Here is a 55,047-nt window from a genome sequence, read left to right on the forward strand (position 1 = left end):
GATAATGCGCGCTTCTTCGTTGTCCAGCGTGATCAGGTTCGGCGTGGACAGGATGTTAGCATCCGAGTCGGTTTCCAGCGCCCGGGCGATCGCGCCCAGCGTGAGCTGGCCGTTGATCTGCCGGAACAGGCCGAAATTGATGCCGTTGCCGGGAGGCTGCACTGCGGCGGAAGCGCCGGAAGCGCGCTGCGCCAGCTGCGAGATCAGGTTGTTGCCGCCGGAGCTGAAGCCCGTGATGCTGCCAACGCGGTAAGTGCTGCTGCCGTCGCCGGAAAGTCCGGCCCACTGGATGCCAAACTCGGCGGCGCGCTTGGCGGTGATTTCGACGATCAGCGATTCCACATAGACCTGTGCGCGGCGCGCATCGAGCTGATCGATCACGGAGCGCAGGTTGCGGTACACCGCTTCGTTGGCGGTAATGATCAGCGAATTGGTCGCCGCATCGGCCTGGATGAAGCCGCCCGGACCGCCGGTGGGCAGCGGGCCGGTCTGCGACTGGTTCTGCTGCGAAGACAGCGGACCTTGCGTCTGTGTCAGGCCGCCGCCGGTCTGGCTGTTCGACTGGTTGCCGGCCGGGTTGGATGGCGTCTGCAGGTTGGTCGGCGAATATCCTCCGCCGCTCTGGCTGGTGGTGGCACTGTCGGACGCGATGACCGCGCGCAGCGTCTGCGCCAGCTTGATCGCTTCGGCATTCTTCAGGTAGACCACGTGCACATTGCCCGGCAACGCGGTTGGCTGGTCGAGCTTGGCAATCAATTGGCGCGCCAGCGTCGCGCGCGCCTGCGACGGCGCGCGGATGATCACGGAGTTGGTGCGCGGATCGGCCATCAGCGTCGTCGCGCCGGCAGCGGCCGCGCCCGCCTGGGCGCCGGGCTGGCCGGGTGTGGCGGCGCCGTCGAGTAGCCGGTTTCCCATCGTAGCGATATCGATGGCCACGGCATGGCGGATCGGCACGAAGTCCAGGTCACTCGATGCCGGCACATCCAGCGAAGCGATGATCTTCGCCAGCCGGCGCAGGTTGTCGGCGTAGTCGGTGATGACCAGGCTGTTGGTGCCGGGATCGGCGTTGACCGTGTTGTTCGGCGAAATCAGCGGCCGCAGCACCGGCACCAGGTTCACCGCCGATTCGTAGTTGAGCCGGAAAATCTCCGTGGCGACCTGGTCGCCGCGGATCGCCCGGTTCTGCACCGGCGCCGACTGCAGCTTCGCATCGGCTTCCGGAACGACCTTGGTGAAGGTGCCGGTGTTGACCACCGCGTAGCCCTGCACCCGCAGCGCCGATGCCAGCAGTTGCGAGGCCTGCGCCTTGGTCACCGGCTTTTCGGTCACCAGCGTGATGGTGCCCTTGACGCGCGGATCGATCAAATAGGTGCTGTTGGTGTAGTGGCCGATCGCCTTGATCACCGAGTCGATGTCGGCATTCACGAAGTTCAGCACGGCTTCGTTACTGGTCGGCTCCTGGGCTCCGGCCGGGACCGCGCCGGCTAGGGTACAGGCCAGCAGCGCGGCGGCGCCGGCGCGGCGCCAGAAAGGCCGGGAGGACTGGGAAAGCTTCGCCGTCTTGGGATGATGTCTTTTCATTTGAATTCGAGAGAAATGTATTCCTTGCCGCCTTCACTGCGGCGCTGCCCCAACAGGTTCAACAAGTTCGCCAGTCGTGCTTCCTGGCCCGGGGCGGCTGCGGCACGGCCGGAAAACTGCAGCCGGCCGCGGTCGATGCGTCCGGCGCCACTCAATTCGAGCGCGCCGGAAAGCGTAGTCAATGTCAGCGGCGCCGCCTGCCCGCGCCAGTCCATCGTCAGCCGGTAACTGCCCAGCGGACGTACCGGCGACAGGCGCGAAGCGATATCGTCCAGCTGCAGCGCCATTGCCCCGGTCATCGCAACCTGCCTGCCTTCGCGCGCGATCTTCAGCGGCTGCCAGGAAAGCGTCATTCTTCCCGATGGCTGCAGCGTATTGAGCGGCGCGCCCAGTGCGGCCAGGCGCTCGGCTGGCAGCAAGATCGCCGACGGTCCAAGCTGCCATTCGCTCCAGCTGCCGGTAATGCGCATCGGCTGCGATAGCGCTTGCCGGTTCGATAATTCGGCATCCACCCGACCGAAGAGCACCAGCGGCGAAATCCGCCACGCGAAGCGACCGGGCAACAGCGGCGTCACCGCCGCGTCCGCGCCCGGCGCGCCGCCGAAGAAGGCCGAGCCGTTCCACAGCGAACCCTGCGCATCGCCGAGCGCGAAGCGACCGCCGGTCTGTCGTTCGACGATCAGCGACATCCAGCTCGCGGGCAGGCAAACCAGCACTGTTGCCAGCGCCGCGGCCGTGCCTGCGATCGCCCAGCTCAGCGCGCGCAGCAATCCGCGGCTCCGCTTGTTCGATTGACGATAGCATGTTCCATCTCACTGACCTCGCTGCTGGCGCAACGCAAGGCTGCCGCTGACGATGTCCGGCTGCGATGCTGCCGTGAGGTTGGCTTCGGTGACATTCATCTGCGAGGCGCCGCGCGCGTCGGCGATCCAGTCCAGCAGCGAAGTGAAGGACACGTCCTTCAATTGCAGCCGGGCGGTGTCGCCGACGACGGTCACGCTTTGCGCCTTGACGCCGCGCCGCGCGAGCGAGGCTTCGACCGTCTCGCGCGACACCGGCGGCGGCGGCGTCACGTCGCCCTTCGGCAGTGACGCGGCTTCCTGCGCCATGCTCTGCAGCTGCGCCACCTGCTGGCGCAACTCGGGCAGGCCGCGCCGATAGCGCGCAAGGCCGCTCTGCGCCGGCGCGATCAGCAGCAGGTAGATGAGCACCGCGAGGAGTGCCGCCGCGCCGAGCGCGAGGATCTGGCGTTCGCGCGGATTGCGTTCGGACCAGAACTGCCCGGCCTGCTGGCGCGCGCCGGCCATCGATGTCTTCCAGCTCATTTCGCGCTCCTCAATTGCCAGACCACCACGCCGGGCTGTTCCGGCGCTGCGGTGAGTTCGAGCGCGCGGCCGGACAGCGCCGCCTTGACCTTGTCGAACGGTACCTGAGCATCGGGCCTGAGCTTGATCGTCAGGCCGCGGTCGCGGTATTCGAGACCGGCGATGGTCGGCGCATTGCCGCCTGCCGCAGCGCTCCAGGCTTCGCCGAAGGCAGCCGCCAGCGCAGTGAAATCCTCGGGCCCGGCCTGCCCGGCATTGCGACGGCCGGCGGCGATCTTCTGGCGCATCTGCGCGATCGGATCGACGACCACGGTTTCGTTGGGGAATGCCGAGCGGTAGATCTGCGTCATCGAGGCGCGCAGTGTGTCGTATTCGCGCTTGGCGCGCAGCCATTCGATGTTCAGCGGCACGATGTTCACCAGCAGCAGCAGCGCCGCCAGCACCAGCGGCCAGCGCCACGGTCGCCAGTTCATCTTCGGCGCGAGCGCGGCACCCAAGCCGGTTGCCAGATCGATGCCGGCGGTCATGGCGCCGGCGACCCAGGGTCCCCAGGCATCGGTAGTGAGCGTCACATGCTCGGCCGCGCCAAGTTCGGCCACCGCCGCCTGGTAAGCGGCAAGGCGTTCCTGCGGGACCGCGAGCTGCAGCGGCTTGTCACCGGCCATGGTCAGCGCGGCTTCGATCGCTTCCCTGGCCGCGGTGGAGAACTGATCCGGCAGCAGCGGCAGGCCAACGCCTTCCTGCTGTGCGGTGCGCAGCGCGATTTCGATGTCGGCATCCTGTTCCAGCACCGCGCCATGCACATGATCGTTCGGCGCGGGCAGGCACATCTGCGCCGGCACCGCGGCAATGCGCGCATGGCCGGAACCGAGCACGATTCTCGCCATGCGCTCGAGCCAGGCGCGCTGCGTCACCGCGACAGTGCGCAGGCCGTCAGCCAGCGCGCCGCCGACGACAACGCATTCGGCCGGATCGGTGATGAGTTCCTCTTCCACCAGGTTCGGCAGCGCCGCGCGCTGGCGCGCCGCGGACATCGGCGGCAGGTTGACTCGCAACAGGGTCACATCGCTCGCGGCCACCAGCATCACCACCCGGCCGGCGCGCGCGGCGAGCGCGGAAAGCTGCGCGAGCGCGGCGACGCCCTGCTGGCGGATCGCGCCCGGACCGTCTGCCAGGGCATACGGGCAACCCATCGCTTCCCACTGCGCGGTGCTGTCAAAGGCTGCCCTGGAAGGCAGGCGTAAGTACAGAGTGCTCAAAGACTTCCTTCTAGTTTTCTCTTGTCCACAGCAGGCGCGTCGTCGGGCTGGCGCCCTGTCCGCGTTCGATCAGGGCCTGAATCTGCAGCGAAGCGCGGCCAAGCCGCACCCGGCCATTGACCAGGAAATAATCCGACCTGGTGCCGATGTTCTTGCTCGACCCGATGGTCGGCATGCCGGGCAGGCGGTTCGATGCATCGGCCAGATCGCGGAAGGCGGCGGTTTTGCGCGCGGCCACGATCAGATTGGCGTCGGACGGCGAAATGTTTTCCAGTTTCGCCGCGATCACCTCGACAGGCGCGGTGTTGATGTTCACCGCCGTCGTACGCGGCAGGAAGATTACCAGATTGCGAAGCTTCTCCAGCATTTCCGGCTTGAATCCCGGCACGGCGAGCAAATCCTCGATCTGCGTGAACGGAATCTGCCCGGACGAGCCGGCGTCGACCACGGTGGCGCCAGTCGTACCAATGGTGCTGGTGGTGCCGGTCGTTCCCGTGGTGCCGCCCGATGTCGTCGCTGTCGATCCGGCATTGCTGTTGTTGCTGTTGGCATTCAGGGCCGCCTGCGCCGCAAGCTGCGCGCGCGAGGAGGAGGCGAGCAGCGTTTCCGCGGTGACCTGCGCCAGTTGCGGATCGATGCGCACCAGGGTCAGCAGCCGGGCGAAAGTTTCCACTTCTTTCTTGTCGATGGTGCCGTTGGCGATCATGTCGTTGAGGTTGAGCATCGACTGCGCATCGACGATCTGGCCCGACAGCGTCGCATCCGAATCCTCGCCGGCCTCGCGGCCATTCTCGACATACTGGTCCAGCCGGGTTTCCGACAGCGGCACCGCCCATGGCTCATCCAGGCTGTCGACCTGCGAATAGCGCGCGTCTTCGCGCAGAATCAGCCGCGCCCAGTCGAGCGCGCCGCGCAGTATCCATTCCTTCTGCAATTGCAGCCGCTGGTTTTCGATCGCGCGCACCTGCACCTGCTGCTGCCAGAACAGGCTGGCGACGATGGACACCGCCAGCGTGGTCAGCAGCAGCGCGGTGACGACGGCAACGCCGCGTTCGCGTGTTCGCTTAAATGCCATTGGGCACGACCTGCGTGAGCTTGATGATGCGCCGGTTCGGATTGTCGGCCGGAACCACGCTGACTTCGACGCGGCGGAACGCCGGATTCGGCGTCGAAAACACGCTTTCCTGGCAGACGAAGGCGATGCCGTCCTGCGGACAATCGAAGCTGCGGTTGCCAACGGGCGGCCATTCCTTGGCGATGCGGATCTGCGCGAGGCGGTTTTCCGCCGACCAGGTCGCCATCATCGACAGGCGCAGGTCAGTGCTGTTCTGCGTCAGGCTGCCGACCGCGCGCAGCGATGCGCCGAGCGCAGTGCCGACGATGGCCAGCGCGACCAGCACTTCCAGCAGGGTGAAGCCGGCGCTTCGGATGCGGCGGCAGTGGCGTTTCATGTCATTCCACCGTGAAATGGCCGATGCCGTCGGCGCGGATCGCCACGCTGGCATTGGCCAGGCTCATCGTCAGTACGAAGGGCTGCTGCACCGGCTCGCGGCCGAAGACCACGCGCAGCGGCAGCGTGTTGCTGCCGGCCGATGGCGGCGAGATCGATACCACCACCGGGCCGCGCTTGAAATCACGCTGGCGCAGCATCTCGTCCTGCGGCAAGGGCTGCCAGGAATTTTCCTCGCGCACCAGGAAGCGGTAATGCTCGGCATCGGCTTCGAAAGCCACCGGCCGGTCGCGCACGATCGCTTCGTCACGCGCCAGTTGCAGCAGCAGCGCGATACGCTGCCCTTCCTGCTGCAGCATCTGCTTCGAATCAGGCATGGCGTTGAAGCTCACCATGCCCAGCGTGATGCCGACAATGACCAGCACCACCAGCAATTCCAGCAGAGTGAAGCCGCCTTGCCTGCGCATCGTTGCGCTCCGCGTTGTCAGAGTTCCCAGGAGCCGATGTCGGCATCCACGCCGGTGCCGCCGGGCTGACCGTCAGCGCCCAGCGAAAACACATCAACTTCGCCATGGATGCCCGGCGACAGATACTGGTACGGATTGCCCCACGGATCCTTGGGCAGCTTCTCGATGTAGCCGCCCTCTTTCCAGTTGCTCGGCACCGGCGCGCCGGTCGGCTTGGCGACCAGCGCCTGCAACCCCTGCTCAGTGGTCGGATAACGGGAATTGTCGAGGCGGTACAGCTTCAGCGCCTGCATGATCGTGGAGATGTCCTGCTTGGCCGCCATGATGCGCGCATCATCGGTGCGGCCCATCAGCTTGGGCACCACCAGGGCCGCGAGAATGCCCATGATGACCACCACCACCATGATTTCGATCAGGGTAAAGCCGCGAGACCGTTTGCGCTGCATAACGGGAAAAGAAGAGTTGAGCATGGATGGAATATCGAGGGAAAACCGGGTCACTAGGCTAACCGGTTTTGCCGAATGTTGGAAGAAAAGAAATATAACGAAGAGTTGCGATGCATCGCATCAACTTCTCTGACAGAAACATTCGAAAAAAGTGCCGCAATCGATGCAGATAGTCATTTTCTTGCGGAAAGCTCAGTGCGCATGTCCGGAAGCCCTGGCTGCGACGAGGCACATGCAAACTTGCAGTGATCATCCCGGCAAGCGTTTGTGAAACATCAAGCGTATGCGCGTTCAACCTTGTTCGGGCTGCGGATCCCGCGCCAGCAGGCGGGCCACCATCTCGCGCGGCGAGTCGCCGTCGAACAGCACGCCGGCCACGGCACTGGCGATCGGCATCCTGACACCATGCTGCCCTGCCAATTCCCGCACCGCCTGCGCACAGCGCACGCCTTCGGCGACATGACCGAGTTCGGAGACGATGGTCTGCAGCGATTTTCCCTGCGCCAGACCCAGGCCGACACGCCGGTTGCGCGACAAATCGCCGGTGCAGGTCAGGATCAGGTCGCCCATGCCGGTCAGCCCCATGAAGGTTTCGGTGCAGCCGCCGAGCGCGGTGCCGAGCCGGGTGATTTCGGCCAGTCCGCGCGTGATCAGCGCGGCGCGCGCATTTAGCCCTAAGCCCAAGCCATCGGCCGCGCCGGTGGCAATGGCAAGAATGTTCTTCACCGCGCCGCCGACCTCGACGCCGACGATGTCATCACTCGAGTAGACGCGGATATTGCCGCCGTGCAGTGCGGAAACGACCAGTGCGCGCAATGACGCGTCGGTCGAGGCGATGGTCAGTGCGCAAGGCAGCCCCTGCGCCACTTCCTGTGCGAACGACGGTCCCGAAAGCGCGCCGACAGGCGCCGCATTGCCCAATTCCTCGGCCACCACCTGATGCGGCAGCAGCCGTGAAGTTTCCTCGAATCCCTTGCACAGCCAGACCAGATTGGGAATCGGATGATTGCGCAAGGCTCGCGCCATCGGCCGCAGGCCGGCGACCGAGGTTGCGACGATCAGCAGCGAGGAAGGCCCAGCGACATGCGCGATCGCCTCGGCGAGATCGTCGCCGCAGCGCAAGTTGTCGGGAAACGAGAAGCCCGGGAGATAGACATCATTGACGTGCCGCTCGGCCATGTGCCGCATTGCTTGCGCATCGCGCCCCCAGAGCAGCACATCGTTGCGCGCAGCCAGCGCGATCGCCAGCGCCGTGCCCCAGGCGCCGGCGCCAAGCACCGCAATGCGCATGCGCGCGCCGGCCGGCTCAGTCGCCCCAGACATCGGCAGCCCGGACATAACCGCTTTGGCCGTCGCGATGACGCACCCGGATCCAGCTGGAAGCGATCGGTTCGGCCAACTCCAGCAGCACGCCGCGGTCGGCAGAAAATACCACCGGGCTGGCGGCATCCGGCGCCGCCTGCACCTTGGCGCTGGCGACATTGACGATCAACACGCGCCGCGCATCCAGCGCCCGGGCTTCGACCCAGGACAGATCGCCAGCCACGTCACGAACCTTCACCCAGTCGCCATAGGAAAGAATGACTTCCACCGGCATGCCGCGCGGCGCGATGAACATCTTGCGGCCGCGCTCGGTCGGCGCATCGAACATCACCGCCGGCGCTGCCCCGACCGACTTGAATTCCGCCGCATGCGCGCCGCCGGCAAAGGCGGCGAGCGCTGCACATGTGACAGGTAGCAGCCAGGCTGCGATGCGCATTGCCATCAGTGGCTGGCGCGCGAGCCGTCCGGCATGATCAGGCCGGCGCCGCCCTGCTGCGCATTCTGCTGCTGCTCGGCCAGGGCCTGCAGGCGCTGCTGGTAGAAGGCTTCGAAATTGATCTCCGACAGGTGCACCGGCGGGAAGCCGGCACGGGTGATCAGGTCGGCGATATTGGCGCGCAGGTACGGATACACGATGTTCGGGCAGCCAATGCCGAGCAGCGGATCGAGCTGTTCGGCCGGGATGTTGCGGGCTTCGAAAATGCCGGCCTGCTTGCCCTCAACCAGGAAGGCGACCTTGTCCTTGACCTTGGCGGTGACGGTGATGGTGACGGTCGACTCAAAAATGCCGTCGGCCAGCGCTTCGGCGCCGACATCGACCGCGACTTCCATCGCGGGCGCTTCCTGCTCGAGGAAGATCTGCGGGGAATTCGGCTGCTCCAGCGAAGCATCCTTCAGGTAGATGCGCTGGATCTGGAATACGGGTTGCTGGTTCTCGTCGGCCATGGCTAGTCTTTCGTGGGAGTGGTGGATGGGAAAGGCTTGCGCCTTTCCCGTTGCGAAGCGGCGGATTCCGGAGGATTCGGTGCTGCTTCAGGGCTGGTTCGGGTGCTTATTCGCCGCGCAGCAGAGGGTCGAGCTTGCCTTCGCGGTCCAGCTTGCTCAGGTCGTCGAAACCGCCGACATGGGTGTCGCCGATATAGATCTGCGGCACGGTGCGGCGCTGGGTTTTCTGCATCATCTCGTCCCGCTTGGCCGGATCGAGGTCGATGCGGATCTTTTCGATGTTGTCCACGCCCTTGGACTTCAACAGCCTTTCGGCCATCAGGCAATACGGGCAGACGCCGGTGCTGTACATCAGAACTTGCGCGCTCATTCTCTCGTTTCCTTCGTCATTTGACAGTAGGCAGGCCCTGCGCCTGCCATGCGGCCAGTCCACCTTCGAGGCGGTAGACTTCGCCGAAGCCGGCGCTCTTCAACTGGCCCACGGCACTGGCCGACTGCGATCCGGAGGAGCATACAACGATTACGGTTTTCGATTTGAACTTGTCCAATTCGCTGCTGCGCGCCTTCAGCTCGGGCAGCGGGATGTTGCGGGCATCGCGGATGTGGCCGGCGGCGTAGTCTTGCGCGGAGCGCACGTCGACGAACACGCCCTTGTTCTGGTTCACCAGCTGGGTAGCCTGCAGGATGGTCAGTCGGGCTCCGCCGCGCTGCAGCGTCGGGATCAGCAGCATGCCGCCGGAAATGAGAGCCAGCAGGATCAGCCAAGAGTTGTGGATCAGGAATTGCACGAGCTTCCTCGAGTTTGCCGAAAACCCGCGATTATAGAGGACAAGAGCGATTACAATTCAATCCGCTCGCAGTTACGACCCAATTCCACCCATCCTCCATCTTCATATCCCCATGTACAAAATCGTATTGATGCGCCACGGCGAATCCACGTGGAACCTGGAAAACCGCTTCACCGGCTGGACCGATGTCGACCTCACCGAAAAGGGCGCGGCCGAAGCGCGCCATGCCGGCAAGCTGCTCAAGGACGCCGGCTTCAACTTCGACCTGGCCTACACCTCGGTGTTGAAGCGCGCGATCCGCACGCTGTGGATCACGCTCGATGAAATGGACCTGATGTGGATCCCGGTGAAGCACGACTGGCGCCTGAACGAGCGCCACTACGGCGCGCTGCAGGGCCTGAACAAGGCAGAGACCGCGGCGCAATACGGCGATGAGCAGGTGCTGGTCTGGCGCCGCAGCTACGACACGCCGCCGAATCCGCTTGATGCCAATGACTCGCGCGCGTCCTACAACGATCCGCGCTATGCGAAGCTCGACCGCGCGCAGATACCGCTGACCGAATGCCTGAAGGACACGGTCGCGCGCGTCATGCCGGCCTGGGACGAGGAAATCGCGCCGGCGATCCGCGCGGGCCGCCAGATCATCGTTTCCGCGCACGGCAACAGCCTGCGCGCGCTGATCAAGATGCTCGACGGCATCAGCGACAAGGACATCGTCGGCCTGAACGTGCCGAACGGCCAGCCGCTGGTGTACGAGCTCGATGCGAACCTGAAGCCGATCAAGAGCTATTACCTGGGCGATGCGGACGCCATCGCCGCGGCGATGAATGCGGTCGCCAGCCAGGGCAAGTCGAAGTAATTCTTTCAACCGTCGTCATATCCATCCCGTGACCGCTGTCCATTGGCGGCGCGGCGCCGCGCTGGCCCTGGCACTGATGCTGGGCACGAGCGGGGCCTGCGCCGCGAAAATCTCCGAACGCACCCGTCAGAAGCAGCAGGCCGAAGCCGAGCGCGCGGCGCTGCACGCCAAGCTTGGCGAGCTGAAGCGCGAAATCGATGCGACCGAAAATGCCAAGGAAGACGCCGCCGATGCGCTGGCCGAATCCGAGGAAGCGATCTCGGACGCCAACCGCGCGCTGTACGACCTGGGTCGCGAACAGAAGGAAACCGCCGCCCGCATCGCCCGGCTGCAGAAGGAACTCGCGCAACTGTCGAAGGAAGTCGATCTGCAGAAGGCGCGGCTGTCGAAGATGCTGCGCGGGCAGTACGTGGCCGGCAACGAGGACCGCATCAAGCTGCTCTTGTCCGGCGACGATCCGAACCGCATCAACCGCGATCTGCAGTATCTCGGCTATGTGTCGCAGGCGCAGGCGAAACTGATCGAATCGCTGCGCACCGACCTGGCCGCGATCGAAAAGAACAAGGCCGAGACGCAGGAAGCCAAGGAAGACCTGGACCAGATCGCGCAGGAGCAGCGCGACCAGAAAACCCTGCTGGAGAAGGAAAAGTCTCGGCGCGCCGGTCTGGTGGCGCAGCTGTCGTCAAGGCTGTCGAGCCAGCGCAAGCAGGCTGGCAATCTCGAACGCAATGAACAGCGCCTCGGCGGACTGGTCGACCGGCTGGCGAAGATGATCGAGGAACAGCGCCGCGCCGAGATCGCCGCCGAAAAGCGCCGCCAGCAATTGGCCGCCGAGGAACGCGCGCGCGCCGAGAAGCTGCGCCAGCAGCGGCTCAAGGAACGGCAACTCGCGCGCGAGAAGGCGGAGAAATCGCCGCCGGCCAAGGGTGCAACGCCGAAAGTCAATCCGGCGGACCGCATCGATGACGATGAAAATCCGAACACGTCCGTCGCCAAAAACGAGCCCGCGCCGCCAAGCATGGCCAGCAACGTCTATCCGGCATCCTTCCCGGCCCTGCGCGGGCAGATGCATCTGCCGGTCGAGGGCGAGCTGGCCGCGCGCTTCGGCACCAATCGCGGCAACGGTCCGGCCTGGAAGGGCTTGTTCATCAAGACGTCGGAAGGCGCGCCGGTGCACGCGGTGGCAGGCGGAAAGGTGGTGTTTTCCGAATGGCTGCGCGGCTTCGGCAATCTGATCATCGTCGACCACGGCAACCAGTACATGAGCATCTACGGCAATAACCAGGCGCTGCTGAAACGCGCCGGCGACCCGGTCAAGGCTGGCGAAACGATTGCCAGCGCCGGCAACAGCGGCGGTAACGAACAATCAGGTTTATACTTCGAGCTCCGGCATCAAGGCCGCGCCTTCGATCCTCTCGGTTGGATGAACTCCAGGTGACAAATGAGCAGCAAACTCAAGAATTTCGGTCTTATCGGTTTGGGCATGGTTGCGGGTGTGGTTGGGTCGATGCAGATCGACGCCCTCGCGCAGAAAAACGCCTCCTCGTCGCTGCCGCTGGATGAATTAAGGCAGATGACCGATGTCTTCGGCTTAATTAAATCCGACTACGTCGAACCTGTTGACGACAGGAAGCTCCTCACCGAAGCCATTTCCGGCATGGTCGCTTCGCTCGACCCCCATTCCGCCTATCTCGACAAGAAAGCCTTCAAGGAATTGCGCGAAGGCACGCAGGGCAAGTTCGTCGGCCTGGGCATCGAGGTCGGCATGGAAGACGGCTATGTGAAGGTGATCTCGCCGATCGAGGATTCCCCGGCGTACAAGGCCGGCCTGAAGGCCGGCGATTTGATCACCCGCCTCGACACTACGCCGGTCAAGGGCATGACGCTGGACGAAGCCGTCAAGCGCATGCGCGGCGAGCCGAACACCAAGATCACGCTGACGGTGTCGCGCAAGGACGAGGACAAGCCGCTGTTCATCACCATCATGCGCCAGGAAATCCGGGTGCAGAGCGTGAAGGCCAAGATGGTCGAGCCCGGCCTGGCCTGGGTGCGGGTGTCGCAGTTCCAGGAGCCCACGGTCGAAGACATGGCCAAGAAAATCGCCGGCCTGTATGCGCAGGACCCGAACATCAAGGGCCTGGTGCTCGATCTGCGCAACGACCCCGGCGGCGTGCTGCCCGGCGCGATCGGCGTCTCGGCCGCCTTCTTGCCCAAGGATGTGCCGGTGGTGTCCACCAACGGCCAGCTGCCCGATTCCAAGGCCACTTTCTATGCGCGCCGCGAGTTCTACGGCTCGCGCTCCTTCGGCGATCCGCTGTCGAAGCTGCCGGACGCGGTGAAGAACGTCAAGATGGTGGTGCTGGTCAATTCCGGCTCGGCTTCGGCTTCGGAAATCGTCGCCGGCGCGCTGCAGGACTACAAGCGCGCCACCATCATGGGCACCCAGACATTCGGTAAGGGCTCAGTGCAGACCATACGCCAGCTCTCTCCGGACACCGCGGTGAAGCTGACCACCGCGCGCTACTACACCCCGAACGGCCGCTCGATCCAGGGCCTGGGCGTGGTGCCGGACGTGATGGTCAATGAATATCCGGACGGCGACGGCCTGGATGCGCTGCGCCTGCGCGAAGCGGACCTGCCCAAGCACCTGACCAACGACAAGTCCAAGGAAGCGGAAGTCACCAACAAGGTCAACGAGCTCGAGGAAGAGCAGCGCCTGGCCGCGCTGGACAAGAAACGCAAGCCGCTGGAATTCGGCAGCAAGGATGATTTCCAGCTCGCCCAGGCGGTCAATTTCCTGAAGGGCTTGCCGGTGCAGGTGTCCAAGACCCGCGTGGTCGAGAACAAGAAGGAGCCGAGCATCAACGATCCGGAGCCGACGAAAGGCGAGAAATAAACCGGCGCCTTGACAAGAACAGTCAATCAACGAGGCCGCAGCGATGCGGCCTTTTTTTCCGAGTCGCGAATTCGCCATGAATGATCAACAGCTGCTGCGCTATTCCCGTCATATCCTGCTCGACCAGATCGGCATCGAAGGCCAGTCGCGCCTGCTGGCTTCGCATGCGCTGGTGATCGGCGCCGGCGGCCTCGGTTCGCCGGCGGCCTTCTATCTCGCCAGCGCCGGGCTCGGCCGCATCACGCTGGTGGACAACGACAGCGTCGACCTCACCAACCTGCAGCGCCAGATCCTGCACACCAGCGATCGTGTAGGCGTGCCCAAGGCCGAGTCCGGGCGCACGACGCTGCAGGCGATCAACCCCGATGTCGTGGTCGACGCGCTGGTGGAACGCGCCGAAGGCGAGCGGCTGCGGGAACTGGTGGCGCGCGCCGACGTGGTGCTGGACTGCAGCGACAACTTCGGCACCCGGCACGCAGTGAACGCGGCCTGCGTGGCGGCTGGCGTGCCGCTGGTGTCCGGCGCGGCGATCCGTTTCGACGGGCAGATCTCGGTGTTCGACGTGAATCGCCCCGATGCGCCCTGCTATGCCTGCCTGTTCCCGCCGGACCAGGAATTCGAGGAAGTGCAGTGCTCGACCATGGGCGTGTTCGCGCCGCTGGTCGGCATCATCGGCACGATGCAGGCGGCCGAAGCGCTGAAGATCCTGTGCGGCATAGGCGAACCGCTGGCAGGCAGGCTGCTGCTGCTCGATGGCATGGCGATGGAATGGACGGCGATACGCATTGCGCGCAATCCGGAGTGCCCGGTGTGTGGCGGGCGGCATGCAGGAATCGCGTAAGACGTAGGTTGGGCTGACGCAGGAAGCCCAACAGGAGCCCGCACGCGATCAGGCTTTCGTTGGGCTTGCCAGCTCGTAGCCAGCTCGTAGGTTGGGCTGCCAAGCCCAACGTGCTAGCGGTCCGCAGGCGCTGATGTTGGGCTTGCAGCCCAACCTACGAACGGTCGCCGGTCCGCAACTTCGCCATCCGCCGCGGCAAGCCCAGCACCGACTTCAGCTTCACATCGACATACCCCGGCCGCAGCGAAAAGCGCTGCTGCGCATGCGGCATCGAATGCTGCGCGCGCGCCGCCTGGCGCTGCAGGTACTGCGTGATCCACACCGTGCGCATGCCCAGCGTCTTCGCGCCTTTCAGATGATGGACCGTGTCCTCGACCAGCACGCAGCGCGACGCGCGTATTCCTTCCCTGGCCAGCAGTTTCTTCAGCAGCGCGCGCGAAGGCTTGGGCCGCAGCCGGCCATGCACCCGCATCTGCTCGATCGGCACATGCGCGGCGAAATGCCGGTGCAGGCCGAGATGGCGCAGCACCTGCGAGGAATAGCCGCGCGGCGCATTGGTCAACAGGATCTTGCGCCCCGGCAGCCGCTCGAGCAGGCGCTGCAGGCCGCGCTCGGCGCGGATCATCTGTGTGAGATCGTCGAAGCGGTGCGCCTCGCGCAGGAAGTCTTCGGCGCGCACGCCATGGTGATGGATCATGCCCAGCAGCGTCGCGCCATAGCGCCGCCAGTACCCCAGGCGCGCCGCATTCACCGCCTCGGCATCCGCGGGTGCGCCGGACGCTGCCAGCACCTGCGCGATATAGCCATTCATGTTGGCGGTGATGGCCGGGAAGATCGCGTGCGACGCGTTATGCAGCGTGTTGTCGAGGTCGAACAGCCAGACGGGAGAAGAACGGGAAGACATGGAAGAAGCCGCGGCGCCGGTTCGGCGCGTGCGGCTCGAGGAAGAAATTAATGCGAACGGATCATCGTGCCGAAGGCTTGCTCGGTCAGCACTTCGAGCAGCAGCGAATGCTCGATGCGGCCGTCGACGATGTGCACCGTGTTCACGCCGGATTTCGCCGCGTCCAGCGCCGACGAAATCTTCGGCAGCATGCCGCCGGAAATCGTGCCGTCGGCGAACATCTCGTCGATCTCGCGTGCCGACAAATCGGTGACCAGGTTGCCGCCCTTGTCCAGCACGCCGGGAATGTTGGTCATCATGATCAGCTTTTCCGCATGCAGGATCTCGGCGATCTTGCCGGCCACGAGGTCGGCATTGATGTTGTAGGCCTGGCCATCCTCGCCGAAGCCGATCGGCGAAATGATCGGGATGAAGGCATCGTCCTGCAGCGCCTTGACCACCGCCGGGTTGATCGCCTCGATCTCGCCGACATAGCCGATGTCGAGGAACTGGCCGGGATTCTCGCGGTCCGGCATCTTCATCTTGCGCGCGCGGATCAGGCCGCCGTCCTTGCCGGTCAGGCCGACCGCCTGGCCGCCGTAGTGATTGATCAGCATGACGATGTCCTGCTGCACTTCGCCGCCGAGCACCCACTCGACGACTTCCATGGTTTCCTCGTCGGTAATGCGCATGCCCTGGATGAAGGAGCCCTGCTTGCCGATCTTTTTCAGCGCATTGTCGATCTGCGGGCCGCCGCCATGCACCACCACCGGGTTCAGGCCGACCAGCTTCAGCAGGATCACGTCGCGCGCGAAACCGTGCTTGAGCTTTTCCTCGGTCATCGCATTGCCGCCGTACTTGATGACGATGGTCTTGCCGTGGAACTTGCGGATGTAGGGAAGGGCCTGGGCTAGGATTTCCGCCTTGATGGCGGGCTGCACCTGGGACAGGTCGGCGAGGTCGGTCATGACATATCCAAGAAGAGAAGTGGCCGCGATTTTACAACGAAAGCGCATTGCTTCCCGGCGGAATTTTCTCGCACTTGTGCGATTTTCAAGGGCATAAACAGCGCGAACATCGTCATGCGCAAACCGGCTTGTCGAACTGTTCACGACAATCGTAACCGGCGTCCAAGGCACAATGGCGCCTCTCACCGATACCCGATGAAACCCGCATGAGCACCTGTATCCGCTGCAATGCCAGCTTTCGCTGCGGCATGGTCGACAGCACCGAGGAACCCTGCTGGTGCGCAGCCTTGTTGAGGCTGCCGGCCGAAGCCTTGCCGCAGCCAGAACAGCCGGGCTGCCTGTGCCCGGATTGCCTGCGCGCCTGGTTGGGTGAACGGGACGCAAGTTCGTAGGTTGGGCTGGCAAGCCCAACATGGAGGTCAATCCCCTGCGGACTCCCGTTGGGCGTCCTTCGTCAGCCCAACCTACGGGCTTTTTCGCGCCCTCTATGAACAGCCACGGCTTTCCTGCCGCGGAAACTCGGCCCGCGCACGCGAGACCTGCGCTTCGGCCGCGGCATCCAGGCCGCGCAGCTGTATCGCTACCCGCGCCGGGCCGGTGCCGGCTTCAACCACCCGCGCGGTGCGCACGCCGCGTCGGCTCATCGTTGCGAGATGAGCGTTGGCCGCTTCCTCGGTGCGGAAGGTGCCCAGCGCAATGCCCCAGCGCCGCGGCGACGCATCCTGCACGATGTAGGAATCGGTGACGCCGAGCGCGCGCAATTCCGTGGTCTTGCGCTCGGCCGCGTCCATGCTTCCCTGCGGCGGGATCATCACCATGTAGCTGGCCGCTCCCGGCACCTCACGGCGCGAGACCTTGCCGGCCAGGCCGAGCTGCTCCAGGCGCGCTTCGAAGCGGCCGGCTTCGGTGGGCGTGAAGCTGCCGATTTCGATGCATGCGGTCGTCGGCGTTGCTGGCGCCGCCGCGTTCGCCGGAGCCGCCGTGCTGGGTGTCGATGTCGCGGCTGCGCTTGTTGCCGGGTTTGTTGGGCTTGCCGGGCTTGCATTAGCTGCGGGAGGGGTCGCTTCGACGGCCGGCGTGGCCGCGCCTGATGCCGGCACCAGCTGGATGCGGTTGGCGTTGAGCTGGTTGGCAAGCCGCGCCGGTTCATGCCCGGCGCCAGCGCCGCGGCTCAGCGTGTACACCAGCAGATTGGCCAGGAGCAGCGCCCCGAACAGCAGTTTGAACATCATCGCTTGGGCTCCGTAAGAATCACTTGCAGGCCGATCAGCACCAGGTTACCGATGCCCACCGCCGACAGCGACAGATGCGGCGCAATGATCGTGCCGGCGCCGCCGGAAATGATGCAGCGCGCCGTGCCATGCGCCTCGGTCAGCGCGGTGGCCGCGCGCTCGATTGCGCCAGCCTGCGCCGCAATGCAGCCGGAAGCGATCGCATCGGCCGTATTGTCAGCGAAAGGCGCAAGCCCTGAGGCGCGCGCATCGATGTGCGGCAACTGCGCGGTGCCGGCCGCCAGCGCGCGCGCCATCATGTCGAGGCCGGGCAGGATCATCCCGCCGAGGAAATCGCCTTGCGGCGAGACCGCATCGATCGTGGTGGCGGTGCCGCAGGTAGCCACGATCAGCGCCTCGTTTGGATAGCGCGCCCGCGCGCCGATCGCAGCGGCGAAGCGGTCCGCGCCGAGTTGCGACGGTTCCCGGTAGCGATTGCGCAAGCCGCCCGCCTCTGGCGACGAGCGAAACAGCTGCAGGGCGGGCGCCTGCGGCCCGAATGCGCGCTGCAGCTGCCCTTCGAGCGCTGCGCGCATCGCTTCACCGGCGACATTGCACAGCAGCGCGACGTCGACCGTTGCTGCAGCCACGCGCCAGGCGTCGCCGAGCGCATCGATGCCGTCGCGCGCCGCAGCGCCGGTGGCGAGCCAATCGCCAGGCGCCGCGCCACGCTCGGCCAGCGCCCATTTGACGCGGGTATTACCCGCATCCAGCAGCAGCATGCGGCTCATGCCTCGGCCCGCCGCAATGACACATCGCCGGAGAGCACCGCGACGCGACCGGCATCGGTGTCGAGCAGCAGACGGCCGCTGTCGTCGATGCCGGCGGCCATGCCCTGGTGCAGCGTACGCGCGCCGTCGAGCACGGCCACCCGCTCGCCGCGCCAGGCATGCAGCGCATTCCAGCGCGCGGCAAACGCGGCCACGCCGCCAGCCTCGAATTCAACGCATGCCTCTGCCAGCGCATTGAGCAGCGCAGCAAGCAGCGCATTGCGGTCGGCCTGCAGACTCGGCAGCGCCGCGGCCGGCCGGTCGATGCGCGAGCGCAGTTCCGGCGGCAGCGCCAGGTTGATGCCTATGCCGATGACGGCCGTGACGCGGTCTTCGCCCGGCGGCGCGATCTCGACCAGGATGCCGGCCAGCTTTTCGCCTTCCAGCAGCACATCGTTCGGCCATTTCAAACGCGCAGCAACTCCGAGCGCATTCAGGGTTTCCGCCACGGCCACGCCCACGGCCAGCGGCAGGCCGACCAATTGCGGCAGGCTGCGCCGGAAAGGCCAGGCGAGAGAAAACGTCAGGCTGGAACCCGGCGCCGAATGCCAGGTGCGCCCGGCGCGGCCGCGCCCGGCATGCTGTGATTCCGCGGCCAGCAGCAGCGGCGCATCGAAGTCCCGCTGCGCCGCGCGCGCGAGCAGGTCGGCATTGGTGGAGCCGGTTTCGGGAACGGTTTCGATGGCGACCCGGCGCGCTTGGCCGGCGGTCTGCGCGGCGATCTGCCGCGCGCACAGGGGAGAAATCATGCCGCGCATTGTAAGCCATGGAATGGCGCAGACATTCCCGCCCCGGAACTTCTCCCTTACACTTGCCGCCATGCTGAATCCGCCCCTGCCCGCGCTCGAACTTGACCATGAGCGCCCTTCCACCGTCCTTGCCCGCGGCCCCTGGAAAGTCCAGGCGCTGGCGCAGCCGTCGGCGATGGCCGGCGTGAAGGCGGCGTTGAAGCGTGTGACGGGCGCAGCGGGCATGCCGGCCGCTGAGCTGCAATGGGATTTGTCCGGCATCTCCGCGCTCGACCATATCGGTGCGCAACTGCTGTGGAATGCCTGGGGCCGGCGCCGTCCGACGCGCCTGGCGCTGGCGCCGGGACAGGAGGACGTCTTTCGCCGGCTTGAAGCGGCCGGCACGCTGGCGCTGCCGCAGCAAGCATCGCGGCTGTCGCTGGCCTCGCTGCTGCGTCTGTCGAACAAGGCCGCCGACCATTTCCTTGGCCTGGTCACGCTGTTCGGACAATGCATGCTCGACCTCGGCCGCCTGCTGCGCGCGCCGCAGCGCGGTCCGTGGAAGGAAATCTCGGCGAGCATCTATCACGCCGGTTACCAGGCGCTGTCGATCACGGCGCTGGTGGGATTTCTGATCGGCGTGGTGCTGTCCTACCTGTCGGCGCAGCAGCTGCGCGCCTTCGGCGGCGATATCTACCTGGTCAACCTGCTCGGCATGGGCATCGTGCGCGAACTGGGACCGCTGTTGGCGGCGATCCTGATCGCGGGCCGCTCCGGCTCGTCGATCACGGCGCAGCTCGGCGTGATGCGGGTCAACGAGGAACTCGACGCGATGCTGGTCATGGGCCTGCCGCACGGCTTTCGCCTGGTGCTGCCGCGGGTGATCGCGCTGGCCGTGGCGCTGCCGCTTCTCGTCATCTGGACCGATGCGATGGCGCTCATCGGCGGCATGGCGGCCGGCAATGTGCAGCTCGGCCTGCCGCCGGCGTATTTCGTGCGCAGCCTGCCGAACGCGGTGCCAATCGCGAATTACTGGATCGGCCTGGGCAAGGGCGTGGTCTTCGGCGCGCTGATCGCCTTGATCGCCTGCCACTTCGGCCTGCGCATCCAGCCCAACACCGAAAGTCTCGGACAGGGCACCACTGATTCGGTGGTCACGGCGATTACCGCCGTGATCCTGGCCGACGCGGTGTTCGCGATTCTCTTCAACGGCATCGGTTTCGGCTTCGGTTTCTGATGACAGCAAGCGCGCCGATACTCCGCATCGATGGCCTGTGCACCCGCTTCGGCGAGCTGACGGTACACGAGAACCTGAACATGGAAGTCAGGGCCGGAGAAATCGTGGCTCTTGTCGGCGGCTCGGGTTCCGGCAAGACCACGCTGCTGCGCGAGGTGCTGGGCCTGGAGCGGCCATCCGCCGGCACGGTGCAGGTCTTCGGCGAGGATGTGCACCGCGCCGACGCCGCGCGGCTGCATGCGCTGCGCCGGCGCTGGGGCATGCTGTTCCAGCACGGCGCGCTGTTCTCGGCGATGAGCGCCTTCGACAATGTCGCGCTGCCGATGCGCGAGCTGCGCCATCTGCCGGAAGACCTGGTGCGCGACGCGGCGCTGCTGAAGCTGTCCATGGTGGGCATCGATGCGCGCGCAGCGCAGCGCATGCCGGCCGATCTGTCCGGCGGCATGGTCAAGCGCGTGGCGCTGGCGCGCGCGCTGGCGCTAGAGCCGGAACTGCTGTTTCTCGACGAGCCGACCGCCGGCCTGGACCCGGCGCTGTCGGATGCCTTCGTCGAACTGATCGCCGGCCTGCACCGGGAGATGCACCTGACGGTGCTGATGGTCACCCACGACCTCGACACGCTGCTGTCGCTGTCGACCCGGATCGCGGTGCTGGCCGACAAGCGCCTGGTGGCCTTCGGCACGGCGCGCGAGGTCATCCGGGTGGATCACCCGTTCATCCGCGAATACTTTCTCGGCGCGCGCGGACGCCGGGCGCTGCAGGGGCTGGCCGACATCGACGCCCCGCCTGCGCCGGGAGCTTGAGGACATCACATGGAAAACAGGGCGCATGCCTTCTTCGCCGGACTCTTCACCATCGCGCTGCTGGCCGCGGCCATCGCCGGCGCGATCTGGTTGAAACGCGACCGCGCGCCGCGGCTGCCGTATGACATCGCCACCACGCTGCCGGTGCCGGGCCTGAGCCCGCAGGCAACGGTGCGCTACCGCGGCCTCGTGGTCGGCCGGGTCGATGCGATCGGCTTCGATCCGCAGCAGCGCGGACACATCCTGCTGCGCCTGTCGATCGCGCCGGACGCGCCGATCACCCGCTCCACCTACGCCACCCTCGGCTACCAGGGCGTGACTGGCATTGCCTATGTCGAACTGGACGACGACGGCAGCAATCCCGCGCCGCTGCCGACTTCGTCGCAGGACGTCGGCCGCATCGCGCTGCGCCCGAGCCTCTTGTCACGGCTGCAGGATGAAGGCCTGGCGATCCTGGGCCAGACCCGGGAAATCGCGCAGCGCCTGAATGCGCTGCTGTCGCCGGCCAATGCAGCGGCGCTGACCACCACGCTCGGCCATGTCGACGCCGCGGCACAGGCTTTCGGCGAGCTGCCGAAGCAATTGCAGCCGACGCTGGCCAGGCTGCCGGAAATGGTGACCCAGACACAGCAATCGCTCGCGGCGCTGGGCGCGGCCTCGCGCCGCGTCGATGCGCTCGCTTCCAGCCTGCAGGCACAGAACGGCGCGCTCGCGCGCATCACCGCCAGCGCCGACACGATCGGCGCCGCGGCCGAGCGCGTGAGCCGTGAAGCACAGCCGCTGGCCGACGATGTGCGCGGCTCGCTGCGCCTGCTCGACCGCACCCTGAACAGCCTGAACGAAAGACCGCAAAGCCTGCTGTTCGGCCGCGCCGGCGCCCAACCCCGTCCGGGCGAACCCGGCTTTGCCGCTCCCGCGCCATGACACTACGAGTATCGATGACCTCCCGACGCCTTTTCTGCGCCGCGCTCGCGACGCTTTCCCTTGCCGGCTGCGCCGGCATGCGCAACCAGATCCCGCCCCAGCTCTACGACCTGGGCCCGGCGCAACCGCAAACCAGCATGACCAGCCTGCCACCCGTGGCGCTGGCCGATGCCGACGCGCCAGCCTGGCTCGATGCACCGTTGATGGTCTACCGGCTGGCCTATACCGACCCGCGCCAGCCGCGCGCCTATGCGCAGAGCCGCTGGAGCATGCCGCCGCCGGATCTGCTCACGCAGCGCCTGAAGACCCGCCTGGTGCAAGCCGGCGGCACGGTGCTGGCGCCGAACAGTGGCGTGGCCGGCGCGCCGGTGCTGCGGCTGGAAGTCGATGAATTCGAGCAGGTCTTCGATAGACCGGATGCGAGCCGGGTGCGCATTTCTGCGCGGCTGTCGGCGCTGGATGGCCGCCGCCTGATCGGCCAGAAAAGCTTTGTGCGCGAGCTGCCGGCGCCCAGCGCGGACGCCGCCGGCGGCGCCGCGGCGCTGGCAACGGCCGCGGACGCGACGATTGCCGACATGCTGGCCTGGCTCGCCACCCTGCCACTCGCCCCGAGATGAACCTGCCCGACGCGCCCTCGCCGGCACATTCTTCGGTCTTCGCGCGCGGCGCGCTGCTGTTCTATGCGGCGTTGATCGTCTATGCGAGCTGGTATCCGTTCTTCAGCTGGCGCAGCAACGGCCTGCCGCTGACGGCTTTCCTGTTCGCGCCGCTGCCGTATTACTGGACCGGTTTCGATGTCGCCACCAATGTCATCGGCTACATGCCCTTCGGCGCGCTGCTGGTGTTTTCGCTGTATCCGCGGCTGCGCGGCGTGCCGGCGTTCGTGTGCGCCTGCGTCATCGGCGCGGCGATGTCGGCGGCGATGGAGATGGGGCAGAATTTCCTGCCGAGCCGGGTGCCGTCCAACCTCGACCTGTTGACCAATGCCGCCGGCGCCGCGCTGGGCGCCCTGCTCGGCAGCGCGCTGGTGCCGGCGTTTCTCGAGCAAAGCCGCCTGCTGGTGCTGCGGCGTGCCTGGTTCCTGCACGAAGCCAGCCGCGGCCTGATCGTGCTTGGCCTATGGCCACTGGCGCAGATTTATCCGCAGGGCTATCTGTTCGGGCACGGGCAACTGCTGCCGCTGCTGTCGGACTGGGTGTCGGACCTCTGGTCGGCGCCGATCGATTTCGCCGCGCTGCTGCGCCATGGCCAGGAACTGAGCCCGGAGCAGTACTGGCTGTCGGAAACCATCATCACCGCCTGTGGCTTTACCGGCGCGGTGCTGACGCTGTTGTGCCAGATGCGCCGGCGCGCGCCAAAGCTGGCGGCGGCGGCGCTGCTGGCAGGAACTGCGCTGGCGTTCAAGACGCTGGCCTCGGCGCTGCTGTTCGCGCCGGTCAACGCCTTCGCCTGGGTGACGCCGGGCGCGCAGGGCGGCCTGCTGATCGGTTGCATCATGCTCGCCGGCCTGGCGCTGGCGCCGCCGCTGGCACAGCGCCGGGTGGCGATCCTGGCGCTGGTGATTGGCTTGGCGACGGTGAACGTCGCACCGGCCAATCCGTATTTCGTCTCGACGCTGCAGACCTGGGTGCAGGGCAAGTTCCTGAACTTCAACGGGGCGGCGCAATTCCTGTCGCTGGTGTGGCCGTTCGTGACGCTGTGGTTTCTGACGCATCCGGTGCATCGGAGGGCGGTGGGTTCGTAGGTTGGGCTGACGAAGGATGCCCAACATGCTCGCGGTCCGCGGGCTCAGGATGTTGGGCTTGCCGGTCAACACTTTCAAGCCTCTGCAGTTGCCGTTGAAGTTGCCGTTGTCGTCGCCGTTGCCGTTGCTTTTAAACCCCCGTTGATCGCGCCGTGGCGCCGGGCCCTGAAGCGGATAAGGTGCGGCGTCTGTCTGAGCGAAGCGCAGCGTAGCGAGTTTAGCCGCGCCCCGCTTCAGGGTTCGGCGACACGGGGACCCCCGCAGGGGGCGCGATCTCCGGGGGCGCCTTTTCTTGGTTACTTCTTTTGGCGCCAAAAGAAGTGACCCGGCTGCCGGGCCGGGACCCGGCTAGTTCGCCAAGTGCGATGTCCTTATTGGGTCATCGGGCCTCAAACCTCAACCGGGCGAGCCTTTCATTCAAAGCCTCGATCACGCGACGACGACCAAGGCAAGAGCCTGCCCCTTCAAAGACATCACTCCGGTAATGCAAAACGTTCAGCGCCCCCTCGACCTAGCCGGGTCCCGGCCCGGCAGCCGGCCCACTTCTTTTGACGCCAAAAGAAGTGGGCAAGAAAAGGCGCCCCCGGAGATTGCGCGCCGCTGCGCGGGGTCCCCGTGCCGGCGATGCCCGGAGCGGGGCGCGGCTAAACTCGCTACGCTGCGCTTCGCTCAAACAGACGCCGCACCTTTTCCCGCTCCGGGCATCGCCGTCACGGCGCAATCAACGGGGGTTTAAAAGCAACGGCAACGGCGACTACAAAGGCAAAGGCACTGCAACTGCAGAAGCAGAGGCAGAGGCAGAGGCAGAGGCAGAGGCAGAGGCAGAGGCAGAGGCAGAGGCAGAGGCACCATACCCTTGTTTCGCCAAGCCGGCCTTATGTTGCACTACCGCCCTCCTGAAAAAAATCGACGTCACCTTGAACGGACTGGCCTAGCGGCCCAATGAACAACCATGCGCGGCTGCGCGAGGACATATAGCCGCTTCACCGCACTTCCGCCACACCCTTCACATTGCTGCGATACGGCGCCAGCGCACGCGGATCCGTACCAGTCGCGGCCGCATACAGCGGCATCACCTGCGGCAGCGTCTTCTCGATGCGGGCGATGCGGTTGGCGCCGGCCGGATGCGTCGACAGCCATTGCGGCGGTGCGCTCTTTTCGATCATGCCCATCTTGCGCCACAGCGCCACGCCGGCGCGCGGATCAAAGCCGGCGCGCGCGGCCAGGTCCAGGCCGACGGTGTCGGCTTCGGTTTCATCGTCGCGCGAGAACTTCAGCATCGCCAGTTGCGCGCCCTGCCCGACCACCATCTGTCCGGTCTGGCCCAGGCCGAGGATGGCCGAGCCGAGATTCGCGCCGAGCTGCAACAGGCTGCCCTTGGCTACGCGCTCGCGCGCATGCTCGCGCAGCGCATGCGCCATCTCGTGGCCCATGACGATGGCGATTTCATCGTCGGTGAGCTTGAGCCGGTCGATCAGGCCGGTGAAGAAGGCGATCTTCCCGCCCGGCATGCAGAAGGCATTGATGGTGTCGGCGCGGATCAGCATGGTTTCCCACTGCCAGCGCGCCGCGGCCGGGTTCCATCGCGCGGCCTGCGGTATCAGCCTGCGCGCGACTTCGCGCACGCGCACCGCGCGCGGATCGTCATCGGCCACCAGCACGCCCTTGGCCGCGGCTTCACGTTTCAAGCCATCGTATTGCTGCGTCGCCTGCGCTTCGAGCTGCTCGGCCGGCACCAGGCTGCGCAGGCGCGACATGCGTTCGACATCGACGCCCTGCGCGAACGCCGAAAACGTCGGCAGGCCGAGGGATGCGCACAGCAGCGCGGCGAGTAGGCGGCGACGAAGCATGGTCATGGTTGTTCCTTCCAGGGAGCGACTCGGGTCAGCATCAGCATGCCGGGCAAGGCCAGCACGAAGCACAGGATAAAGAACAGGAACCATCCCGTCTCGGCGACGATATAGCCGACCGCGGAATTGACAAAGGTGCGCGGCACCGCGGCCAGGCTGGTGAACAGTGCATATTGCGTGGCGGTGTAGCGCGGATCGGTGGTGGTGGCGATGTAGGACACGAAGGCTGCCGTGCCCAGGCCCACGCCGAAGGCTTCGAAGCCGATCACGCCGGCCAGCAGCGGCAGGTCCGCGCCCGCGTGCGCCAGCCAGGCGAAGCCGAGGATGGCCAGCGCCTGCACCGCGCCGAAGATCCACAGCGCGCGGTTGATGCCGAGCTGAATCATCCAGGCGCCGCCGAAAATGCCGCCGGCGATGCTGGCCCAGAAGCCGACGGTCTTGGCCACCGCGCCGATCTGCGTCATCGAAAAGCCGAGGTCGATGTAGAACTTGGTCGCCAGCGCGGTCGCCATGCTGTCGCCGAGCTTGTACAGGAAGATGAAGCCCAGGACCATCGCCGCATTGCGCCAGCCGCCGCGTGCGATGAATTCCGAGAATGGCAGCACCACCGCTTCGCGCATGGTCTTCGGCGGCGCACCGTAGACCCGTGGCTCCTTGATGACGAGCGTGCACAACAGGCCCGGCAGCATGAAGGCCGCGGTGATCCAGAACACCGGCTGCCAGGGCATGCGGTCGGCCAGGATCAGCGACAGCGCGCCCGGCACCATGCCGGCGACCTTGTAAGCATTCACATGCACCGCGCCGCCCAGGCCCTGCTCGATGTCGGGCAGGATCTCGCGGCGGTAGGCGTCGATGACGATGTCCTGGCTCGCGGAAAGAAACGCGATCACCGCGGCCATCGCTGCGATCGCCGGCACCTGGGTGTGCGGGTCGAGCATGCCGATGGCGCCGATGCCAAGAAACAGCAGCGCCTGCGTGGCCGCCATCCAGCCGCGCCGGCGGCCCAGCGGGCCGAAGCTGTAGCGGTCCATCAGCGGCGCCCACAGGAACTTCCAGGTGTACGGGAACATCACCAGCGCGAACAGGCCGAGGGCCTTCACGTTCAGGCCCGACTTCGCCAGCCAGGCCTGCACCAGCGACAGCAGGATGAACAGCGGCAGGCCCGAGGAAAAGCCGAGGAAGACGCAGATCAGCATGCGCCGGTTCAGGTAGCTATGCCAATCCGGCTTGGCGGGCTTGCCGGGCTTTGCGGCATCCATGCCTACTGCCTCTTCCGCAGGCGGAACACCGCCAGGCTGCCGCGCCAGTTCGGCAGGAAGGCCACCGGCTTGCCGGCTTCGTCGAGCGCGACGAATTCCAGCACTTCGAGGCCGACTTCGCGCGCCAGGTCCTGGAAGTCGTTAATGGTGGCGCAGCGCAGGTTCGGTGTGTCGTACCACGCATAGGGCAGGCTCTTCGACACCGGCATGCGGCCGCGCAAGAGCGACAGCCGGTGCGGCCAGTAAGCGAAGTTCGGGAAGGACACGATGGCTTCAGCACCGACGCGCGCGATGTCGCGCAGGATGCCTTCGACGTTCTTCATCATCTGCAGCGCCGACAGGCACAGCACGCAATCGAAGGCGTTGTCGGCGAACATGGCCAGCCCCGCTTCGAGATCCTGCTGGATCACCGGCACGTCGCGCGTAATGCACAGCGGGATCTTGTCGTCATCGATCTCGACGCCATAGCCGGCACAGCCCTTGGCGCTTTGCAGGTAATCGAGCATGACGCCGTCGCCGCAGCCCAGGTCGAGCACGCGCGAGCCCGGCGCGACCCAGTGCGCGATGAAGGCCAGGTCGGCGCGCAGCTTGGAGAGTTCATTGAAGTTCATGCGGCCACCACGCTTTCCGCCGCGCCGGCAAAGAGCGCGGTCTCGCGCCAGATCTTGTCGTAATAGCTTCGCACCGTGGCCATGTAGCGCGCATCTTCCAGCAGGAAGGCATCGTGGCCGTGCGGCGCATCGATCTCGGCATAGGTCACGCGCCGGCGGTTGTTGACCAGCGCCTGCACGATCTCGCGGCTGCGTGCCGGTGCGAAGCGCCAGTCGGTGCTGAAGGACACCAGCAGAAACTGCGCCTGGGCCGCGGCCAGCGCCTGGCTCAGGTCGCCGCCGTGAGAGGCGGCCGGGTCGAAGTAATCGAGCGCCTTGGTGATCAGCAGGTAGGTGTTGGCGTCGAAGTACTCGGAAAACTTGTCGCCCTGATAGCGCAGATAGGATTCGATCTCGAAGTCGATGCCGAAGCCGAACTGGTATTGCCCGGAGCGCAGCTCGCGGCCGAAGCGATCGGCCATGTCATCGTCGGACAGGTAAGTGATGTGGCCGATCATGCGCGCCACGCGCAGCCCGTTTTTCGGCACCACGCCATGGGCGTAATAGTCGCCGCCATGGAAGTCCGGGTCGGTGAGGATGGCCTGGCGAGCGACATCGTTGAACGCGATGTTCTGCGTGGACAGCTTCGGCGTGGACGCGATCACCAGGCAATGGCGCAGGCGTTCCGGGTACAACAGGCTCCATGCCAGGGCCTGCATGCCGCCGAGCGAGCCGCCCATGACCGCGGCGAATTGCGTGATGCCGAGCGCATCGGCCAGGCGCGCCTGCGCATGCACCCAGTCCTCCACCGTCACCACCGGGAAGTCGGCGCCGTAGGGTTTGCCGGTGGCGGGATTGGTATGCATCGGCCCGGTCGAGCCGAAGCAGGAACCGAGATTGTTGACACCGATGACGAAGAAGCGGTCGGTATCCACCGGCTTGCCGGGGCCAACCATGTTGTCCCACCAGCCCACGCTCTTGCTGCCGTCTTCCTTCAGATACACGCCGGCGACGTGATGCGAAGCGTTCAGCGCATGCAGGATCAATACCGCATTGGAGCGGTCGGCATTGAGTTCGCCATAGGTTTCATAGACCAGCGTGTAATCCGCGATCGACGCGCCGCTGGTGAGCTTCAGCGGCTCGCGGAACTGCATGGACTGCGGCGATACCACTCCGAGAGATTTCATCGTTCATCCGGTCCTGGACGCCGAGCATGGTCGACATCCAAATGAAAAAGCCCGAGAGCGCATGCTGTCGGGCTAAAAGTTCTGGGCTTCTTTGCAAGCTCGCTTTAGCCGTATTTATGCGGGTGGAAAACCCTTGCGCCCGCAAGCTGAAGCCGGATCGCCTGGGCAATCGCGGCCGGTCAAATCGGCGCAGCCGTGCAAGGATAGCGGAGGCGCTGGAGCGCGTCAAACCGCGGGAATCATCGTAGGTTGGGCTGACGAAGGATGCCCAACATGTTCGCGGGCCACGGATGCCGGATGTTGCTCTTGGCAGCCCAGCCTTGCGAAGGAAGCCGGAGAAGCTGGCAGCCCGCGGATGTCCTATGTTGGGCTTGCCAGCCCAACCTACGATGTTGCAAATGCCGTCACGCCGCCCGCAACCCCGCCACCGCTTCCGCGATCGCCGCCGGCTCCATCAGGCGCAGGATCTTGCGGGTGCGCGGCGTGATGACCGACAGGTCGCTGTTGAGGATTTCCTGCTTGACCGAGAGCAGCTGCGCCGGATGCATCGAGAATTCCTTCAGACCCATGCCCAGGAGCAGCCGGGTGAGCTTGATGTCGCCGGCCATCTCGCCGCAGACCGACACCGGGATGTTGGCCTTGGCGCCGATGGCGATCGTGCTCGACAGCAGGTACAGGATGGCCGGATGGATCGGGTTGTACAGGTGCGCGACCTCGTGGTCGACCCGGTCCACCGCCAGCGTGTACTGGATCAGGTCGTTGGTGCCTATCGACAGGAAGTCCATGCGCTGCGCAAACAGCGGCAGCGTCAGCGCCGCCGCGGGCACCTCGATCATCGCGCCCACCGGGATCAGCGGATCGAATTTCTTGCCGGCTTCGCGCAGCTGCGCCTTGGCCTGCTCGATCATGGTCAGCGTCTGGTCGATCTCGTGCGCATGCGCCAGCATCGGCACCAGGAGCTTTACCGGGCCATAGGCCGATGCGCGCAGGATCGCGCGCAGCTGCGACATGAACATCTGCGGCTCGGCCAGGCAATAGCGGATCGCGCGCAGGCCCAGCGCCGGATTCAGCGCGGTTTCATCGGCTGCGGAGATCGGCTTGTCGGCGCCGATGTCGAGCGTGCGTATCGTCACCGGCCTGCCCTTCATCGCCGCCACGGCCTGGCGGTAGGACTCGAACTGTTCATCCTCGGTGGGCAGCCGGTGGTTGTGGCCGGCGCTGCCCATGAACAGGAACTCGGAGCGGAACAGGCCGATGCCGACCGCGCCGGCGTCCAGCGCTGCCTGCGTATCCTGCGGCAGCTCGATGTTGGCCAGCAGCGTGATCTCGACGCCATCCTTCGTCACCGCCGGCGTCTTCTTCAGCTTGGACAGCTTCTTGCGCTCGCGCACCAGCTGCTGCTGGCGCTCACGGTACTGGTTCAGCACCATTGGCGTCGGGTCGACGATGACCACGCCGTTGTCGCCATCGATGATGACCCAGTCGTCCTGCGCGATCAGGGCCGAGGCGTTGTACATGCCAACCGCGGCCGGGATGTCGAGGCTGCGCGCGACGATGGCGGTATGGGAGTTCTGGCCGCCGAGATCGGTGATGAAGCCGGCGAAGGTGCGGTCGCGGAACTGCAGCATGTCCGACGGCGAGATGTCATGCGCCACCACGATCATGTGCGCGCCCTGGTCCGGCGACGACGACAGGTTGGCCAGCGTGGAAGCGCTGCCGGTCAGCACCTTCAGCACCCGTTCGCCGACCTGCTGGATATCGTTCTTGCGTTCGCGCAGGTAGGCGTCTTCGATCTCGTCGAACTGCGCCGAGAGTTCATCGATCTGCGTCACCAGCGCCCATTCGGCGTTGTAGTGACGCTCGCGGATGATCTCCAGCGGCATCTCGGAAATCATCGGGTCCGACAGGATCAGCACATGCACGTCGATGAAGGCGCCGAGTTCGGCCGGCGCATCCTGCGGCAGCTCGCGCCAGACTGCCTGCAATTCCTGATGCACGGTGGCGATCGCATTCTGCAGCCGCTCGACCTCGGCCTCGACCTGTTCCTCGCCGATCAGGTAATGCTTGACCTCAAGCGCGGCCGAAGCCAGCAGGTGCGCGCGGCCGATCGCGATGCCGCGCGATACCGGAATGCCATGGAGCGTGAACGATGCCATCGATTGATCTTTCCGCCCTGGGCCTTATTCGCCTTCGCCGAAGCGGTTGTTGATCAGTTCCAGCAGCGCATCGAAGCAGGCGCGCTCGTCCGGACCATCGACGTCAAGCGTCACCACCGCGCCCTTGCCGGCGGCCAGCATCATCACGCCCATGATCGATTTCGCATTGACCCGGCGCTTGTTGCGGGTCATCCAGACTTCGCTCTTGAATTTGGCCGCAAGCTGGGTCAGCTTCGCGGACGCCCGCGCATGCAGGCCGAGTTTGTTGATGATTTCAACGTCTTGCTGGATCATTGTTTGGCTATCGTTCTAGTTTTCAGTTCGGAGAAAGGCGTATCCGGTTGTCCACCCGCACCGCGCCATTCTGCCCGCCGGCCAGCGCCATTTCGACCACCACATCCACCGTATCGTTGCGGTAGGTCAGCGCCCGCAGCAGCATCGGCAGGCTGATGCCGGCCACCACTTCGACGTGACCGGGCTGGCACAACGGCAGCGTGCAATTCGACGGCGTGCCGCCCATCACATCGGTCATCACCAGCACGCCGTCGCCGTCATCGATGCGCGCAATCGCTTGCGCGGCAAGACCGCGCACCTCGGCCGGGTCCTGGTCAGCGATCACGTCGATGGCTTCCAGTCTTTCCGGCCGCGCGCGGAACACATGGGTCGCCGCATCGATGAAAGCCTTGCCCAGCGGCGCATGGGTAATCAGCAGAATGCCTACCATAAACTTGTCTTGGAGCGGAAAACTCCGCATTAAACCACGAAGGCGGCCTTTTCCAGCGCGTCGATGAATTTCGCTGCCACCGAGAACCCGGTCTGCTGCTCGATCTCCTGAAAGCAGGTCGGGCTGGTCACGTTGATCTCGGTGAGGTAATTGCCGATCACGTCCAGGCCCACCAGCAGCAGGCCGCGTTTCCAGAGAATCGGCGCCAGGGTCTCGCCGATCTCGCGCTCGCGCGCGGTGATTTCACGCGCCACGCCGAGTCCGCCGGCCGCCAGGTTGCCGCGCACTTCGCCGCCCTGCGGTATGCGCGCCAGGCAATACGGCATGACTTCGCCGCCGATCAGCAGCACCCGCTTGTCGCCATCGACGATCTCGGGAATGTAGCGCTGGGCCATGATCGTGCGGCGGCCGTTGTTGCTCAGGGTTTCGATGATGGAGCCGAGGTTCATGGCATCGTCGCGCACGCGGAAGATGCCGGCGCCGCCCATGCCGTCGAGCGGCTTCAGGATCACGTCGCGATGCTCGGCGTGGAAGGCCTTGATGCGCGCCTCGTCGCTGGTGACCAGCGTCGGCGCGGTCAGTTGCGGGAACTGCGCGATGGCCAGCTTTTCATTGTGGTTGCGGATCGCCTCGGGCCGGTTGAACACCTTCGCGCCATGGTTTTGCGCGACCTCGAGCAGATAGGTCGCGTAGATGTATTCCATGTCGAACGGCGGATCGGTGCGCTCAACGATGGCATCAAACTCGGTCAGATGCCGCGACACCGGCGGCTCGGCGCGGTACCAGTCGCTGCTGTCGCCGGTGAGCGTGATGCGCGAGACATTGGCCACCACGCGTCCGCCCTCGATGGCCATGTCGCGATGGCCGAAGGCATGGATCGTGTGTCCGCGCCGGGCCGCTTCGACCATCATCGCGTAGGTGGTGTCCTTGTAGATCTTGAAGCCCGACAGCGGGTCGGCGGCGAAAGCGATGTTCATGGAGAGCCTTAGTAGATTTCCGGGTTCGGGTCGGTTTTCTCGAGTTCCAGCGACGCGGCCAGCAGCGCCAGGCGCGCCACCACGCCGTACATGTAGAAGCGGTTCGGCGCGGCGGTGCCGGGCTTGGCATGCGGATCGGGCAGCGCATGCTGCTGCGCGAAGGCCAGCGGCACGAAATGCGCGCCGGGCGCATTCAGGTTTTCATCGACGCCGCGCTCGGCATGCACCCGGTAGAAGCCGCCGACGACATAGCGGTCGATCATGTAGACCACCGGCTCGGCCACCGCTTCATTGATGCGCTCGAAGCTGTACACGCCCTCCTGCACGATCACGTTCGACACTTCCAGGCCTTCCTTGACCACCGCCATCTTGTTGCGCTGCTTGCGGTTCAGGTCGCGCACTTCGGTCGCGTCATGCACGGTCATGATGCCCATGCCATAGGTGCCCGAATCGGCCTTCACCAGCACGAAGGGCTTTTCCTTGATGCCGTATTCGCGGTACTTCTTGCGGATCTTGGCCAGCACCGCGTCCACGGCGGCAGCCAGCTCGTCCTCGCCGACGCGATCCTGAAAATCGATCGGGCCGGCCTTGGCGAAATACGGATTGAGCATCCAGGGGTCGACATCGATGAGCTTGGCGAACTTCTTCACCACCTCGTCATAGGCCGAGAAGTGATTGGTCTTGCGCCGCACCGCCCAGCCGGCATGCAGCGGCGGCAGCACGTTCTGCTCGTGCAGGTTTTCCAGGATGCCCGGCAGGCCGGCCGACAGATCATTGTTGAGCAGAATGGTGCAGGGATCGAAATTCTTCAGGCCGACGCGGCGGCCGTTGTTGAAGCGTTCCAGCGGCTCGAGCGTGAGCGCGCTGCCGTCGGGCAGCTCGATCGGTGTCGGAGCGGTCACGTCTTCGGCCAGAGTGCCCAGGCGCACATTCAGGCCGGTCTGGCGGAAGATCTGCATCAAGCGTGCGACGTTCTGCAGGTAGAAGGTGTTGCGGGTATGGTTTTCCGGCACCAGCAGCAGGTTGCGTGCGTCGGGACAGTACTTTTCGATCGCGGCCATCGCCGCCTGCACCGCCAGCGGCAGCATTTCCGGCGACAGGTTGTTGAAGCCGCCCGGAAACAGGTTGGTATCCACCGGCGCGAGCTTGAAGCCGGCATTGCGCAGATCCACCGAGCAATAGAAAGGCGGCGTGTGCTCCTGCCATTCGAGGCGGAACCAGCGCTCGATGGCGGGCGTGGCGGCGAGGATCTTCTTTTCGAGGTCGAGCAGCGGGCCGTTCAGGGCGGTGACGAGGTGCGGAACCATTAGCGGGCTTTCTCTACAGTGCGTGGCGGGAGTGACGCGGATTCTAACGGGATTCCCCTCCCCGCGCCGGCAGGCGCAAGAAGAGAAAGGAACGAGAGGCAGTGTGAGGGCGAAGCGCGCGTTTTAAAGAAGCGCAATAAAAAAAGGCGCCTCCGAGGAGGCGCCGAATTCCGGCCGAAGCCGGCCCGCAGACTTTTAAAAGTGGTACGCGCTTTCGCCGTGGCTGGTGATGTCCAGACCTTCGCGCTCTTCCTCTTCCGGCACGCGCAGGCCAACCACCAGGTCCACCAGCTTGTAAGCGATGAAGGCGACGATGCCGGACCAGATCACGGTGGTGAGCACCGCTTGCAGCTGAATCCAGACCTGGCCGGCGATGGAGTAATCCGGCGAGACCTTGTTGGCGACGTAGTCATAGATGCCGACGCCGCCGAGCGAGGGCGAAGCGAACACGCCGGTCAGCAGCGCGCCCAGGATGCCGCCCACGCCGTGCACGCCGAACACATCCAGCGAATCATCTGCGCCGAGCATGCGCTTCAAACCATTCACGCCCCACAGGCAGATCACGCCAGCCAGCAGGCCGATGGCCAGCGAGCCCATCGGGCCGACGAAGCCGGCAGCCGGGGTGATCGCCACCAGGCCAGCCACCGCGCCAGAAGCCGCGCCCAGCATCGAAGGCTTGCCCTTGCTCATCCATTCGGCCGAGCTCCAGGACAGCACTGCCATCGCGGTTGCCAGCATGGTGTTGACGGTGGCCAGCGCTGTGGCGCCGTTGGCTTCCAGGCCCGAGCCGGCGTTGAAGCCGAACCAGCCCACCCACAGCAGCGACGCACCGATCATGGTCATGGTCAGCGAATGCGGCGCCATGGCTTCACGGCCGTAGCCGATGCGCTTGCCGATCACGAAAGCGCCAACCAGGCCGGCAACGGCGGCATTGATGTGCACCACGGTGCCGCCGGCGAAGTCGAGCGCGCCCTTCTGGAACAGCCAGCCGGCAGCGGCGGTTGCCTTTTCACCAGCGGCAGCGTCAGTGTAGGCATCCGGACCCGGCCAGAACCAGACCATGTGCGCAATCGGCAGATACGAGAAGGTGAACCAGATCACCATGAACAGCAGCACCGCGGAGAAGCGGATGCGCTCGGCGAAGGCGCCGACGATCAGGCCGCAGGTAATCGCGGCGAACGTGGCCTGGAACATCATGAACAGGTATTCCGGCAGCACCACGCCCTTGCTGAAGGTGCCGGTGGTGGTGTCCGGCGTCATGCCCTTCAGGAACAGCCGGTCGAAGCCGCCGAGGAAGCTGCCGCCCTGCGTGAACGCCAGCGAATAGCCATAGAGCGACCACAGCACGATGATCAGCGAGAACACCATGAACACCTGCATCAGCACCGACAGCATGTTCTTGGAACGCACCAGGCCGCCGTAGAACAGCGCCAGGCCGGGAATCGACATCATGGCCACGAGGATGGTGGCAACCGTCATCCAGGCGACGTCGCCCTTGTTCGGCTGCGGCGCGGCGGCGGCGGGAGCGGCTGCGGCGGCAGTGGCAGCGCCGGCGCCAGCTTCAGCCGGAGCGGCGGTGGCGGGAGCAGCCGCAGGTGCGGCCGCTGCAGGGGCGGCTGCCGTGGCTGCCGGCGCCGAGGCGGCTGGCGCCTCGTCGGCAGCGCTGGCCATGGAGGCCATGCCGAGGGAGCACACCAGCATCCCGGCGGCAAGGAACTTCGTAAATAGGGTCTTCATGTGTGTAGTCCTCAGAGAGCGTCAGTGCCTGTTTCACCGGTACGAATGCGCACGACCTGCTGCAGGTCGTAGACGAAAATCTTGCCGTCGCCGATCTTTCCGGTGCGCGCCGACTGCTCGATCGCGTCGATGGCCTGTTCGACGATGGCATCGTCGACAGCAGCCTCGATCTTGGTTTTCGGCAGAAAGTCGACTACGTATTCCGCGCCGCGATACAGCTCGGTATGGCCCTTCTGGCGCCCGAAGCCTTTGACTTCGGTCACCGTAATGCCTTGTACGCCGATGGCGGAAAGTGCTTCGCGCACTTCGTCCAGCTTGAAGGGCTTGATGATGGCGGTAATGAGTTTCATGGCAGCCTCACGCTCGTTTTCAGAAAGTCTTGGACAGTGACAGCACTGCGGTGGGGGTGCCGACTTCCCGGCTGCCGTTTCCGCTAGTGTTCCTGACGGTGTACAGCGACTTGTCGGCATTCGTGCCGATCACCGCAAGGCCGAGCGTGGCGAAGCCGAAGTCGCGCGCTACGCCGATCTTGTAATCGGTGTAGTTGAGTTCGCTGTAGTTGTGCACCCATTGGCGGCCGACATGCAGCGTCAGCGTGGTCTTTTCATACACGTCGAAGTTGGCGGACAGGTCCAGATAGCCGGAGCCCTTGGAGTCGCCGCGCGGCGTCACCGGCGCGGTGGCGTCGCGCAGGCCAAAGAAATCGGTCAGGCCGTAGTTGTACTTTGCAGTGAACCACTTCCAGGTGCCGCCGAAATAGATTTCGCCGTTGTTGTACTTCACGCCAGTGGTGCCGACCTCGGCGCCGGGATAGTAGTAATACAGCAGGCCAATATCCAGGTTCAGGTCCTGCACCGGCGCGAATTTGTAGCCGCCATAGAGATCCATCTCCAGGCCGGCGCCGTTGTTGTACGAATTGCCGCTGACATTGGAGTTCCAGTTGCCCAGGTAGAATCCGCTGCTGTGCGCATAATCGAAACCGCCCTGCACCGCCGGCTGCTTGTAGGTTTGCGAAATGCCACGGAAGCGGTAATCGGAAACCACCGCCACATTCGCAGTGAAGGTATGCTCCGGCGTGGCGGCCGGCGCTGCTGGAGCATCGGCCGTCTGCGCCCGGGCAGATACCGAAAATGCCCCGCATATCGCGGCTGCCAATATTAGCTTTTTCATATTCATCCCTTTCAGTTATTGAACTGACCTTTTCTTATCGAGAAGTGCGCTCAAAGAACCTTAGCAGGAGGCATGCCAGCAGCCAGCGCCTTAGGGTAAGGTGGCAGGAGCCACATTCTCACCAGGATGCTGCGTCGAGAACTGTTATGAAGCGAAGTCGCACCGATGCTGCAGCAAGAGTGCACCAACGTAGAGCACCAAAATGAAGCGCGCCCCAATATGGGCTTTATTGATGAAAGATAGACAATGAACGCAAACAACTTTTTCACCGACCTGCAGAACCGTATCGGCCAAGTCCTGGAAAACTCGCCGGCCAAGGATCTGGAGAAGAACGTGAAGGCCATGCTGACCCAGGGCTTCTCGCGGCTCGATCTGGTCACCCGCGAGGAATTCGATGTGCAGGCGCAGGTGCTGGCCAAGACCCGCGCCAAGCTCGATGCGCTGGAAGCGCGCGTGGCTGAACTTGAAGCGCTGCTGAAGAGCCGTACGCCGGAAGCCTGAGTCCGGCCTCGACATGTGGAAGCACGCCACACCAGGCGCGCAAGGCCATGGTCACCGCTTGATGTAACTATTGGTTTTCGATATCGTCCAGCCTTTCGGCAACATCCATCGTCGCGTCGCGCCGCTCCCGGTTCGACGCGACGCTTTTTCTGGAGGGCGAATGACGCTGGCGGTTCTGAAAAGTCGTGCGTTGAACGGCATGGCGGCGCCGGAAGTGCTGGTGGAAGTGCATCTGGCCAATGGATTGCCAGCCTTTACCATCGTCGGCCTGCCGGAAACCGAGGTGAAGGAAGCGCGCGACCGGGTTCGCGCCGCGCTGCAGAATGCCCGTTTCGAATTCCCAAATCGCAGAATCACCGTCAATCTGGCCCCGGCCGATCTGCCGAAGGAATCCGGCCGCTTCGATCTGCCGATCGCGCTGGGCATACTCGCCGCTTCGGGGCAAATTCCGATCGATGCACTAGGCGGCTATGAATTCGCTGGTGAATTATCGCTGTCAGGCGAATTGCGCCCGATACGCGGCGCGCTGGCGATGACGTATGCGATGCAGCGCGCCGGGACGGTTCCGCGCGGCTTCATCCTGCCGCGTGCGAATGCCGACGAGGCGGCGCTGGTGGAAGATGCGGTGATCCTGCCAGCCGATTCGCTGCTGGCGGTATGCGCGCACTTTACGGCCGGGGCCGGGGCCGGCGGCGAGGAAGCCCGATTGCGTTCGCATGTTCGCGCCTGCGCAGTGCAGCCGCCGGTGTATCCCGATCTTGCCGACGTCAAGGGCCAGGCCCAGGCGCGGCGCGCGCTCGAGGTTGCGGCTGCCGGCGGGCATAGTCTTTTGCTGGTCGGCCCGCCGGGTACCGGAAAATCGATGCTGGCTTCGCGCCTGCCCGGCATCCTGCCGCCGATGACGCCAACCGAAGCGCTGGAATCGGCCGCGCTGCAATCGCTGGTCGGCGGCTTCGATGTGCGCCGCTGGAAGCAGCGTCCGTTCCGCGCACCGCATCACACCGCCTCGGCGGTGGCTCTGGTTGGCGGCAGCAGCACTGTGCGTCCCGGCGAAATCTCGCTTGCGCATCGCGGCGTGCTGTTCCTCGATGAATTGCCGGAATACGAGCGCAAGGTGCTGGAAGTGCTGCGCGAGCCGATGGAATCCGGCCGGATCACCATTTCCCGCGCGGCGCGCCAGGCGGAGTTTCCGGCTTCCTTTCAATTCGTGGCGGCGATGAACCCTTGTCCGTGCGGCTATTTCGGCGCGCCGGGTGGGCGTTGCCGCTGCAGCCCGGACATGGTGGCGCGTTACCAGGGCCGGATTTCCGGTCCGCTGCTCGACCGCATTGATCTGCAGGTCGAAGTTGGATCACTGCAGCAGGAAGAATTGCTGGCGCCGGGCGGCGGCGAGTCTACGACGGTGGTCGCGCAACGGGTTGCAGCGGCGGCGCAGCGCCAGTTCGAGCGCCAAGGCATGCTGAACGCGGCGCTGTCCAGCGCGCAGGTGGAACGTTACTGCATGCTCGATGCGTCGGCAGCTGCGCTGCTGCGCAACGCGTTGACGCGGCTGGGATGGTCGGCGCGCGCCTATCACCGCGTGCTCAGGGTCGCGCGCAGCATTGCTGACCTGGCCGCACTCGACAATATCGGCCAGGCCCAGGTGGCCGAAGCGGTGCAGTACCGTCGCTCGCTCGGCAAGCCATGAAGGTCGTGGTTTTCCCTTGATCCAGCTCAAAGAATGTCACGTCGACAATATTTCCTGGCTTACATAGGTTACGAGCATTGCAATTAAGAAATTAACAACTAATTGTGTTTGCGCAAAGTCCGTCTGGCCGATTCGCAATACGATGAACTCGGTTCTTCGCTGAAGCACCACTCCCTGGAAGTTTTTGGCCCGACGTGCAAACGATCGGGCCTTTTCTTTTATCGCACCGGCTTGCTGCTACCATCGCGCCATGCGATCGATATCCCCCTCCCGTGCCGCGCTGTGCGCGCTGTTGCTGTCGGCCAGCCTCTGCGCCTGCTCGCCGCAATTCAACTGGCGCGAAGTGCATGGCGAAGCCGCGCCATTTTCCGTGCTGTTGCCCTCCCGGCCGAGCACCCATGCGCAGCAAGTGGATCTCGATGGCGTGCGTGTGACCATGAGCATGACAGCTGCCGAGGTCGACGGTTTGATGTTTGCCGTGGGCAGCGCGGAATTGCCGGATGCCGCACAGGTGCCGCATGCGCTGGCCGCGATGAAGACCGCGATGACGCGCAATATCGGCGCTGCCGACGTCGCCGAAAAAGCGGTCCCGGGCATGGCGGCGACCGACATCGATGCCGCCGGCAGCCGGTCCGGCAGGCCGCTGCGGCTGGTGGGCAGATTCACCTCGAAAGGACGCCGGGTGTATCAGGCGGTGGTGATCGGGCCGGCCTCAGCGATTACCCCGGAAATCGTCGACACCTTCCTGTCCTCTTTCAAGCCCGGGGCTTGACCGGGGCGAAGGACAGCGAAATGCGCGCGTGTTAAGGTTTCGACCTTCACGCTTCAAGGACTATCCCCATGCTGATGACTTTCAAATCCCGTGCCGCCGCGGAAATCCTGATGTACCGGGAACATGCGCAGCGCATTCTGGACATGCTCGGCAAGGATGTGGACCAGGGCGTCATTACCGTCGCGGAACTGCCGGCGGCGATCGCGCGCCTGGAGAAGGAAATCGAAGCCAGCCGTGCCGAGGCGCGCGCGCATCAGGCCGAAGAGGAAGCCGCGCGCGACAGTTTCGACAAGGATGACGACGATGTCGCGCCGGTGCAGTCCGTGAGCTTCGCCACCCGCGCCTATCCGCTGCTGGAAATGATGCGCGCGGCGCTGAAGGAGCAGCTGCCGGTGATGTGGGGAGTGTAGGCAGGCTGTAATACAATCCGGCCCCCAGCTCAACAGCTGCCACCTTCCGAACGACATTTTCGTGATTCATTCCGATTCGCTCGCCTATGCCCTGCAGGGCGCCGCCCGCGCCGCCGCCGCAGTCCGCGCAGGCACCGCGCTGCCACAGGCGCTGACCCGTGTTTTCCAGCAGATGCAGCCCGCCGCCTCGTCCCGCGGCGCGATCCAGGACCTGGCGTATCGCGCCATGCGTCAGCGCGGCCGCGCCGAGGCGCTGCTGTCCTTGCTGACCGAACGTCCGCCACAGCCGGCGCTGCTGCAATCCCTGCTCGAATGTGCGCTGGCATTACTGCTGGCTGCTCCCGAGGAGGCGCCCTACGATGCGCACACTGTGGTCAACCAGGCCGTATTTGCTGCGTCCGGCGAACCGGAGATCGCCCGCGCCAAGGGCATGGTCAATGCGGTGCTGCGCCGCTTCCTGCGCGAACAGGCGGCGCTTCTGGCAAAGCTCGCAGACCGCCCCGAGGCACGCTGGAATTACCCCGGATGGTGGATCGATGCGGCAAAGAGCGCCTATCCGCGCGATTGGGAAGCGCTGTTGGCCGCTGGCAATGCACCCCCGCCGCTGAGCCTGCGCGTGAATGCGCGCCGTGGCGATGTCGACGCTTATCTGCGCCTGCTGGCCGAGCATGGCATGGGCGCGCGCGCCATCGGTCCCTTCGCCGTGCGGCTCGATCAGCCGGTGCCGGTGACGAAGATTCCGGGTTTCGCGGATGGCCTGGTATCGGTGCAGGATGCGGCCGCGCAGCTCGCCGCGCCGCTGCTGGACCTGTCCGACGGCATGCGGGTGCTGGACGCCTGCGCCGCGCCGGGCGGCAAGACCGGCCACATGCTGGAACTGGCGCAGCTTGATTTGCTGGCGATCGACAGCGACCGGCAGCGACTGGCGCGCATCGGCGAAAACCTGGACCGGCTGGGACTGCAGGCGCAGCTGCGTCAGGGCGATGCCGCCAGCAACGACTGGTGGGATGGACAGCCCTTCGATCGCATCCTGGCCGATGTGCCCTGCACCGCTTCGGGCATCGTGCGCCGTCATCCGGACATCAAGTGGCTGCGCCGCAGCAGCGACACGGCGCGCCTGGCGGGGCTGTCCGAGCGCATCCTCGACAATCTGTGGACCATGCTGCGCCCCGGCGGCAAGCTGCTGTTCGTCACCTGCTCGATCTGGCCTCGGGAATCCCGTCAGCAGGCGGAAGCGTTTGCCAAGCGCCAGGGGGCGATCGCGCTGGACGCGCCGGGTCAACTGCTGCCAACAGTGCAGGCCGATCGCGATCATGACGGGCTCTTCTACGCGCTGTTCCAAAAGCCGGGGCTTTGATACCATGGCCCGAGTTTGCATGGCGCTTACCCCTCTCCCTTCCAGGTTCCCCATTTGCGAGTGATTCGGCGACTTTTCCTTTCTCTCTGGCTGGTGATCACACTGGCAGGCGTGCTTTTCACGGCATCGCCGCAGACGCAGGCAGCGGAAGTGGAAATCGTCGAAGCCCATCTCGAAAACAGCGATGAAGGCTACAGATTGGCGTCGACATTTCATGTCGAATTGAACCGCAGCCTGGAAGATGCAATACAGCGCGGCATTCCGCTGTATTTCACCACCGAGGTGGAAATCCGGCGGCCGCGTTGGTACTGGTTCGACGAGCGCACGGTCTTCGCGTCGCAAACGATACGGATTTCCTACAACGTGCTGACCCGCCAGTACCGCGCCGCGATCAACAACAGCAATCTGCAGCAGGGATTCAACAGCCTGGAAGACGCGATGTCGCTGGTGCGCCGTCCCGGCCGCTGGGTCGTCGCGCCGCCGGGCGCGCTGCAGCCGGGCGAAACCTACGTCGTCGGCCTGCGCATGGGCCTGGACCTGGCGCAGCTGCCTAAGCCCTTCCAGGTCAATGCCCTCAACAACAGCGACTGGCGGCTCAGTTCCGACTGGCGCTACTTCCATTTCAGGGCGGGCGGCAAGTGACCCGGGTATTGCGCTATGCCCTCGTGTTCGGGGGCGCCATCACCAGCATTCTGCTTTTCCTGCTGGCCTCGGCTTCGGAAAACTCGCTGTTCTTCGATCAGCATTACCCGTGGCTGCTCGGGCTGAATGCCCTGATGGCCGCGCTGCTGCTGGCGCTGGTGGTCACGCTGCTGATGCGGCTTTACCAGCGCTACAAGCAGCGCCGCTTCGGCTCGCGGCTGATGACGCGCCTGGTCATGCTGTTCGCGCTGATCGGCATTTTGCCCGGGCTGCTGATTTACCTCGTATCGGTGCAGTTCGTGTCGCGCTCGATCGAATCCTGGTTCGATGTGCGCGTTGAATCGGCGCTCGAGGCCGGCCTGAATCTGGGCCGCACCGCGCTCGACTCGTCGCTGGCCGACCTGAATGCCAAGGCGCGCGCCATGGCGCTGGAATTGTCCGACTATTCGGACGCCACCCAGATCACGCAATTGTCGCGGCTGCGCGACCAGGGGCAGTTCCAGGAAGCGCTGATCGTCACCTCGAGCAACCGGGTGGTGGCCAGCGCCGGCAGCGGCCTGGGCACGCTGGTGCCCGAATTGCCGACCACCGCGATGCTGAGTCAGGCGCGCCTGACGCGCGGCTATGCGGCCATCGAAAGCGGTTCCGAGGAAGGCGAAGCCTCGGGTCACAACGCCTCGCAAGAGCTGCGGCTACGCGTGGTGGTTGCCATCCCGGGCAAGACCAGCGGCGCGCTGACGCTGCAAAACGAAATCCGCTTCCTGCAGCTGTTGCAGCCGGTGCCACAGCAACTGGCCAACGATGCCGAAGCGCTGCGCGCGGCTTACAGCGAATACCAGGCGCGCTCGGTCGGCCGCACCGGCCTGCGCAAAATCTACATCGTCACGCTCACGCTCACGCTGCTGCTGGCGATCTTCGCCGCGGTCACCAGCGCTTTCCTGATCGCCAACGACCTGGCGCAGCCGCTGCTGTTGCTGGCCGAAGGCACGAAGGCGGTCGCCGAGGGCAATCTGTCGCCGCGACCGATCGTGGCCACCAATGATGAACTCGGCACGCTGACGCAATCCTTCAACATCATGACGCGCCAGTTGTTCGAAGCGCGCGCCGCAGTCGAGAAGAACCGCTCCGAACTGGAGAATGCCAAGGCTTATCTGGAATCGGTGCTGGCCAACATGTCGGCCGGCGTGATGGTGCTGGACAACGGCTTTCGGCTGATCAGCTGCAATGAATCGGTGGACCGTATCCTGCAGCGCGATTTCGCGCCTTACCTGGATCGACCGCTGTCGGAAATCGAAGGCTTGTCGGCGTTTTCCGAGGCCGTGACACGAGCGTTCAGCGAGCAGCACGCGCAATCGGGCAGCGACAGCGGCCATTGGCAACAGCAGATCGAGGTGCCGCGCGACGATGGCAGCGACGGCGACAACAAGCTCACGCTGCTGGCGCGCGGCTCGCGCCTGCCGCTGGACAGCCGTCCATGCTATGTGGTGGTGTTCGATGACATTACCGATGTCATTTCCGGCCAGCGCTCGATCGCCTGGGGCGAGGTGGCGCGGCGGCTGGCGCATGAAATCAAGAATCCGCTGACGCCAATCCAGCTGTCGGCCGAACGGCTGCAGATGAAGCTGGAAGAAAAACTCTCCCCACAGGACGCCGCCATGCTCAATCGCGGCACCAGCACCATCGTCAACCAGGTCACCGCAATGAAACGCATGGTGGACGACTTCCGCGAGTATGCGAAGACGCCGCCGGCCGTGTTGTCGACGCTGAATTTGAATGCACTGATCGAAGAAATCCTCGGCCTGTACATCGCCGGCGATGAGCGCGACATCATTCATGCACAGCTTGATCCGGCGCTGCCGCTGGTGATGGGCGACGCCACCCAAATGCGTCAGGTCATCCATAACCTGCTGCAGAACGCGCAGGATGCGGTAGCCGAACGCCTGGAAGGCAGCGAGCCGGCCCGCATAGACGTTGTCACCGAAACCGTGCACTTTCCGGGCTCAGACGGCGATGCCCGAACCGGAGTGCGACTGACTATTACCGATAATGGCCCCGGCTTTTCACCAAAAATCCTCTCGCGCGCTTTCGAGCCTTATGTGACTTCGAAATCGCGCGGCACCGGGCTGGGCCTGGCCATGGTGAAAAAGATCGTGGAAGAGCACGGCGGGCGCATCGATATCCAGAATCGGCGCAATACCGCTGGCGCAAAAGTCGTCATACTGCTGCTAAAGTTAACGGCTTCTAATTAAGACCTAACAATAGTATTCGCATAAGTAAAATGGACCATTCGGGAGTGATCCAAAACTGAATTCACCAAGGCAACGACATGGCAAATATTCTGGTAGTCGATGATGAAATGGGCATTCGCGAATTGCTTTCCGAGATTCTGGGGGACGAAGGCCATGTGGTGACCATGGCGGAAAATGCGCAGCAGGCGCGACAGATTCGGGCGGCAAGCACTCCTGACCTGGTACTGCTGGATATCTGGATGCCGGACACCGACGGCGTCACCTTATTAAAGGAATGGCAACGCGATCGTCTGCTGACCATGCCCGTGATCATGATGTCCGGCCACGCGACGATTGATACCGCAGTCGAAGCCACCCGCATCGGCGCACTGAACTTCCTTGAAAAGCCGATCTCCCTGCAAAAGCTGCTGAAGGCTGTGCAGCAGGGCTTGTCCCGTGCCCAGGACATCGCGCGCAATGGCGTCATGCCGATCACCGCGCGTCCGGCCGCCGCTCCCACTACCGAAAGCCTGGTCAAGCCTGCGGTCGCAGCGACTCCCGTCGTGGACGCCTCCACTCTCGCGCCTGAACCAACCAAACCGGCCGAACCGGGCTTCACGGTGTCGTTCGAGTTACCGCTGCGCGAAGCGCGCGATGCTTTCGAACGCGCTTATTTCGAACACCATCTGCAACGCGAGGGCGGTAGCATGACCCGGGTGGCCGAGCGCACTGGCCTTGAAAGAACTCACCTGTATCGCAAGCTCAAGCAGCTCGGCGTGGAACCCGGCAAGCTCGGACGACGCGGCGGATGACACTGACAACGCTGGTCGCGGGCGGCACCGCTGCCGCCCGCGAAGCGGCAATTGCTGCCGCGCTCGACCGGCAAACCTCCACTGCTCTCATCCTCGAAGGCTTGGCCAGCGGCCAGCCTGTCTTCGATGCTCACAGCAATGACGCTATGCTCATAGTGGCGAGAATCGCACCCGGCTGCCTGTGCTGCACCGGCAATCTCACGATGCGCGTCACGCTGAACCGGATCCTGCGCCATCCACCTCAGCGGCTCTTCATCAGCCTGGCGCAGGATGCGCATCTCGACCAAATTCATGCGTTTCTGCGCACCGCGCCCTATGACGGGTTACTGATGCTTACAGACGACCTGCGGCTGCCGTCTTGAAATCACCGATACGAACGCCATGTTCTATTGCAACAGCAGCATCTGTTCAACCTGCGACAGGAGCACACATGAACCTCATCTACAACAGCGATCAGTACAGCGTGGTTGAATTTGGCGCCGATTCGGGCCGCGAGGCCCTGCGCTTTGGTGGCTATGAAATTCTGGACAAGTCCTTCAAGCGCGAAATCTTCATCGGCGGCGACATGGCGGAATCCTTCCGCAAGAGCGTGCAGGAATTGATTGCCACCGAACCGAGCATCGAGGAAATCGATGAATTCCTGGCTGGTTACGATGACCTGATGCGCCAGCCGGTACATCTGCATTAAGCACGAAAACGTCTTGACACTGTGCGTCCGCAAACGCCGGACGCACAGCCTTCCATCCCTGAAGGCGGCTGCGGGTATACTCTCGCGCCATGCACGCCAACTCGAGTCCCATAGCAAGTAGCCAAGACGGCATACACGACAAACTCTACGCACAGGTCGCCAGGCACGCGGCCACCAGCTTCCGCAAACCTTATTCCCCACCGACACGCAAAGCCTTCGATGCCAGCTTCCAGGCCTGGCAGGCAAGTGGCTGCAAACCGCTGATACTCGATTCGGGCTGCGGTGTTGGCTTGTCCACGCTGCATCTGGCTACGCGCCATCCGGATCATTTCGTTATCGGCGTCGATCAGTCCGCTGATCGGCTGTCACGACAAGTCCGCTGGGAAGGCGCCATGCCGCAGAACTGCCTTCGCGTGCGCGCGGATCTTGTCGATTTCTGGCGGCTGATGCTCGAGTCACCGCTGCGCCCGGAAGCGCACTATCTGCTGTATCCGAACCCCTGGCCAAAGAAGCAGCATCTGACGCGACGCTGGCATGGGCATCCCGTATTCCCGGCGATGGTCGCTCTGGGCGGACGCTTCGAATGCCGTAGCAACTGGCGCATCTATGTCGAGGAATGCGCCGCCGCGCTGGCGCAGTTGAGCGGGCAGCAAATCGAGGTCGAAAGCTGGAATCCCATCGACCCGATCACCCCCTTTGAACGCAAGTATCTGGACTCGGGCCATGGGCTGTGGCGTTGCCGCGCGCGCCTCGCGGCTGTCGCGCCGACTGCAATGCCGGGCACCGGCTCCGCCATTTTCACCGCCGAACAATAAGAAAGGACTGGATGCATGGATCGTCTCCAATCGATGCGGGTATTTTCCAAGGTCGTTGAACAGGGAAGCTTTGCCCGCGCCGCGCAGGCGCTGGAAATGTCGAATGCGGTGGTCACCCGCCACGTGGCCGACCTGGAAAGCCATCTCGGCACGCGCCTGTTGAACCGCACCACGCGCAAGCTGTCGCTGACCGAGACTGGCCAGGCTTACCTGGAGCGGGTCAATCGCATCCTGGCCGACATTGCCGATGCCGATGCGATCGTCACCGCGCAAGCCACCAAGCCGTCCGGCACACTGCGCATTTACTCGCAGCTCGGCTTCGGCAAGCAGCGCCTGGCCGAACTGCTGCCGCCGTATGCGAACGCCAATCCGGAAGTCATTCTCGACGTGACGCTGTCGGACCGCACCATCGACATCGTCGAAGAAGGCTACGACATCGGCATCTTCCTCGGACTGCAAAAGTTCGACAGCAGCATGATTGCGCGCCAGCTTGGCCTGGCCGAGATGCTGATCTGTGCTTCGCCCGGCTATATCGAAAAGCACGGCGCACCGAGCGCGCCGGAAGACGTGTCGCAGCATGTGTGCCTGAACTTTTCGAACATCGACCTGCTGCGCAATCACTGGCCGATCTCGGTATCCGAAGAGACGGTGAACATTCCTATCCACAGTCGCATGCTGTCCAACAACAGCGAACTGCTGCGCCGCTGCGCCGCGGCCGACATGGGCATCGTCGTCGGCCCGTCGTATGCGATGACGGACGATATCCGCAGCAAGCGTCTCGTGCGCCTTCTGCCCGAATACCACCTGGGTCAGATCTCCGTGATGATGGTGTATCCAAGCAGGCGGCTGTTGTCAGCCAAGGTGCGCAGTTTCATCGAGTACATGGCGGCGCACTATCCGCAGCCGGAAATCGACCCGTGGTGCGGACGAGAAGCGGAAATGTAACTGGATGTGGCGTCAACTGCGGCGGCGATGCTTCCATGGTAGTGTTTTGCCTTCCCCACACCCTTGCCTTCCGGTTACGCCATGTGTCAGCTCCTCGGAATGAATTGCAATGTCCCGACCGACATCGTATTCAGCTTCACCGGTTTTGCCACCCGCGGCGGGCGCACCGACAACCACAATGACGGCTGGGGCATTGCCTTCTTTGAAGGCGCCGGCGTGCGTCATTTCGTCGACTACCAGGCCGCAACCGCATCGCCGCTGGCCGAGCTGATCAAGCAATGTCCGATCAAGTCCAAGAATGTGATCTCGCACATCCGCAAGGCCACGCAAGGCCGGGTTGCGCTGGAAAACTGCCATCCGTTCGTGCGCGAGATGTGGGGCCGCTACTGGGTGTTTGCGCACAACGGCGATCTGAAGGAATTCCGCCCCGAGCTCGACGGCCGCTTCCGGCCGGTCGGCACCACCGACAGCGAATTGGCCTTCTGCTATCTGCTGCAGCAGCTGCGCAAGCGCTTCGGTGATGCCATGCCGGCGCTACCGGCGCTGACCGTGGCGCTGCGCGAGCTCTGCGCCGAGATCGCCAGCCATGGCGTCTTCAACATCATGCTGTCCGACGGTTCGGCGCTGTTCGCGCATTGCTCGAACCATCTGCATTACCTGGTGCGCCAGTATCCCTTTCCCGTGGCGGAGCTCTCCGATGAGGACGTCATCGTCGACTTCTCTCTGGTCACGACACCGAAGGACCGGGTCGCGATCATCGTTACCGCGCCGCTGACAACTAATGAAACCTGGATTGCGTTCGAGCCGGGTGAGATGAAGGTGTTTATCGACGGTCAGCCGGTGGAACCTGCTGAGTACGCATAGCTCGGGCTGCGTAGCCCGTTGCTTGCGGACCTCGCAGTCACGCTGCCCGGCTTGCTGCCGGCTGATGACAGCCGGCGGTCACTTCCCAATACAAAACCGACTGAATATCACCCCCAGCAAATCATCCGAAGTGAATTCCCCGGTGATGCTGTTCAACCTTTCCTGTGCCAGCCGCAATTCCTCGGCGAAAAGATCGAGCGCCTGATCGCTCTGCGCGGCCAGTTCCGCCGCCATTTCCAGGTGGTTGCGCGCTGACTTGAGCGCAGCGAGGTGACGCTCGCGCGCCAGGTACAGCGATTCGCCGGTCTGCTGCCAGCCGGCGATGCGCAGCAGTTCGCTTCTCAGCAGCTCGAGGCCGACGTGGTCGGTGGCGGACAGGTAGATGTGGGTGGCGTCTGTCGAGCGTTCCACGCCGGGCTGATGGCCGGACAAATCGATCTTGTTCCACAGCCGGATCACCGGCACGGTCTCCGGGAAGCGACCGACGATGTCTTCATCGGCGCGGGTCGGGCCGCGGCTGGCGTCGAGCATGTGCAGGATCACGTCGGCTTCGCGCACCGCGCTCCAGGTGCGTTCGATGCCGATGCGCTCGACTTCGTCGCTGGCTTCGATGGCATCGCGGATGCCGGCGGTGTCAATGATGTTGATCGGAATGCCTTCTATCTGGATCGTCTCCGTCACCCGGTCGCGCGTGGTGCCGGCAATCGCGGTGACGATGGCTACGTCCGAGCCGGCCAGCGCATTCAGCAGCGAGGACTTGCCCACGTTCGGCTGCCCGGCCAGCACCACGTTCAGGCCTTCGCGCAGCAGCGCGCCCTGAGCCGCCTGCGCGAATACCCGCTCCAGCGACTCGCGGATGCGCGACAACTGGCCGCGGGCGTCGGACTTCTCGAGGAAATCGATTTCCTCTTCCGGGAAGTCGAGCGTGGCTTCCACCAGCATGCGCAGATGGATGACCTTGTCGACCAGTTCGCGGATCACTTTCGAAAACGCGCCGGACAGCGATTGCGATGCCGATTTCGCCGCCGCTTCGGTCGAGGCTTCGATCAGGTCGGCTACCGCTTCAGCCTGTGCCAGATCGAGCTTGTCGTTCAGGAAGGCGCGCTGCGTGAATTCGCCGGGCTGCGCCAGCCGCAGGCCTATGCTTTGCCCGGCTTCCAGGCAGCGCGCGAGCAGCATCTGCAGTACGACCGGACCACCGTGGCCCTGCAGCTCGAGCACTTCCTCGCCGGTGTAGGAATGCGGCGCCTTGAAATAGATCGCCAGGCCCTGGTCGATCACGGTGCCGTCGGCCTGGACAAAGTCGAGATAGGTCGCATGGCGCGGCTGCAGATTGCCCGAGGCTGGCAGGCGGCATACGGCCGCCATCACCGGCGCGAGATCCTTGCCGGAGAGCCGCACCACGCCGATGCCGCCGCGTCCCGGGGCGGTGGCGATGGCGACGATCGGAGTCGAGTCGATGTTCATGCGCTGCGTTTCCTGAAAGAGGGGGGCGAATAGTAAAAAAGCCCGTGTACGGCTGCACACGGGCTTAGGTTCGGCTGCTGCCCGCTTACGAGGCTGCGGGCGCCTGGAACTTGCGGGTGATTACATATTGCTGCGCGATCGACAGCACATTGTTCACCACCCAGTACAGCACCAGGCCGGCCGGGAAGAAGAAGAACATCACCGAGAACACGATGGGCATGAACATCATCACCTTGGCCTGGACCGGGTCCGGCGGCGTCGGATTCAGCTTGGTCTGCACGAACATCGAGACCGCCATGATGACCGGCAGGATGTAGAACGGGTCCGGCGATGCCAGGTCATGGATCCAGCCCAGCCACGGCGCGTTGCGCATTTCCACGCTGGCCAGGAGCACCCAGTACAGCGAGATGAACACCGGGATCTGCACCGCGATCGGCAGGCAGCCGCCGAGCGGGTTGATCTTCTCGGTCTTGTACAGCTCCATCATGGCCTGGTTCATCTTCTGCGGATCGCCCTTGTGGCGCTCGCGGATCGCCGTCATGCGCGGCGTGACCAGCTTCATCTTCGCCATGCTGCGATAGCTCGCGGCCGACAGCGGGAAGAAGGCCAGCTTGATCAGAATCGTCAGCACGATGATGGTCCAGCCCCAGTTGCCGAGAATGGCGTGGATGTGCGTCATCAGCCAGAAGATGGGCTTGGCGATGATGGTCAGCCAGCCATAGTCCTTCACCAGTTCCAGGCCCGGCGCCACGCCTTCCAGCACCTTCGATTCCTGCGGACCGGAGTAGAGCTTCACATCCATCGTGGCGGAGGCGCCCGGCGCGATCGTGCCCATGGGCAGGATTTCGCCGACGGCGTACAGGTTGTTGTCCAGCTTCTTCGTGAAGATGTCGCGCGGCGTCTTTTCCGGCGGCACGAAGGCCGACACGAAATAGTGCTGCACCATCGCGATCCAGCCGTTGTCGGCATGGGTCGCATGGTTGTCCTTGCCGTTGGCGATCTTGTCGAAGGGGACCTTCTGGAACTTGTCGGCATCGGTGTAGACGGCCGGGCCGGTGAAGGTGCTGTAGAAGCGCGAGTCGCCCGGCAGCTTGCCGTCGTCGCGCACCAGCTGCACATACAGCGACGGCGATACCGGCGCGCCGCTGGCGTTGGTCACCTGATGCTGGACGTCGACGGTGTAATCGCCGCGCTTGAAGATGAAGGTCTTGGTCAGCTTCACGCCGTTCTGCTCGGCGGTGAGCACGAGGCGGACATCATTGTTGCCGTCGATGCTGCGGGCACCGGGCTGCGCGGTGAACGGCGTGCGGTGATTCGGGAACGGGCCGCCGATCAGGCCGGTCTGGCCGAGATAGGTGCGCTGCGCCGATTTATCGAACAGCACCACGTTCTTCGTCGGATCCTGCGCATCCTTTTCCTTGAGCAGTTCCAGGCGCGTGATTTCGCCGCCCAGGGTATCGATATCCGCCTTCATCACGTCGGTGGTGATGGTGACCGTCTGGCCCTGCGCCTGCGGTGCCGCCGCCGGAACCGTGCTCGGGTTGGCCGTTGCTGCAGCGTTTGCCGGCTGCTGCGGCACGGCGGTGTTGGCAGTGTTGGCGGCGTTCGACGGATTGGCACCGGCCTTGTCGGCCGGCTTGGCTTCCTGGGTGGCCGTCGGGAAGAACATCGAGGGCCTGCCGGTGTAGCGCATCCAGTTGTCCCATAGCAGTATCAGCGACAGGGAAAACACGACCCACAGGACGGTACGTTTGATATCCATTTTTGTATTCATGTGTGATGGGTTCCGTGACCTTGCGCCCTCTCGGGCACAGGATCCACGCCGCCCGGATGCCAGGGATGGCAGCGGCAGAGTCGACGCGCGGCCAGAAGCGAGCCTTTCGCGGCGCCATGCGCGCGAACCGCTTCGGCAGCGTAGTCAGAGCAGCTTGGATAAAACCGGCAATTCTGCCCGATAAAAGGACTCACGGCCAGTTTGTAGCCGCGCAGCAGGAGAAGAAGCAGCGCCTTCATTCGCGAGGCTCCGCAGCGGCGATGCGCGGCGAACGGAACAGGCGCCGGATTTCCTCGCGCACCGTGGCTTTCATGCCGCCCGTGACCGCGGGCCCAGCCTTGGTGTTGACCGGCCCGGATAGCCGGACGATGCAGTCGACGCCGGGCAATGCGCTGGTGCGGAACAATTCGCGGGTGATGCGCTTGATGGTGTTGCGGGTGACCGCACGCGGCGCAAAGCGCTTGGCGACCACCACACCGAGACGCGCATGCGGCAAGGCATTGGAGCGCGCATACAGTACGAAATGCGCGGTGCGATGCACGGGCCGCAAACGAAAAACGGATGAAAACTCATCCGTTTTGACGATGCGTTTCGCCCGTGCGTAGTTCTGCAGACGATCGTCGGTCACGTCAGCAGGCAGCGAGGCGTTTTGCTCAGGTGCTGCAGCGCTCAGACGGCCAGGCGCTTGCGGCCCTTGGCGCGACGGGCGTTGAGTACAGCGCGGCCGCCGCGGGTTGCCATGCGCACGCGGAAACCGTGGGTGCGCTTACGACGGGTGACGGAAGGTTGGTAGGTACGTTTCATGGTGGTTCTCGCTAATCTGCAGAAAAATGGAAAGGCGGAAGTTCGCAAGCTTGCGCCAGCGCCTGCCCGGCTACAGACGGCGGCCCTGTCGGCGCATGGATGCCGGCAGCCCCGCAAACGCGACAGGCAGTGAACCCGTGATTAGACTATGCTTTCGCCTTGTGTGTCAATTACTTAGCCCCATATTGTCGAGCAGGGCCTGCAACAATGTTTGCGGCAATCCGCGCGCTGCCTGTGGATAACTTTGCCCGGCGCGGGTAGAATAGACCCTTCGCAATTTGCAATTCCCGCAGCATACAGACGAACCAGGGAGCCGGCATTTCAGGTTCCCGCGCTAAATTCTTAATACGATTGATGGAAAATTTCTGGCAGACCTGCTCCGCGCAGCTGGAGCAGGAACTGACGCCGCAACAGTTCAGCGCATGGATCAAGCCGCTGGCGCCGCTCGATTTCGAGGACGGCTGCCTGCGCATTGCCGCGCCGAACCGCTTCAAGCTGGATTGGGTGAAGACCCAGTTCGCCAGCCGGATCAGTGCGCTGGCGGCTCAGTTCTGGGAAGAACCGATCGAAGTGCAGTTCGTGCTGGATCCGCGCATCAACGGCGCCCGCAAGCCGGCGACTTCGGCGCCCATGCCTTCCGCGCCTGCGCCGTCGGTCCCGATGGCCGCTTCGCGCGAAGCCGTCGATGCGCGCGACAGCGGCGATCCGATGGACGAAGCCCGGCGCGAGCAAAGCAAGATCAATCCTGCCCTTACTTTCGAAAGCTTCGTCACGGGCAAGGCCAACCAGCTCGCGCGCGCCGCGGCGATCCAGGTCGCCAACAATCCCGGCATCTCGTACAACCCGCTGTTCCTGTACGGCGGCGTCGGCCTGGGCAAGACTCACCTGATCCATGCGATCGGCAACCAGGTGCTGTCGGAAAACGCCTCGGTGCGCATCCGCTACATCCACGCCGAGCAGTATGTGCGCGACGTGGTGACCGCCTACCAGCGCAAGGGCTTCGACGATTTCAAGCGCTATTACCATTCGCTCGACCTGCTGCTGATCGACGATATTCAATTCTTCGGCGGCAAGAGCCGCACCCAGGAAGAATTCTTCTATGCGTTCGAGGCGCTGATCGCGGCGAAGAAGCAGATCATCATCACCAGCGATACCTATCCGAAGGAAATCACCGGCATGGACGACCGGCTGATTTCGCGCTTCGACTCCGGCCTCACGGTCGCGGTCGAGCCGCCGGAGCTGGAGATGCGGGTGGCGATTCTGCTGAAGAAAGCGGCTTCCGAAGGCGCGAACCTGTCAGACGACGTCGCCTTCTTCGTGGCCAAGCATCTGCGCTCGAACGTGCGCGAGCTCGAAGGCGCGCTGCGCAAGATCCTGGCCTACTCGCGCTTCCACGGCAAGGACATCGGCATCGACGTGGTCAAGGAAGCGCTGAAGGACCTGCTGTCGGTGCAGAACCGGCAGATCTCGGTGGAAAACATTCAGAAAACGGTGGCCGACTTCTTCAATATCAAGGTCGCCGACATGTATTCGAAGAAGCGGCCGGCCAACATCGCGCGGCCGCGCCAGATCGCGATGTACCTGGCCAAGGAACTGACGCAGAAGAGCCTGCCGGAAATCGGCGAACTCTTCGGCGGGCGCGACCATACGACGGTGCTGCACGCGGTGCGCAAGATCGCCGCCGACCGCAGCAAGAGCCCCGAGGTCAACCACGAGCTGCATGTGCTGGAACAGACGCTAAAAGGGTGAGCATCATCGCCCGCATGCGGGCGCGAAAGGGAGTTGGCGCAGGCCGCAAGGGACGGGGGAAGGCGGCGCGCCGAGCAGATAAAGATGTGGATGCGGCCTATGGCATGCATAAAACAACATTCATCAACCGATCAAACATAAGGAATTAGTCATGCAACTGGTCAAAACTCACAGGGACAATCTCCTTCGGCCACTGCAGATCGTGAGCGGTATTGTCGAGCGTCGGCACACGCTGCCGATTCTGGCCAATATCCTCATCCGCAAGGATGGCGAACGGGTGTCCTTCCTGTCGACCGATATCGAAGTCCAGATCACCACGCACGCGCAGGTCGGCAGCGGCGAGGAAATCTCCGCCACCACGGTGGCCGCGCGCAAGCTGCTCGACATCCTGCGCGCGCTGCCCGAGGGCGACGATGTGTCGCTGTCGCTGGCCAACAAGCGCATGACGGTGCAATCCGGCCGCTCGCGCTTCGCGCTGCAGACGCTGGCCGCCGAGGAATTCCCGACGGTGGCGCAGGCCGAGCATTACAACACCACGCTGACGCTGCCGCAGAAGACCCTGAAGCACCTGTTCAACATGGTGCACTTCTCGATGGCGCAGCAGGACATCCGCTACTACCTGAACGGCTTGCTGCTGGTGGTCGACGGCACCAATGTGATCGCGGTCGCCACCGACGGCCATCGCCTGGCCTTCTGCCAGGTGCAGACCGACCAGGAATTCGCGCGCCAGGAAGTCATCATCCCGCGCAAGACCATCATCGAGCTGCAGCGCCTGCTCGAGGAGAGCGACGAGCCGGTGCAGATCGACATCGCCGCCAACCAGGTCAGGCTCGCCTTCGCCGACATCGAACTGATTTCGAAGCTGGTCGAAGGCAAGTTCCCGGATTACACCCGCGTGATCCCGAAGAATTACAAGAACGACTTCACGATCGATCGCGAGCGCCTGCTGCGTTCGCTGCAGCGCGCGGCGATCATGACCTCGGACAAGTTCAAGGGCGTGCGTTGCATCATCAGCCCGGGCAGCATGAAGATCAGCTCCACCAATGCCGACCAGGAAGAGGCGGTGG

General features: G+C 64.4%; 60 protein-coding genes (2 of these 60 only partly in view). 25 read left to right on the top strand and 35 right to left on the bottom strand.

The genetic code is table 11. The features are described 5' to 3' along the window. The 13 genes from gspD to JJB74_RS17650 form a co-directional block, all read right to left on the bottom strand. Nucleotides 1-1,581: the 5' portion of a type II secretion system secretin GspD gene (gspD, locus tag JJB74_RS17590; RefSeq protein ID WP_200593885.1), read on the bottom strand. 774 nt of this gene lie to the left of the window's left edge; 1,581 of the gene's 2,355 nt are visible here — the first part of the coding sequence; it begins with the start codon at nt 1,579-1,581; the stop codon falls past the left edge of the window. Beyond that, complete coding sequence (gene gspN / locus JJB74_RS17595) at nt 1,578-2,351, bottom strand: type II secretion system protein N (RefSeq protein WP_234484257.1); 774 nt, start codon at nt 2,349-2,351, stop codon at nt 1,578-1,580. Before gspN ends, gspD begins: the two co-directional genes overlap by 4 nt. Before the next feature lie 42 nt (nt 2,352-2,393). Next, nucleotides 2,394-2,906: a type II secretion system protein GspM gene (gspM, locus tag JJB74_RS17600; RefSeq protein ID WP_200593887.1), complete on the bottom strand. Its 513-nt coding sequence runs from the start codon at nt 2,904-2,906 to the stop codon at nt 2,394-2,396. Beyond that, nucleotides 2,903-4,165 (bottom strand): type II secretion system protein GspL, encoded by a 1,263-nt coding sequence (gene gspL / locus JJB74_RS17605; RefSeq protein WP_200593889.1) that lies wholly within the window; start codon nt 4,163-4,165, stop codon nt 2,903-2,905. The genes gspM and gspL overlap by 4 nt, the downstream gene beginning before the upstream one ends. A gap of 10 nt (nt 4,166-4,175) precedes the next feature. After that, nucleotides 4,176-5,240: a type II secretion system minor pseudopilin GspK gene (gene gspK / locus JJB74_RS17610; RefSeq protein ID WP_200593891.1), complete on the bottom strand. Its 1,065-nt coding sequence runs from the start codon at nt 5,238-5,240 to the stop codon at nt 4,176-4,178. Then, complete coding sequence (gene gspI / locus JJB74_RS17615; protein WP_200593893.1) at nt 5,230-5,616, bottom strand: type II secretion system minor pseudopilin GspI; 387 nt, start codon at nt 5,614-5,616, stop codon at nt 5,230-5,232. The genes gspK and gspI overlap by 11 nt, the downstream gene beginning before the upstream one ends. Nucleotide 5,617: 1 nt before the next feature. Continuing rightward, nucleotides 5,618-6,082: a GspH/FimT family pseudopilin gene (locus tag JJB74_RS17620; protein WP_200593895.1), complete on the bottom strand. Its 465-nt coding sequence runs from the start codon at nt 6,080-6,082 to the stop codon at nt 5,618-5,620. 17 nt (nt 6,083-6,099) lie between these two features. Then, nucleotides 6,100-6,552, bottom strand: coding sequence for a type II secretion system major pseudopilin GspG (gene gspG / locus JJB74_RS17625; RefSeq protein WP_325170135.1), 453 nt, complete (start codon nt 6,550-6,552; stop codon nt 6,100-6,102). 267 nt (nt 6,553-6,819) lie between these two features. Then, nucleotides 6,820-7,818 (bottom strand): NAD(P)H-dependent glycerol-3-phosphate dehydrogenase, encoded by a 999-nt coding sequence (locus JJB74_RS17630; protein WP_200594034.1) that lies wholly within the window; start codon nt 7,816-7,818, stop codon nt 6,820-6,822. 16 nt (nt 7,819-7,834) lie between these two features. Then, nucleotides 7,835-8,287, bottom strand: a complete 453-nt coding sequence (locus JJB74_RS17635; RefSeq protein ID WP_200594036.1) for an SH3 domain-containing protein — start codon at nt 8,285-8,287, stop codon at nt 7,835-7,837. A gap of 5 nt (nt 8,288-8,292) precedes the next feature. Then, complete coding sequence (gene secB / locus JJB74_RS17640) at nt 8,293-8,796, bottom strand: protein-export chaperone SecB (protein ID WP_200593897.1); 504 nt, start codon at nt 8,794-8,796, stop codon at nt 8,293-8,295. A gap of 106 nt (nt 8,797-8,902) precedes the next feature. Then, nucleotides 8,903-9,166 (bottom strand): glutaredoxin 3, encoded by a 264-nt coding sequence (gene grxC, locus JJB74_RS17645; protein WP_200593899.1) that lies wholly within the window; start codon nt 9,164-9,166, stop codon nt 8,903-8,905. A 16-nt stretch (nt 9,167-9,182) separates the two neighbouring features. Then, a complete protein-coding gene (locus tag JJB74_RS17650; protein WP_200593901.1) occupies nt 9,183-9,584 on the bottom strand; it encodes a rhodanese-like domain-containing protein in 402 nt (133 codons plus the stop codon). Nucleotides 9,585-9,696: 112 nt separating this feature from the next. Here JJB74_RS17650 and gpmA point away from each other — a divergent pair, with 112 nt between their 5' ends. The 4 genes from gpmA to JJB74_RS17670 all read left to right on the top strand — a co-directional run bounded on the left by gpmA (nt 9,697) and on the right by JJB74_RS17670 (nt 14,180). Further along, on the top strand, nt 9,697-10,443 hold the full coding sequence (gene gpmA / locus JJB74_RS17655) for a 2,3-diphosphoglycerate-dependent phosphoglycerate mutase (protein ID WP_200593903.1): 747 nt from the start codon (nt 9,697-9,699) through the stop codon (nt 10,441-10,443). Nucleotides 10,444-10,519: 76 nt separating this feature from the next. Beyond that, the gene (locus tag JJB74_RS17660) at nt 10,520-11,881 is read left to right on the top strand and encodes a murein hydrolase activator EnvC family protein (protein WP_200594038.1); all 1,362 of its coding nucleotides are present in this window, start codon (nt 10,520-10,522) and stop codon (nt 11,879-11,881) included. A 3-nt stretch (nt 11,882-11,884) separates the two neighbouring features. Beyond that, nucleotides 11,885-13,339 (top strand): S41 family peptidase, encoded by a 1,455-nt coding sequence (locus JJB74_RS17665; protein ID WP_200593905.1) that lies wholly within the window; start codon nt 11,885-11,887, stop codon nt 13,337-13,339. Nucleotides 13,340-13,415: 76 nt separating this feature from the next. After that, on the top strand, nt 13,416-14,180 hold the full coding sequence (locus JJB74_RS17670; RefSeq protein WP_200593906.1) for a HesA/MoeB/ThiF family protein: 765 nt from the start codon (nt 13,416-13,418) through the stop codon (nt 14,178-14,180). Between the two features lie 154 nt (nt 14,181-14,334). Here JJB74_RS17670 and JJB74_RS17675 read toward each other — a convergent pair whose 3' ends face one another. After that, a complete protein-coding gene (locus JJB74_RS17675) occupies nt 14,335-15,084 on the bottom strand; it encodes a pyrimidine 5'-nucleotidase (protein WP_200593908.1) in 750 nt (249 codons plus the stop codon). A 47-nt stretch (nt 15,085-15,131) separates the two neighbouring features. Further along, complete coding sequence (gene argB / locus JJB74_RS17680; protein ID WP_200593910.1) at nt 15,132-16,031, bottom strand: acetylglutamate kinase; 900 nt, start codon at nt 16,029-16,031, stop codon at nt 15,132-15,134. Nucleotides 16,032-16,237: 206 nt separating this feature from the next. Between argB and JJB74_RS17685 the strand changes: the two genes are divergently transcribed. Further along, the gene (locus tag JJB74_RS17685) at nt 16,238-16,423 is read left to right on the top strand and encodes a cysteine-rich CWC family protein (RefSeq protein WP_200593912.1); all 186 of its coding nucleotides are present in this window, start codon (nt 16,238-16,240) and stop codon (nt 16,421-16,423) included. A 93-nt stretch (nt 16,424-16,516) separates the two neighbouring features. Here the strand turns inward: JJB74_RS17685 and JJB74_RS17690 are convergent, their stop codons facing one another. Genes JJB74_RS17690 through JJB74_RS17700 form a run of 3 tightly spaced genes read right to left on the bottom strand, consistent with a single transcriptional unit; the run spans nt 16,517 to nt 18,821 of the window. Further along, nucleotides 16,517-17,263 (bottom strand): SPOR domain-containing protein, encoded by a 747-nt coding sequence (locus JJB74_RS17690; protein ID WP_200593914.1) that lies wholly within the window; start codon nt 17,261-17,263, stop codon nt 16,517-16,519. Next, nucleotides 17,260-18,033 carry a type III pantothenate kinase gene (locus JJB74_RS17695; protein ID WP_234484258.1) on the bottom strand — a complete coding sequence of 258 codons (774 nt, stop codon included), beginning with the start codon at nt 18,031-18,033 and terminating at the stop codon, nt 17,260-17,262. Before JJB74_RS17695 ends, JJB74_RS17690 begins: the two co-directional genes overlap by 4 nt. Then, nucleotides 18,030-18,821 carry a biotin--[acetyl-CoA-carboxylase] ligase gene (locus JJB74_RS17700; protein ID WP_200593916.1) on the bottom strand — a complete coding sequence of 264 codons (792 nt, stop codon included), beginning with the start codon at nt 18,819-18,821 and terminating at the stop codon, nt 18,030-18,032. Before JJB74_RS17700 ends, JJB74_RS17695 begins: the two co-directional genes overlap by 4 nt. Before the next feature lie 70 nt (nt 18,822-18,891). Here JJB74_RS17700 and JJB74_RS17705 point away from each other — a divergent pair, with 70 nt between their 5' ends. Genes JJB74_RS17705 through JJB74_RS17725 form a run of 5 tightly spaced genes read left to right on the top strand, consistent with a single transcriptional unit; the run spans nt 18,892 to nt 23,508 of the window. Next, nucleotides 18,892-20,037 (top strand): MlaE family ABC transporter permease, encoded by a 1,146-nt coding sequence (locus tag JJB74_RS17705; protein WP_200594042.1) that lies wholly within the window; start codon nt 18,892-18,894, stop codon nt 20,035-20,037. Further along, nucleotides 20,037-20,840, top strand: coding sequence for an ABC transporter ATP-binding protein (locus JJB74_RS17710; protein ID WP_200593918.1), 804 nt, complete (start codon nt 20,037-20,039; stop codon nt 20,838-20,840). Before JJB74_RS17705 ends, JJB74_RS17710 begins: the two co-directional genes overlap by 1 nt. A gap of 9 nt (nt 20,841-20,849) precedes the next feature. Then, nucleotides 20,850-21,764 carry an MlaD family protein gene (locus JJB74_RS17715; protein ID WP_200593920.1) on the top strand — a complete coding sequence of 305 codons (915 nt, stop codon included), beginning with the start codon at nt 20,850-20,852 and terminating at the stop codon, nt 21,762-21,764. 14 nt (nt 21,765-21,778) lie between these two features. Further along, a complete protein-coding gene (locus JJB74_RS17720; RefSeq protein ID WP_200593922.1) occupies nt 21,779-22,381 on the top strand; it encodes an ABC-type transport auxiliary lipoprotein family protein in 603 nt (200 codons plus the stop codon). After that, a complete protein-coding gene (locus JJB74_RS17725) occupies nt 22,378-23,508 on the top strand; it encodes a VanZ family protein (RefSeq protein ID WP_200593925.1) in 1,131 nt (376 codons plus the stop codon). The genes JJB74_RS17720 and JJB74_RS17725 overlap by 4 nt, the downstream gene beginning before the upstream one ends. A 983-nt stretch (nt 23,509-24,491) precedes the next feature. On the opposite strand, the gene JJB74_RS17730 is transcribed toward JJB74_RS17725, so the two are convergent. From JJB74_RS17730 to JJB74_RS17785, 12 genes are all read right to left on the bottom strand, one after another. Beyond that, on the bottom strand, nt 24,492-25,364 hold the full coding sequence (locus JJB74_RS17730; protein WP_200593926.1) for a M48 family metallopeptidase: 873 nt from the start codon (nt 25,362-25,364) through the stop codon (nt 24,492-24,494). Beyond that, nucleotides 25,361-26,617: an AmpG family muropeptide MFS transporter gene (locus JJB74_RS17735; RefSeq protein WP_234484259.1), complete on the bottom strand. Its 1,257-nt coding sequence runs from the start codon at nt 26,615-26,617 to the stop codon at nt 25,361-25,363. The genes JJB74_RS17730 and JJB74_RS17735 overlap by 4 nt, the downstream gene beginning before the upstream one ends. A 2-nt stretch (nt 26,618-26,619) precedes the next feature. Beyond that, complete coding sequence (gene metW, locus JJB74_RS17740) at nt 26,620-27,228, bottom strand: methionine biosynthesis protein MetW (RefSeq protein WP_200593928.1); 609 nt, start codon at nt 27,226-27,228, stop codon at nt 26,620-26,622. Continuing rightward, nucleotides 27,225-28,394: a homoserine O-succinyltransferase MetX gene (metX, locus tag JJB74_RS17745; protein WP_200593930.1), complete on the bottom strand. Its 1,170-nt coding sequence runs from the start codon at nt 28,392-28,394 to the stop codon at nt 27,225-27,227. The genes metW and metX overlap by 4 nt, the downstream gene beginning before the upstream one ends. A 404-nt stretch (nt 28,395-28,798) precedes the next feature. Continuing rightward, nucleotides 28,799-30,550 (bottom strand): phosphoenolpyruvate--protein phosphotransferase, encoded by a 1,752-nt coding sequence (gene ptsP / locus JJB74_RS17750; RefSeq protein ID WP_200593932.1) that lies wholly within the window; start codon nt 30,548-30,550, stop codon nt 28,799-28,801. A 24-nt stretch (nt 30,551-30,574) separates the two neighbouring features. After that, entirely contained in the window at nt 30,575-30,844 is a 270-nt protein-coding gene (locus JJB74_RS17755; protein WP_200593934.1) for an HPr family phosphocarrier protein, read from the bottom strand. 22 nt (nt 30,845-30,866) lie between these two features. Next, nucleotides 30,867-31,274, bottom strand: a complete 408-nt coding sequence (locus JJB74_RS17760; protein ID WP_200593936.1) for a PTS sugar transporter subunit IIA — start codon at nt 31,272-31,274, stop codon at nt 30,867-30,869. Nucleotides 31,275-31,303: 29 nt separating this feature from the next. Next, a complete protein-coding gene (gshB, locus tag JJB74_RS17765; protein ID WP_200593938.1) occupies nt 31,304-32,251 on the bottom strand; it encodes a glutathione synthase in 948 nt (315 codons plus the stop codon). Between the two features lie 8 nt (nt 32,252-32,259). After that, nucleotides 32,260-33,558, bottom strand: coding sequence for a glutamate--cysteine ligase (gene gshA / locus JJB74_RS17770; RefSeq protein ID WP_200593940.1), 1,299 nt, complete (start codon nt 33,556-33,558; stop codon nt 32,260-32,262). A gap of 195 nt (nt 33,559-33,753) precedes the next feature. Beyond that, nucleotides 33,754-35,295 carry an ammonium transporter gene (locus JJB74_RS17775; protein ID WP_200593942.1) on the bottom strand — a complete coding sequence of 514 codons (1,542 nt, stop codon included), beginning with the start codon at nt 35,293-35,295 and terminating at the stop codon, nt 33,754-33,756. 11 nt (nt 35,296-35,306) lie between these two features. Further along, on the bottom strand, nt 35,307-35,645 hold the full coding sequence (glnK, locus tag JJB74_RS17780) for a P-II family nitrogen regulator (RefSeq protein WP_200593944.1): 339 nt from the start codon (nt 35,643-35,645) through the stop codon (nt 35,307-35,309). 19 nt (nt 35,646-35,664) lie between these two features. After that, entirely contained in the window at nt 35,665-36,465 is an 801-nt protein-coding gene (locus tag JJB74_RS17785) for a TorF family putative porin (RefSeq protein WP_200593946.1), read from the bottom strand. Between the two features lie 246 nt (nt 36,466-36,711). On the opposite strand from JJB74_RS17785, the gene JJB74_RS17790 reads away from it, so the two are divergent. The 13 genes from JJB74_RS17790 (at nt 36,712) to JJB74_RS17850 (ending at nt 48,186) form a co-directional block, all read left to right on the top strand. Beyond that, nucleotides 36,712-36,966: an accessory factor UbiK family protein gene (locus tag JJB74_RS17790; RefSeq protein ID WP_200593948.1), complete on the top strand. Its 255-nt coding sequence runs from the start codon at nt 36,712-36,714 to the stop codon at nt 36,964-36,966. A gap of 160 nt (nt 36,967-37,126) precedes the next feature. Beyond that, complete coding sequence (locus tag JJB74_RS17795) at nt 37,127-38,653, top strand: YifB family Mg chelatase-like AAA ATPase (protein ID WP_200593949.1); 1,527 nt, start codon at nt 37,127-37,129, stop codon at nt 38,651-38,653. Between the two features lie 250 nt (nt 38,654-38,903). Further along, nucleotides 38,904-39,425, top strand: coding sequence for a hypothetical protein (locus JJB74_RS17800; RefSeq protein WP_200593951.1), 522 nt, complete (start codon nt 38,904-38,906; stop codon nt 39,423-39,425). A gap of 68 nt (nt 39,426-39,493) precedes the next feature. Next, nucleotides 39,494-39,835 (top strand): DUF1840 domain-containing protein, encoded by a 342-nt coding sequence (locus tag JJB74_RS17805; RefSeq protein ID WP_200593953.1) that lies wholly within the window; start codon nt 39,494-39,496, stop codon nt 39,833-39,835. 64 nt (nt 39,836-39,899) lie between these two features. Next, the gene (rsmB, locus tag JJB74_RS17810; protein WP_200594046.1) at nt 39,900-41,192 is read left to right on the top strand and encodes a 16S rRNA (cytosine(967)-C(5))-methyltransferase RsmB; all 1,293 of its coding nucleotides are present in this window, start codon (nt 39,900-39,902) and stop codon (nt 41,190-41,192) included. A 60-nt stretch (nt 41,193-41,252) separates the two neighbouring features. Then, nucleotides 41,253-41,834: a DUF4390 domain-containing protein gene (locus JJB74_RS17815; RefSeq protein ID WP_407672377.1), complete on the top strand. Its 582-nt coding sequence runs from the start codon at nt 41,253-41,255 to the stop codon at nt 41,832-41,834. Beyond that, nucleotides 41,831-44,083, top strand: coding sequence for a sensor histidine kinase (locus JJB74_RS17820; RefSeq protein ID WP_200593955.1), 2,253 nt, complete (start codon nt 41,831-41,833; stop codon nt 44,081-44,083). The genes JJB74_RS17815 and JJB74_RS17820 overlap by 4 nt, the downstream gene beginning before the upstream one ends. 77 nt (nt 44,084-44,160) lie before the next feature. Then, a complete protein-coding gene (locus JJB74_RS17825; protein WP_200593957.1) occupies nt 44,161-44,874 on the top strand; it encodes a response regulator in 714 nt (237 codons plus the stop codon). Then, on the top strand, nt 44,871-45,236 hold the full coding sequence (locus tag JJB74_RS17830) for a GTPase (protein WP_200593959.1): 366 nt from the start codon (nt 44,871-44,873) through the stop codon (nt 45,234-45,236). The genes JJB74_RS17825 and JJB74_RS17830 overlap by 4 nt, the downstream gene beginning before the upstream one ends. A 68-nt stretch (nt 45,237-45,304) precedes the next feature. Next, nucleotides 45,305-45,562, top strand: coding sequence for a BTH_I0359 family protein (locus tag JJB74_RS17835; RefSeq protein ID WP_200593961.1), 258 nt, complete (start codon nt 45,305-45,307; stop codon nt 45,560-45,562). A gap of 89 nt (nt 45,563-45,651) precedes the next feature. Then, complete coding sequence (locus tag JJB74_RS17840; RefSeq protein ID WP_200593963.1) at nt 45,652-46,377, top strand: class I SAM-dependent methyltransferase; 726 nt, start codon at nt 45,652-45,654, stop codon at nt 46,375-46,377. 15 nt (nt 46,378-46,392) lie between these two features. Next, a complete protein-coding gene (locus tag JJB74_RS17845; protein WP_200593964.1) occupies nt 46,393-47,322 on the top strand; it encodes a LysR family transcriptional regulator in 930 nt (309 codons plus the stop codon). Between the two features lie 81 nt (nt 47,323-47,403). Then, nucleotides 47,404-48,186, top strand: a complete 783-nt coding sequence (locus tag JJB74_RS17850; protein WP_200593966.1) for a class II glutamine amidotransferase — start codon at nt 47,404-47,406, stop codon at nt 48,184-48,186. A 78-nt stretch (nt 48,187-48,264) separates the two neighbouring features. On the opposite strand, the gene mnmE is transcribed toward JJB74_RS17850, so the two are convergent. The 5 genes from mnmE to rpmH form a co-directional block, all read right to left on the bottom strand. Continuing rightward, nucleotides 48,265-49,653, bottom strand: coding sequence for a tRNA uridine-5-carboxymethylaminomethyl(34) synthesis GTPase MnmE (gene mnmE, locus JJB74_RS17855; protein WP_200593967.1), 1,389 nt, complete (start codon nt 49,651-49,653; stop codon nt 48,265-48,267). Between the two features lie 85 nt (nt 49,654-49,738). Further along, a complete protein-coding gene (gene yidC / locus JJB74_RS17860; protein WP_200593969.1) occupies nt 49,739-51,415 on the bottom strand; it encodes a membrane protein insertase YidC in 1,677 nt (558 codons plus the stop codon). Nucleotides 51,416-51,423: 8 nt separating this feature from the next. After that, nucleotides 51,424-51,666, bottom strand: a complete 243-nt coding sequence (yidD, locus tag JJB74_RS17865) for a membrane protein insertion efficiency factor YidD (RefSeq protein WP_200593971.1) — start codon at nt 51,664-51,666, stop codon at nt 51,424-51,426. Continuing rightward, nucleotides 51,663-52,055 (bottom strand): ribonuclease P protein component, encoded by a 393-nt coding sequence (gene rnpA, locus JJB74_RS17870; RefSeq protein ID WP_200593973.1) that lies wholly within the window; start codon nt 52,053-52,055, stop codon nt 51,663-51,665. The genes yidD and rnpA overlap by 4 nt, the downstream gene beginning before the upstream one ends. Nucleotides 52,056-52,096: 41 nt before the next feature. Beyond that, nucleotides 52,097-52,231: a 50S ribosomal protein L34 gene (rpmH, locus tag JJB74_RS17875; protein WP_200593975.1), complete on the bottom strand. Its 135-nt coding sequence runs from the start codon at nt 52,229-52,231 to the stop codon at nt 52,097-52,099. A gap of 354 nt (nt 52,232-52,585) precedes the next feature. Here rpmH and dnaA point away from each other — a divergent pair, with 354 nt between their 5' ends. Then, nucleotides 52,586-53,980, top strand: a complete 1,395-nt coding sequence (gene dnaA, locus JJB74_RS17880) for a chromosomal replication initiator protein DnaA (RefSeq protein WP_200593977.1) — start codon at nt 52,586-52,588, stop codon at nt 53,978-53,980. A gap of 151 nt (nt 53,981-54,131) precedes the next feature. Then, nucleotides 54,132-55,047: the 5' portion of a DNA polymerase III subunit beta gene (dnaN, locus tag JJB74_RS17885; protein WP_200593979.1), read on the top strand. 191 nt of this gene lie beyond the right edge of the window; the window shows 916 of its 1,107 coding nt (coding positions 1-916); its start codon is at nt 54,132-54,134; its stop codon lies off the right edge, out of view.

Source organism: Noviherbaspirillum pedocola, assembly GCF_016632335.1.
Lineage (GTDB): Bacteria > Pseudomonadota > Gammaproteobacteria > Burkholderiales > Burkholderiaceae_D > Noviherbaspirillum_A > Noviherbaspirillum_A pedocola.

What these genes read in the sequence shown, in the direction of transcription:
- gspM (WP_200593887.1), bottom strand. Translation starts at nt 2,906, where the DNA reads ATGAGCTGGAAGACATCGATGGCCGGCGCGCGCCAGCAGGCCGGGCAG.
- gspK (WP_200593891.1), bottom strand. Translation starts at nt 5,240, where the DNA reads ATGGCATTTAAGCGAACACGCGAACGCGGCGTTGCCGTCGTCACCGCG.
- gspI (WP_200593893.1), bottom strand. Translation starts at nt 5,616, where the DNA reads ATGAAACGCCACTGCCGCCGCATCCGAAGCGCCGGCTTCACCCTGCTG.
- JJB74_RS17620 (WP_200593895.1), bottom strand. Translation starts at nt 6,082, where the DNA reads ATGCGCAGGCAAGGCGGCTTCACTCTGCTGGAATTGCTGGTGGTGCTG.
- gspG (WP_325170135.1), bottom strand. Translation starts at nt 6,552, where the DNA reads ATGCTCAACTCTTCTTTTCCCGTTATGCAGCGCAAACGGTCTCGCGGC.
- JJB74_RS17630 (WP_200594034.1), bottom strand. Translation starts at nt 7,818, where the DNA reads ATGCGCATTGCGGTGCTTGGCGCCGGCGCCTGGGGCACGGCGCTGGCG.
- JJB74_RS17635 (WP_200594036.1), bottom strand. Translation starts at nt 8,287, where the DNA reads ATGCGCATCGCAGCCTGGCTGCTACCTGTCACATGTGCAGCGCTCGCC.
- secB (WP_200593897.1), bottom strand. Translation starts at nt 8,796, where the DNA reads ATGGCCGACGAGAACCAGCAACCCGTATTCCAGATCCAGCGCATCTAC.
- grxC (WP_200593899.1), bottom strand. Translation starts at nt 9,166, where the DNA reads ATGAGCGCGCAAGTTCTGATGTACAGCACCGGCGTCTGCCCGTATTGC.
- gpmA (WP_200593903.1), top strand. Translation starts at nt 9,697, where the DNA reads ATGTACAAAATCGTATTGATGCGCCACGGCGAATCCACGTGGAACCTG.
- JJB74_RS17660 (WP_200594038.1), top strand. Translation starts at nt 10,520, where the DNA reads ATGCTGGGCACGAGCGGGGCCTGCGCCGCGAAAATCTCCGAACGCACC.
- JJB74_RS17665 (WP_200593905.1), top strand. Translation starts at nt 11,885, where the DNA reads ATGAGCAGCAAACTCAAGAATTTCGGTCTTATCGGTTTGGGCATGGTT.
- JJB74_RS17670 (WP_200593906.1), top strand. Translation starts at nt 13,416, where the DNA reads ATGAATGATCAACAGCTGCTGCGCTATTCCCGTCATATCCTGCTCGAC.
- JJB74_RS17675 (WP_200593908.1), bottom strand. Translation starts at nt 15,084, where the DNA reads ATGTCTTCCCGTTCTTCTCCCGTCTGGCTGTTCGACCTCGACAACACG.
- argB (WP_200593910.1), bottom strand. Translation starts at nt 16,031, where the DNA reads ATGACCGACCTCGCCGACCTGTCCCAGGTGCAGCCCGCCATCAAGGCG.
- JJB74_RS17685 (WP_200593912.1), top strand. Translation starts at nt 16,238, where the DNA reads ATGAGCACCTGTATCCGCTGCAATGCCAGCTTTCGCTGCGGCATGGTC.
- JJB74_RS17690 (WP_200593914.1), bottom strand. Translation starts at nt 17,263, where the DNA reads ATGATGTTCAAACTGCTGTTCGGGGCGCTGCTCCTGGCCAATCTGCTG.
- JJB74_RS17695 (WP_234484258.1), bottom strand. Translation starts at nt 18,033, where the DNA reads ATGAGCCGCATGCTGCTGCTGGATGCGGGTAATACCCGCGTCAAATGG.
- JJB74_RS17700 (WP_200593916.1), bottom strand. Translation starts at nt 18,821, where the DNA reads ATGATTTCTCCCCTGTGCGCGCGGCAGATCGCCGCGCAGACCGCCGGC.
- JJB74_RS17705 (WP_200594042.1), top strand. Translation starts at nt 18,892, where the DNA reads ATGCTGAATCCGCCCCTGCCCGCGCTCGAACTTGACCATGAGCGCCCT.
- JJB74_RS17710 (WP_200593918.1), top strand. Translation starts at nt 20,037, where the DNA reads ATGACAGCAAGCGCGCCGATACTCCGCATCGATGGCCTGTGCACCCGC.
- JJB74_RS17715 (WP_200593920.1), top strand. Translation starts at nt 20,850, where the DNA reads ATGGAAAACAGGGCGCATGCCTTCTTCGCCGGACTCTTCACCATCGCG.
- JJB74_RS17720 (WP_200593922.1), top strand. Translation starts at nt 21,779, where the DNA reads ATGACCTCCCGACGCCTTTTCTGCGCCGCGCTCGCGACGCTTTCCCTT.
- JJB74_RS17725 (WP_200593925.1), top strand. Translation starts at nt 22,378, where the DNA reads ATGAACCTGCCCGACGCGCCCTCGCCGGCACATTCTTCGGTCTTCGCG.
- JJB74_RS17730 (WP_200593926.1), bottom strand. Translation starts at nt 25,364, where the DNA reads ATGACCATGCTTCGTCGCCGCCTACTCGCCGCGCTGCTGTGCGCATCC.
- JJB74_RS17735 (WP_234484259.1), bottom strand. Translation starts at nt 26,617, where the DNA reads ATGGATGCCGCAAAGCCCGGCAAGCCCGCCAAGCCGGATTGGCATAGC.
- metW (WP_200593928.1), bottom strand. Translation starts at nt 27,228, where the DNA reads ATGAACTTCAATGAACTCTCCAAGCTGCGCGCCGACCTGGCCTTCATC.
- metX (WP_200593930.1), bottom strand. Translation starts at nt 28,394, where the DNA reads ATGAAATCTCTCGGAGTGGTATCGCCGCAGTCCATGCAGTTCCGCGAG.
- ptsP (WP_200593932.1), bottom strand. Translation starts at nt 30,550, where the DNA reads ATGGCATCGTTCACGCTCCATGGCATTCCGGTATCGCGCGGCATCGCG.
- JJB74_RS17755 (WP_200593934.1), bottom strand. Translation starts at nt 30,844, where the DNA reads ATGATCCAGCAAGACGTTGAAATCATCAACAAACTCGGCCTGCATGCG.
- JJB74_RS17760 (WP_200593936.1), bottom strand. Translation starts at nt 31,274, where the DNA reads ATGGTAGGCATTCTGCTGATTACCCATGCGCCGCTGGGCAAGGCTTTC.
- gshB (WP_200593938.1), bottom strand. Translation starts at nt 32,251, where the DNA reads ATGAACATCGCTTTCGCCGCCGACCCGCTGTCGGGCTTCAAGATCTAC.
- gshA (WP_200593940.1), bottom strand. Translation starts at nt 33,558, where the DNA reads ATGGTTCCGCACCTCGTCACCGCCCTGAACGGCCCGCTGCTCGACCTC.
- JJB74_RS17775 (WP_200593942.1), bottom strand. Translation starts at nt 35,295, where the DNA reads ATGAAGACCCTATTTACGAAGTTCCTTGCCGCCGGGATGCTGGTGTGC.
- glnK (WP_200593944.1), bottom strand. Translation starts at nt 35,645, where the DNA reads ATGAAACTCATTACCGCCATCATCAAGCCCTTCAAGCTGGACGAAGTG.
- JJB74_RS17785 (WP_200593946.1), bottom strand. Translation starts at nt 36,465, where the DNA reads ATGAAAAAGCTAATATTGGCAGCCGCGATATGCGGGGCATTTTCGGTA.
- JJB74_RS17790 (WP_200593948.1), top strand. Translation starts at nt 36,712, where the DNA reads ATGAACGCAAACAACTTTTTCACCGACCTGCAGAACCGTATCGGCCAA.
- JJB74_RS17795 (WP_200593949.1), top strand. Translation starts at nt 37,127, where the DNA reads ATGACGCTGGCGGTTCTGAAAAGTCGTGCGTTGAACGGCATGGCGGCG.
- JJB74_RS17800 (WP_200593951.1), top strand. Translation starts at nt 38,904, where the DNA reads ATGCGATCGATATCCCCCTCCCGTGCCGCGCTGTGCGCGCTGTTGCTG.
- JJB74_RS17805 (WP_200593953.1), top strand. Translation starts at nt 39,494, where the DNA reads ATGCTGATGACTTTCAAATCCCGTGCCGCCGCGGAAATCCTGATGTAC.
- JJB74_RS17825 (WP_200593957.1), top strand. Translation starts at nt 44,161, where the DNA reads ATGGCAAATATTCTGGTAGTCGATGATGAAATGGGCATTCGCGAATTG.
- JJB74_RS17830 (WP_200593959.1), top strand. Translation starts at nt 44,871, where the DNA reads ATGACACTGACAACGCTGGTCGCGGGCGGCACCGCTGCCGCCCGCGAA.
- JJB74_RS17835 (WP_200593961.1), top strand. Translation starts at nt 45,305, where the DNA reads ATGAACCTCATCTACAACAGCGATCAGTACAGCGTGGTTGAATTTGGC.
- JJB74_RS17840 (WP_200593963.1), top strand. Translation starts at nt 45,652, where the DNA reads ATGCACGCCAACTCGAGTCCCATAGCAAGTAGCCAAGACGGCATACAC.
- JJB74_RS17845 (WP_200593964.1), top strand. Translation starts at nt 46,393, where the DNA reads ATGGATCGTCTCCAATCGATGCGGGTATTTTCCAAGGTCGTTGAACAG.
- JJB74_RS17850 (WP_200593966.1), top strand. Translation starts at nt 47,404, where the DNA reads ATGTGTCAGCTCCTCGGAATGAATTGCAATGTCCCGACCGACATCGTA.
- mnmE (WP_200593967.1), bottom strand. Translation starts at nt 49,653, where the DNA reads ATGAACATCGACTCGACTCCGATCGTCGCCATCGCCACCGCCCCGGGA.
- yidC (WP_200593969.1), bottom strand. Translation starts at nt 51,415, where the DNA reads ATGGATATCAAACGTACCGTCCTGTGGGTCGTGTTTTCCCTGTCGCTG.
- yidD (WP_200593971.1), bottom strand. Translation starts at nt 51,666, where the DNA reads ATGAAGGCGCTGCTTCTTCTCCTGCTGCGCGGCTACAAACTGGCCGTG.
- rpmH (WP_200593975.1), bottom strand. Translation starts at nt 52,231, where the DNA reads ATGAAACGTACCTACCAACCTTCCGTCACCCGTCGTAAGCGCACCCAC.
- dnaA (WP_200593977.1), top strand. Translation starts at nt 52,586, where the DNA reads ATGGAAAATTTCTGGCAGACCTGCTCCGCGCAGCTGGAGCAGGAACTG.